The 53,785-nt window shown below is 65.3% G+C and carries 57 protein-coding genes, 1 tRNA gene and 2 pseudogenes (1 of these 60 cut by a window edge); 37 read left to right on the plus strand and 23 right to left on the minus strand.

Annotated elements, in window-relative coordinates; genetic code table 11:
* Positions 1–331: the 5' portion of an NUDIX hydrolase gene (locus tag AB0T83_RS01695; protein WP_366190997.1), read on the minus strand. 362 nt of this gene lie to the left of the window's left edge; the window shows 331 of its 693 coding nt (coding positions 1–331); its start codon is at positions 329–331; the stop codon falls past the left edge of the window.
* Positions 332–348: 17 nt separating this feature from the next.
* Complete coding sequence (locus AB0T83_RS01700; RefSeq protein ID WP_366190999.1) at positions 349–741, minus strand: DUF983 domain-containing protein; 393 nt, start codon at positions 739–741, stop codon at positions 349–351.
* A gap of 199 nt (positions 742–940) precedes the next feature.
* On the opposite strand from AB0T83_RS01700, the gene AB0T83_RS01705 reads away from it, so the two are divergent.
* The 4 genes from AB0T83_RS01705 (at position 941) to AB0T83_RS01720 (ending at position 2,981) form a co-directional block, all read left to right on the plus strand.
* Positions 941–1,450 carry an EF-hand domain-containing protein gene (locus AB0T83_RS01705; protein ID WP_366191000.1) on the plus strand — a complete coding sequence of 170 codons (510 nt, stop codon included), beginning with the start codon at positions 941–943 and terminating at the stop codon, positions 1,448–1,450.
* Positions 1,451–1,515: 65 nt separating this feature from the next.
* Positions 1,516–2,103 carry an RNA polymerase sigma factor gene (locus tag AB0T83_RS01710; protein ID WP_435891130.1) on the plus strand — a complete coding sequence of 196 codons (588 nt, stop codon included), beginning with the start codon at positions 1,516–1,518 and terminating at the stop codon, positions 2,101–2,103.
* Positions 2,096–2,476: a hypothetical protein gene (locus tag AB0T83_RS01715; protein ID WP_366191001.1), complete on the plus strand. Its 381-nt coding sequence runs from the start codon at positions 2,096–2,098 to the stop codon at positions 2,474–2,476. Before AB0T83_RS01710 ends, AB0T83_RS01715 begins: the two co-directional genes overlap by 8 nt.
* Before the next feature lie 4 nt (positions 2,477–2,480).
* Positions 2,481–2,981 carry a periplasmic heavy metal sensor gene (locus AB0T83_RS01720; protein ID WP_366191003.1) on the plus strand — a complete coding sequence of 167 codons (501 nt, stop codon included), beginning with the start codon at positions 2,481–2,483 and terminating at the stop codon, positions 2,979–2,981.
* 2 nt (positions 2,982–2,983) lie between these two features.
* Here the strand turns inward: AB0T83_RS01720 and AB0T83_RS01725 are convergent, their stop codons facing one another.
* A complete protein-coding gene (locus AB0T83_RS01725) occupies positions 2,984–4,387 on the minus strand; it encodes a diguanylate cyclase (RefSeq protein WP_366191004.1) in 1,404 nt (467 codons plus the stop codon).
* Between the two features lie 86 nt (positions 4,388–4,473).
* Here AB0T83_RS01725 and AB0T83_RS01730 point away from each other — a divergent pair, with 86 nt between their 5' ends.
* From AB0T83_RS01730 to AB0T83_RS01745, 4 genes are all read left to right on the plus strand, one after another.
* Positions 4,474–4,752 (plus strand): DUF3572 domain-containing protein, encoded by a 279-nt coding sequence (locus AB0T83_RS01730; protein ID WP_366191005.1) that lies wholly within the window; start codon positions 4,474–4,476, stop codon positions 4,750–4,752.
* Positions 4,753–4,833: 81 nt separating this feature from the next.
* Positions 4,834–5,550, plus strand: a complete 717-nt coding sequence (locus AB0T83_RS01735; RefSeq protein ID WP_366191006.1) for an HAD family hydrolase — start codon at positions 4,834–4,836, stop codon at positions 5,548–5,550.
* Positions 5,551–5,621: 71 nt separating this feature from the next.
* On the plus strand, positions 5,622–6,215 hold the full coding sequence (locus AB0T83_RS01740) for a heme NO-binding domain-containing protein (protein WP_366191007.1): 594 nt from the start codon (positions 5,622–5,624) through the stop codon (positions 6,213–6,215).
* The gene (locus AB0T83_RS01745) at positions 6,212–7,264 is read left to right on the plus strand and encodes a GGDEF domain-containing protein (RefSeq protein ID WP_366191008.1); all 1,053 of its coding nucleotides are present in this window, start codon (positions 6,212–6,214) and stop codon (positions 7,262–7,264) included. The genes AB0T83_RS01740 and AB0T83_RS01745 overlap by 4 nt, the downstream gene beginning before the upstream one ends.
* Before the next feature lie 65 nt (positions 7,265–7,329).
* Here AB0T83_RS01745 and ilvN read toward each other — a convergent pair whose 3' ends face one another.
* The 3 genes from ilvN to gyrA all read right to left on the minus strand — a co-directional run bounded on the left by ilvN (position 7,330) and on the right by gyrA (position 12,813).
* Positions 7,330–7,899: an acetolactate synthase small subunit gene (ilvN, locus tag AB0T83_RS01750; protein ID WP_366191009.1), complete on the minus strand. Its 570-nt coding sequence runs from the start codon at positions 7,897–7,899 to the stop codon at positions 7,330–7,332.
* Positions 7,900–8,013: 114 nt separating this feature from the next.
* A complete protein-coding gene (locus AB0T83_RS01755; RefSeq protein ID WP_366191011.1) occupies positions 8,014–9,765 on the minus strand; it encodes an acetolactate synthase 3 large subunit in 1,752 nt (583 codons plus the stop codon).
* 291 nt (positions 9,766–10,056) lie between these two features.
* The gene (gyrA, locus tag AB0T83_RS01760) at positions 10,057–12,813 is read right to left on the minus strand and encodes a DNA gyrase subunit A (protein ID WP_366191012.1); all 2,757 of its coding nucleotides are present in this window, start codon (positions 12,811–12,813) and stop codon (positions 10,057–10,059) included.
* Between the two features lie 189 nt (positions 12,814–13,002).
* Between gyrA and AB0T83_RS01765 the strand changes: the two genes are divergently transcribed.
* Positions 13,003–13,290, plus strand: coding sequence for an usg protein (locus AB0T83_RS01765; RefSeq protein WP_366191013.1), 288 nt, complete (start codon positions 13,003–13,005; stop codon positions 13,288–13,290).
* Here the strand turns inward: AB0T83_RS01765 and AB0T83_RS01770 are convergent.
* Both AB0T83_RS01770 and AB0T83_RS01775 read right to left on the minus strand, forming a co-directional pair.
* A complete protein-coding gene (locus AB0T83_RS01770) occupies positions 13,287–13,760 on the minus strand; it encodes a disulfide bond formation protein B (RefSeq protein ID WP_366191015.1) in 474 nt (157 codons plus the stop codon). The genes AB0T83_RS01765 and AB0T83_RS01770 overlap by 4 nt on opposite strands.
* Positions 13,760–14,338, minus strand: coding sequence for a YqaA family protein (locus AB0T83_RS01775; protein ID WP_366191016.1), 579 nt, complete (start codon positions 14,336–14,338; stop codon positions 13,760–13,762). Before AB0T83_RS01775 ends, AB0T83_RS01770 begins: the two co-directional genes overlap by 1 nt.
* 130 nt (positions 14,339–14,468) lie before the next feature.
* Between AB0T83_RS01775 and AB0T83_RS01780 the strand changes: the two genes are divergently transcribed.
* The 3 genes from AB0T83_RS01780 (at position 14,469) to AB0T83_RS01790 (ending at position 20,393) form a co-directional block, all read left to right on the plus strand.
* Positions 14,469–15,053, plus strand: a complete 585-nt coding sequence (locus AB0T83_RS01780; RefSeq protein WP_366191017.1) for a TRAP transporter small permease — start codon at positions 14,469–14,471, stop codon at positions 15,051–15,053.
* Positions 15,053–16,405: a TRAP transporter large permease gene (locus AB0T83_RS01785; RefSeq protein WP_366191095.1), complete on the plus strand. Its 1,353-nt coding sequence runs from the start codon at positions 15,053–15,055 to the stop codon at positions 16,403–16,405. The genes AB0T83_RS01780 and AB0T83_RS01785 overlap by 1 nt, the downstream gene beginning before the upstream one ends.
* A gap of 331 nt (positions 16,406–16,736) precedes the next feature.
* The gene (locus AB0T83_RS01790) at positions 16,737–20,393 is read left to right on the plus strand and encodes a vitamin B12-dependent ribonucleotide reductase (protein ID WP_366191018.1); all 3,657 of its coding nucleotides are present in this window, start codon (positions 16,737–16,739) and stop codon (positions 20,391–20,393) included.
* A 336-nt stretch (positions 20,394–20,729) separates the two neighbouring features.
* Here AB0T83_RS01790 and AB0T83_RS01795 read toward each other — a convergent pair.
* Positions 20,730–20,819, minus strand: a tRNA-Ser gene (locus AB0T83_RS01795).
* A gap of 121 nt (positions 20,820–20,940) precedes the next feature.
* Between AB0T83_RS01795 and AB0T83_RS01800 the strand changes: the two genes are divergently transcribed.
* The 7 genes and pseudogenes from AB0T83_RS01800 to AB0T83_RS01830 all read left to right on the plus strand — a co-directional run bounded on the left by AB0T83_RS01800 (position 20,941) and on the right by AB0T83_RS01830 (position 26,888).
* Positions 20,941–21,765: a hypothetical protein gene (locus AB0T83_RS01800; RefSeq protein WP_366191020.1), complete on the plus strand. Its 825-nt coding sequence runs from the start codon at positions 20,941–20,943 to the stop codon at positions 21,763–21,765.
* Positions 21,766–21,930: 165 nt separating this feature from the next.
* Positions 21,931–22,314, plus strand: a pseudogene (gene rplU / locus AB0T83_RS01805) (50S ribosomal protein L21); the annotation flags it as partial.
* Positions 22,315–22,333: 19 nt separating this feature from the next.
* Positions 22,334–22,603, plus strand: coding sequence for a 50S ribosomal protein L27 (gene rpmA, locus AB0T83_RS01810; RefSeq protein ID WP_193141578.1), 270 nt, complete (start codon positions 22,334–22,336; stop codon positions 22,601–22,603).
* 214 nt (positions 22,604–22,817) lie between these two features.
* Complete coding sequence (locus AB0T83_RS01815) at positions 22,818–23,357, plus strand: GNAT family N-acetyltransferase (RefSeq protein WP_366191021.1); 540 nt, start codon at positions 22,818–22,820, stop codon at positions 23,355–23,357.
* Between the two features lie 65 nt (positions 23,358–23,422).
* A complete protein-coding gene (gene obgE / locus AB0T83_RS01820; RefSeq protein WP_366191022.1) occupies positions 23,423–24,460 on the plus strand; it encodes a GTPase ObgE in 1,038 nt (345 codons plus the stop codon).
* Positions 24,448–25,551: a glutamate 5-kinase gene (proB, locus tag AB0T83_RS01825; RefSeq protein WP_366191024.1), complete on the plus strand. Its 1,104-nt coding sequence runs from the start codon at positions 24,448–24,450 to the stop codon at positions 25,549–25,551. The genes obgE and proB overlap by 13 nt, the downstream gene beginning before the upstream one ends.
* A 71-nt stretch (positions 25,552–25,622) precedes the next feature.
* A complete protein-coding gene (locus AB0T83_RS01830) occupies positions 25,623–26,888 on the plus strand; it encodes a glutamate-5-semialdehyde dehydrogenase (RefSeq protein ID WP_366191026.1) in 1,266 nt (421 codons plus the stop codon).
* A 6-nt stretch (positions 26,889–26,894) separates the two neighbouring features.
* Here AB0T83_RS01830 and AB0T83_RS01835 read toward each other — a convergent pair whose 3' ends face one another.
* Positions 26,895–27,494 (minus strand): histidine phosphotransferase family protein, encoded by a 600-nt coding sequence (locus AB0T83_RS01835; protein ID WP_366191028.1) that lies wholly within the window; start codon positions 27,492–27,494, stop codon positions 26,895–26,897.
* A 56-nt stretch (positions 27,495–27,550) separates the two neighbouring features.
* On the opposite strand from AB0T83_RS01835, the gene AB0T83_RS01840 reads away from it, so the two are divergent.
* From AB0T83_RS01840 to olsA, 3 genes are all read left to right on the plus strand, one after another.
* Positions 27,551–27,724, plus strand: coding sequence for a DUF3553 domain-containing protein (locus tag AB0T83_RS01840; RefSeq protein WP_193141572.1), 174 nt, complete (start codon positions 27,551–27,553; stop codon positions 27,722–27,724).
* A gap of 113 nt (positions 27,725–27,837) precedes the next feature.
* Complete coding sequence (olsB, locus tag AB0T83_RS01845; protein ID WP_366191029.1) at positions 27,838–28,620, plus strand: L-ornithine N(alpha)-acyltransferase; 783 nt, start codon at positions 27,838–27,840, stop codon at positions 28,618–28,620.
* Positions 28,613–29,452, plus strand: coding sequence for a lyso-ornithine lipid O-acyltransferase (olsA, locus tag AB0T83_RS01850; RefSeq protein ID WP_435891131.1), 840 nt, complete (start codon positions 28,613–28,615; stop codon positions 29,450–29,452). The genes olsB and olsA overlap by 8 nt, the downstream gene beginning before the upstream one ends.
* A gap of 120 nt (positions 29,453–29,572) precedes the next feature.
* Here the strand turns inward: olsA and AB0T83_RS01855 are convergent, their stop codons facing one another.
* A complete protein-coding gene (locus AB0T83_RS01855; RefSeq protein ID WP_366191031.1) occupies positions 29,573–30,193 on the minus strand; it encodes a thiamine phosphate synthase in 621 nt (206 codons plus the stop codon).
* Positions 30,194–30,294: 101 nt separating this feature from the next.
* Here AB0T83_RS01855 and AB0T83_RS01860 point away from each other — a divergent pair, with 101 nt between their 5' ends.
* From AB0T83_RS01860 to htpX, 4 genes are all read left to right on the plus strand, one after another.
* Complete coding sequence (locus AB0T83_RS01860; RefSeq protein ID WP_366191032.1) at positions 30,295–31,044, plus strand: RNA methyltransferase; 750 nt, start codon at positions 30,295–30,297, stop codon at positions 31,042–31,044.
* Between the two features lie 61 nt (positions 31,045–31,105).
* The gene (ctaA, locus tag AB0T83_RS01865) at positions 31,106–32,266 is read left to right on the plus strand and encodes a heme A synthase (protein WP_366191033.1); all 1,161 of its coding nucleotides are present in this window, start codon (positions 31,106–31,108) and stop codon (positions 32,264–32,266) included.
* The gene (locus AB0T83_RS01870) at positions 32,263–33,729 is read left to right on the plus strand and encodes a carboxypeptidase M32 (RefSeq protein WP_366191035.1); all 1,467 of its coding nucleotides are present in this window, start codon (positions 32,263–32,265) and stop codon (positions 33,727–33,729) included. The genes ctaA and AB0T83_RS01870 overlap by 4 nt, the downstream gene beginning before the upstream one ends.
* A gap of 100 nt (positions 33,730–33,829) precedes the next feature.
* Entirely contained in the window at positions 33,830–34,717 is an 888-nt protein-coding gene (gene htpX, locus AB0T83_RS01875; protein ID WP_366191099.1) for a zinc metalloprotease HtpX, read from the plus strand.
* A 58-nt stretch (positions 34,718–34,775) separates the two neighbouring features.
* Here htpX and AB0T83_RS01880 read toward each other — a convergent pair whose 3' ends face one another.
* From AB0T83_RS01880 to pyrC, 4 genes are all read right to left on the minus strand, one after another.
* Positions 34,776–35,513, minus strand: a complete 738-nt coding sequence (locus tag AB0T83_RS01880; protein ID WP_366191037.1) for a hypothetical protein — start codon at positions 35,511–35,513, stop codon at positions 34,776–34,778.
* A 293-nt stretch (positions 35,514–35,806) separates the two neighbouring features.
* Entirely contained in the window at positions 35,807–37,306 is a 1,500-nt protein-coding gene (locus AB0T83_RS01885; protein WP_366191038.1) for a replicative DNA helicase, read from the minus strand.
* Between the two features lie 282 nt (positions 37,307–37,588).
* Positions 37,589–38,263 carry an orotate phosphoribosyltransferase gene (locus tag AB0T83_RS01890; protein ID WP_366191040.1) on the minus strand — a complete coding sequence of 225 codons (675 nt, stop codon included), beginning with the start codon at positions 38,261–38,263 and terminating at the stop codon, positions 37,589–37,591.
* Positions 38,264–38,381: 118 nt separating this feature from the next.
* Positions 38,382–39,425 (minus strand): dihydroorotase, encoded by a 1,044-nt coding sequence (pyrC, locus tag AB0T83_RS01895; RefSeq protein WP_366191042.1) that lies wholly within the window; start codon positions 39,423–39,425, stop codon positions 38,382–38,384.
* Positions 39,426–39,846: 421 nt separating this feature from the next.
* On the opposite strand from pyrC, the gene AB0T83_RS01900 reads away from it, so the two are divergent.
* From AB0T83_RS01900 to AB0T83_RS01920, 5 genes are all read left to right on the plus strand, one after another.
* On the plus strand, positions 39,847–40,425 hold the full coding sequence (locus tag AB0T83_RS01900; protein ID WP_366191043.1) for a hypothetical protein: 579 nt from the start codon (positions 39,847–39,849) through the stop codon (positions 40,423–40,425).
* Between the two features lie 116 nt (positions 40,426–40,541).
* A complete protein-coding gene (locus AB0T83_RS01905) occupies positions 40,542–40,895 on the plus strand; it encodes a hypothetical protein (protein ID WP_366191045.1) in 354 nt (117 codons plus the stop codon).
* A gap of 245 nt (positions 40,896–41,140) precedes the next feature.
* Positions 41,141–41,350, plus strand: a complete 210-nt coding sequence (locus AB0T83_RS01910) for a hypothetical protein (RefSeq protein ID WP_366191047.1) — start codon at positions 41,141–41,143, stop codon at positions 41,348–41,350.
* 177 nt (positions 41,351–41,527) lie between these two features.
* Positions 41,528–41,782: a hypothetical protein gene (locus AB0T83_RS01915; protein WP_366191049.1), complete on the plus strand. Its 255-nt coding sequence runs from the start codon at positions 41,528–41,530 to the stop codon at positions 41,780–41,782.
* Between the two features lie 41 nt (positions 41,783–41,823).
* Positions 41,824–42,747, plus strand: a complete 924-nt coding sequence (locus AB0T83_RS01920) for a LysR substrate-binding domain-containing protein (RefSeq protein ID WP_366191051.1) — start codon at positions 41,824–41,826, stop codon at positions 42,745–42,747.
* 67 nt (positions 42,748–42,814) lie between these two features.
* On the opposite strand, the gene AB0T83_RS01925 is transcribed toward AB0T83_RS01920, so the two are convergent.
* Entirely contained in the window at positions 42,815–43,363 is a 549-nt protein-coding gene (locus tag AB0T83_RS01925; RefSeq protein ID WP_366191052.1) for a peroxiredoxin, read from the minus strand.
* Positions 43,364–43,548: 185 nt separating this feature from the next.
* On the opposite strand from AB0T83_RS01925, the gene lipA reads away from it, so the two are divergent.
* Positions 43,549–44,499 (plus strand): lipoyl synthase, encoded by a 951-nt coding sequence (gene lipA, locus AB0T83_RS01930; RefSeq protein ID WP_366191054.1) that lies wholly within the window; start codon positions 43,549–43,551, stop codon positions 44,497–44,499.
* Positions 44,500–44,568: 69 nt separating this feature from the next.
* Here the strand turns inward: lipA and AB0T83_RS01935 are convergent, their stop codons facing one another.
* The 4 genes from AB0T83_RS01935 to hpt all read right to left on the minus strand — a co-directional run bounded on the left by AB0T83_RS01935 (position 44,569) and on the right by hpt (position 46,757).
* Positions 44,569–45,015 carry a c-type cytochrome gene (locus tag AB0T83_RS01935; protein ID WP_366191056.1) on the minus strand — a complete coding sequence of 149 codons (447 nt, stop codon included), beginning with the start codon at positions 45,013–45,015 and terminating at the stop codon, positions 44,569–44,571.
* Between the two features lie 29 nt (positions 45,016–45,044).
* Positions 45,045–45,863 (minus strand): c-type cytochrome, encoded by an 819-nt coding sequence (locus AB0T83_RS01940; protein WP_366191058.1) that lies wholly within the window; start codon positions 45,861–45,863, stop codon positions 45,045–45,047.
* A 160-nt stretch (positions 45,864–46,023) separates the two neighbouring features.
* A complete protein-coding gene (locus AB0T83_RS01945) occupies positions 46,024–46,221 on the minus strand; it encodes a hypothetical protein (protein ID WP_366191060.1) in 198 nt (65 codons plus the stop codon).
* A complete protein-coding gene (gene hpt / locus AB0T83_RS01950) occupies positions 46,218–46,757 on the minus strand; it encodes a hypoxanthine phosphoribosyltransferase (protein WP_366191061.1) in 540 nt (179 codons plus the stop codon). Before hpt ends, AB0T83_RS01945 begins: the two co-directional genes overlap by 4 nt.
* Positions 46,758–46,828: 71 nt before the next feature.
* Between hpt and AB0T83_RS01955 the strand changes: the two genes are divergently transcribed.
* Positions 46,829–47,287: a type II toxin-antitoxin system RatA family toxin gene (locus AB0T83_RS01955; RefSeq protein WP_366191063.1), complete on the plus strand. Its 459-nt coding sequence runs from the start codon at positions 46,829–46,831 to the stop codon at positions 47,285–47,287.
* Here the strand turns inward: AB0T83_RS01955 and AB0T83_RS01960 are convergent.
* The 3 genes from AB0T83_RS01960 to AB0T83_RS01970 are packed head-to-tail and all read right to left on the minus strand — an operon-like array spanning position 47,276 to position 49,391.
* On the minus strand, positions 47,276–47,746 hold the full coding sequence (locus tag AB0T83_RS01960) for a CinA family protein (RefSeq protein WP_366191065.1): 471 nt from the start codon (positions 47,744–47,746) through the stop codon (positions 47,276–47,278). The two genes, AB0T83_RS01955 and AB0T83_RS01960, sit on opposite strands and share 12 nt — an antisense overlap.
* Positions 47,743–48,243: a phosphatidylglycerophosphatase A family protein gene (locus AB0T83_RS01965; protein WP_366191067.1), complete on the minus strand. Its 501-nt coding sequence runs from the start codon at positions 48,241–48,243 to the stop codon at positions 47,743–47,745. Before AB0T83_RS01965 ends, AB0T83_RS01960 begins: the two co-directional genes overlap by 4 nt.
* On the minus strand, positions 48,240–49,391 hold the full coding sequence (locus AB0T83_RS01970) for a bifunctional 2-C-methyl-D-erythritol 4-phosphate cytidylyltransferase/2-C-methyl-D-erythritol 2,4-cyclodiphosphate synthase (RefSeq protein WP_366191069.1): 1,152 nt from the start codon (positions 49,389–49,391) through the stop codon (positions 48,240–48,242). The genes AB0T83_RS01965 and AB0T83_RS01970 overlap by 4 nt, the downstream gene beginning before the upstream one ends.
* Before the next feature lie 188 nt (positions 49,392–49,579).
* Here AB0T83_RS01970 and dusB point away from each other — a divergent pair, with 188 nt between their 5' ends.
* The 4 genes and pseudogenes from dusB to AB0T83_RS01990 all read left to right on the plus strand — a co-directional run.
* Positions 49,580–50,563 (plus strand): tRNA dihydrouridine synthase DusB, encoded by a 984-nt coding sequence (gene dusB, locus AB0T83_RS01975; RefSeq protein ID WP_366191071.1) that lies wholly within the window; start codon positions 49,580–49,582, stop codon positions 50,561–50,563.
* The gene (locus AB0T83_RS01980) at positions 50,560–51,645 is read left to right on the plus strand and encodes a two-component system sensor histidine kinase NtrB (protein WP_366191072.1); all 1,086 of its coding nucleotides are present in this window, start codon (positions 50,560–50,562) and stop codon (positions 51,643–51,645) included. The genes dusB and AB0T83_RS01980 overlap by 4 nt, the downstream gene beginning before the upstream one ends.
* Positions 51,645–53,012: a response regulator gene (locus tag AB0T83_RS01985; RefSeq protein ID WP_366191074.1), complete on the plus strand. Its 1,368-nt coding sequence runs from the start codon at positions 51,645–51,647 to the stop codon at positions 53,010–53,012. Before AB0T83_RS01980 ends, AB0T83_RS01985 begins: the two co-directional genes overlap by 1 nt.
* A 79-nt stretch (positions 53,013–53,091) precedes the next feature.
* A pseudogene (locus AB0T83_RS01990) lies at positions 53,092–53,785 on the plus strand (PAS domain-containing sensor histidine kinase); the annotation flags it as partial.

Consider the following 53,785-nt stretch of genomic DNA (forward strand, 5'->3'; position numbering starts at 1 on the left):
CCCTCCAGTCGTCCGGTGCAGGCATGGGCCAGTCACCGGGGGTGCCCAGAATCAGCCCGGTTTCCTCCCAGATCTCGCGGATGGCGGCGGTCAGAAGCGCATGAGGCAGGGCCGGGGCGCTGTCTTCCGCCAGCCGGGACCGGCACAGGGCGTTGGGCTGACCGGCCAGCGGGATGTCGGCGTCGCCCGCATCCACGGCGCCACCCGGAAACACGAACTTGTTGGGCATGAAGGCCGCCCGCGCGCCGCGCTGGCCCATCAGGATCTCGGGCGCGGCCGGGTTGCGATACAGGATCACCGTGGCCGCATCGCGGATCTTGGTCTTGTCCAAGGCCGGTCCCTCCGCGCCTAGGCTTCGCTGGGCACGGCACCGAACCCATGCATCCGCCGCGCCCATTGCACGCCCACCACCAGCCCCTTCATCCGGGGCAGCAGGAACAGCGACAGCGCCACGCAGGCCACGGACAACACCGAGGCCATCATCAGTGGCGACGGCCGCAACTGCACGAACATGACGTGGATCAGCACCGCCAGGATGTGGCCCACCACCAGGATGGTCAGATAGGCCGGCCCGTCGTCGGCGCGCTGGTGGGACAGATCCTCGCCGCATTCGGCGCAGCGATCGACCACCTTCAGATAGCCGTGGAACAGCTTGCCCTTGCCGCAATTGGGGCAACGGCACATCAGTCCGCGCCGGATCGCGCGTCCGGTGTTGCGCTCTGTCTGGCTCTCGGCGGGCATGGCGGGATCCTTGTTACATTCCGGTTTTCGCAAGTTTCGCACGATAGGTCCGGCCTGTGCTGCCCTGAATGTGGTGCATTGTCCCGCCGCGCCCAAGAAAAAAAATTTCAGCCCCGGCGACGGAACCGCCGGGCTGGCCCGTTTCAGAGATGCATACCGGGCGCAACACCGGCCCGGTCGAACCCAAAGGACGACGACAATGAAAAAGACAACAGCAGTGCTGGCCCTGACCGCTCTTGTGGCTTTGCCGATGGCGGCAGCGCCGGTTCTGGCGAAAGGCGGCAAGGGCCCCGAGGTGACCTTCGAGACGCTGGATCTGAACGGCGACGGCGGCATCACGGTGGAAGAACTGACCGGCCAGCGCGCCGCGCGGTTCACCGCGGCGGATGCCAATGGCGACGGGGTTCTGAGCGTCGAAGAGATGCAGGCCGCGGCCGAGGCCGAATTCCAGCAGCGCATGGGTGCCCGGATGGAGCAGATGATCGCGCGGCTCGATGCCAATGGCGATGGCGCGATCTCGCTTGAGGAATTCGAGGCTGTCGGCGGCAAGAAGGCCGACCGTGGCGCCCGGATGATCGACAAGCTGGATGCCAATGACGATGGCGTCGTCGATGCCGAGGAATTCGCGGCCCACAGCGGCAAGCGGGACGGCAAGGGGCCGCGCGGCAAGCACGGTCACGGTCAGGAAAATGGCGGTTTCTGGCGCTAACGCCCTGACAAGCCCGGGCCCGGCCGCTAAACCGGTCGGGCCTGTTGCCAGAGTAACGGACACGCATGACCCGTATGGCCTTCGATGCCGGATCCCGAGACGAAGACGCCATCCTGTTGGCCCGTTACGCAACGGGCGACCGGGTGGCGGCGCGCGAATTGGTGGAGCGCCTGTCGCCGTCGGCCCTGGCCGTGGCGCAGCGGATGCTGGGCAGTCGCGGCGATGCCGAGGACGTGGTGCAAGAGGCACTGCTACGGCTGTGGAAAATCGCGCCGGACTGGGAAAGCGGCCGGGCGCGGGTGTCGACATGGCTCTACCGCGTGGTGCTGAACCTGTGTACCGACCGGCTGCGCAAGCATCGGCCCGCGCAGATGCCCGAGGGCTGGGATGCGGAAGACGACGCGCCCGCCGCCGTCGAGGCCTTGCAGGCCAAGGCGCGCATGGCGGCGCTGGACCGGGCGCTGCTGGCGCTGCCGGACCGTCAGCGTCAAGCGGTGATCCTGCGCGAGATCCAGGGGCTTGCGAACCCGGAGATTGCCGGGATCATGGAGATCTCGGTCGAGGCCGTGGAAAGCCTTGCCGCCCGCGGGCGCCGGGGATTGAAAGCCGCGCTGAGCGGCAAACGCGAGGAATTGGGGTATGCCGATGACTGACCGACAGGACCGGTTTTCCGATGTCGCGCTGGACGATCTGTTCGCCAGCGCGCGCCAGGACGCGGCAGCCCCCGTGCCCGATCCCTTCCTGGAACGCTGCATGGGCGATGCGCTGGAGGTTCTGGACGACCGGCTGGCCGCAAAGCTGGCCCCGCCCAAAGCGCGCTGGCGGCCTTTCGCGCGGCTGGTCCCGATGCTTGGCCGCATTGCCGTGCCGACGGGCCTGACCGCCTCGGCGCTGGTCGGGGTCTGGTTGGGCGGCTGGGCCGAGAACACCGGCTTGCTGACCGGGGACGCGGTTGTCAGCAGCGTGATGTCCAGCGACCTGACCTATCGGATCCCCGAGATCGTCTCGCTGTGGGGAGGATACTGAACCCATGCCAAAATTGCGTCATCTGCCGTGGCTGAAGATCGTTCTGACAGCCTCGCTGGCCCTGAACCTGCTGGTGGCGGGGCTGGTGTTCGGGGCGGTCACCAGCCGCGAGGAGTCCCGCCGCGCCCTGCCGCTGGAGCGGGAGCGGGCGCAGGTCGCCCTGCTGGCCGTCTTGCCGCGCGATCACCGGGACGCGGTGCGCGCGGCGCTGAAATCCGGGAGCGAGGCGCGCTCGGACGGGCGCGAACAGTCCCGCGCCGACCAGGCCGCTTTCGTGGCCGCCCTGCGTCAGCCTGAAGTGTCCGCCGAGGAAATCGTGGCCCTGCTGCAGGCGCAGCGGTTGCGGCGGTCGCAGGGGGCGGAGCAATTCGAGGTGATTCTGGCGCAGGAAATCGCGCGCATGTCACCCGAGGCGCGGGCGGATTATGCCAGACGGCTGGAGCGGGTACGCCGCTGGGATCGCGACGATCACCACGACAAACCCTCGAAGGATCGCTTCCACTAGACTCAGGCCGCGTATCCGGTGGCGGCCACGACCGTATCGCGCCCGTCCGCCTTGGCGGAATAAAGCGCCTTGTCGGCCTGTGCCAGAACCACGTCCATCGGGTTCATCGCCGTGACCGCGTCTTCGGTCAGTTCGGCCACCCCGGTGCTGATGGTCACGCGGATCGGCGCCGCCGAGGCGGAGGGCACCGTCACCGGCGTGCGGCGGATCAATTCGCCGATACGGTCTGCCAATTGGTGTGCGCCCGCGCGATCGGTGCCGGGCAGGGCAAGGATGAATTCCTCCCCGCCGCTGCGGATCAGCAGGTCTTGCGGCCGGATCGCCTCGGTCAACCGGTGGGCCACTTCGACCAGCACCGCGTCGCCGGCGGAATGGCCGAAGGTGTCGTTGATGTCCTTGAAGCGGTCCATGTCCATGGCCAGAATCGACAGCGGCGTGCGGCTTTCCAGCGCGGCGATGCACAGCCGTTCCAGACGGGGGAAGGCAAAGCGGCGGTTGTAGAGCCCGGTCAGCGGGTCGCGGGCGGCCAGCCGCAGACCGGTCTGCACGAAGTCGCGCAACTGATCGATCCGCTGTTTCTGGGTCATCTGGGCCTGAATGCGCACCGCCAGGTTGTGGGCGTCAAAGCCGTTCAGAAGCACGTCGTCGGCGCCAAGATCCAGCGCCATGGCGGCGGTGCCGAACTGGCCGTTGCTGTCATCGGTCACCACGACGACACGCCCGTCCCGCGCCACCGTGCGGCTGCGCAGGTCCGAAAGCAGTGACAGGCTTTCCCCTTGCCGCAGGTCTTCTGCGGCCAAAACGATTACGGCGGGGCTTTCGCCTTGCGGTATCGCCAGCAGCGCCTTGTCGGGATGATCGGCCGTGATCCGATGCCCGCGCAGCAGCGGGCGCAGTTTTTCCGCCCAGCTTTCGGCCCGGCCCGGCCGTTTCGCCAGGATCTGGATGTGATGCGCGGCCAGAAACGCGCCGCCGGTTTCCGACATCCCCAGGTCATGCAGCCCGCGCGCCTGGTGCAAAGCCTCGGCATGGGCGCGCATGTGGCGTTGGCAGCGGCGCAGGCTGGCCAGCAAAAGTGCGCTGTCCACCGGTTTCGGCAGAACAACGACGGCGCCGGCCTTCACCGCATCGACCTGGAATTCCGGGCATGGCGCACTTGCAGTCATCAGCACCGCCGGGGCCGCGCCTTCGCGGCGTTTCGTGACCTCGCGGCAAATTGCAAGTGTGGCGGCGGGATCGTCGTCGCTGTCCAGCAGCAGAAGATCGATGGACTGCCCGCGCAGGGCCGGGAACACCGCGTCCCGGGTTTCGACGGTCTGCACGTCGTAGCATGCCGCGGCAAGCTTGCAGCGCAGCACGATGCGGTTCACCGCCACGCTGTCATGGATCAGAATGCGTCCGGTCATGATAGAGCTTTCCCGCAACCCTGTGGATACCGTAACTCTTCGGCAGGAACGGTTAAGAAAGAATTGAACACATGAGAATGACGCCCATGACACGCGACGCTGCGCAGGTTGTTGCCTTGCAGGCGGTCGGCTTCCTGGCAGCCACCGATGATCTGGTCTCGGTTTTCATGGGGGCCACCGGCATCGCCCGAGAAGATCTGATTGCAGGGATCGAAACGCCCGAAGTGCAGGCGGCGGTTCTGGATTTCGTGCTGATGGATGACCAATGGGTGCTGGCCTTTGCCAAGGAAACCGGGCAGCCGCCCGAGGCCATCGCGCTGGCCCGCGCCTCCTTGCCGGGAGGCGAGGATCGGCATTGGACCTGAGTTCGCGGGCGCTCGCGAACACGGGGGAATTGTCAGCTTCGCGTTGATCCGGCATAGTGCCCGCCACCGGGGAGGACACCGATGAGGCAAATCAAAGCGATCCTTTTTGACAAGGACGGCACCTTGTTCGACTTCAACAAGACCTGGGCAAACTGGTCGCGGAAGTTCCTGATGCACCTGGCCGCCGAGGATCTGACGCGCGCGCGCATTCTGGGCGACGCGGTGGGGTTCGACATTGCCGCCGGGATGTTCCGCAAGGACAGCATCTTGGTCAGCGCCACGCCGCATGACATCACCGATGCGCTGCTGCCGCATCTGCCTGGGGCCACAAAATCCAACATCCTGCGGCTGATGTCGCGGATGACGGCCGAGGTGCCTCAGGCCGAGGCCACACCGCTGGAGCCGTTGTTGTCGGAACTGGTCGGGCGCGGGCTTGTCCTGGGGGTGGTCACCAATGATTCCCTCGCGCCGACCCGTCGGCACTTGCAGGAGGTTGGCGTGGAGGAGGCCTTTGCCATGGTGCTGGCGTCGGATTCCGGCTTCCCGGCCAAGCCCGCGCCGGACATGTTGCTGGCCTTTTCTGAAACTTTGGGAATCGATCCCGCGGAAATCGTGATGATCGGCGACAGTTCCCACGATCTGGTGGCCGCGCGCGCCGCCGGCATGCGCTCCATCGCGGTTCTGACCGGCATTGCCGGGCGCGCGCAGCTGGAGCCTCTGGCCGACGCGGTTCTGCCCAGTCTGGCGGGCCTTCCCAACTGGCTGGACCAGCGCTGTCCGACGCGCAGCGCCGCGTAACGCCCTGCCGCCGTTGGCGGTTTGTTAAACCTTGGCCGCTACCCCGAAGTCTGAATGGATGGAGGGCGGCTATGCATGGACTGATCAACCGTGCGATTCAGTGTTTTGTGCGCGATACCTGCGGGCCCGACGCCTGGGAACGGCTGGCCCGCGTTGCCGAGCTTCCGCCATCGGGGTTCGAGGCGATGTTCGTCTACGATGACCAGATCACCGAACGCATGCTCGATGCCGCCGTGCTGCTGCTGGCCAAGCCCCGCGATGTGCTGCTTGAGGATGTGGGCACCTACCTGGTCTCCAACCCCAATGTAGAACCCCTGCGGCGGCTGCTGCGATTTGGCGGCGAGACGTTTCTGGAATTTCTGCAGACCGTGGATGATCTGCCGCGCCGGGCGCAATTGGCCCTTCCGGATCTGGAGCTTCCGGCGATCGAGGTGATCGGGGTCGAAGAAGATACCTTTCGCATCGGCTGCCGCTGGGCGCACGCCGGATTTGGCCATGTCCTTGTGGGCATGCTGCGGACGCTGGCCGATGACTATGGCGCGCTGGTGCTGCTGGATCACCACGGCTGCGAAGATCGGGTCGAAACCGTGACTGTGCAGGTGCTACGCGAAGGATTCGCGGTCGGCCGGCCGTTTCAACTGGCCTCCGAAGGGCGCGCATCGTGACGCCGCCGGTGATTCTGGGGGCCGGCGACGGCGATGCACTGATGCCGCTGCACATGCGGCTGTCGCCCTGTGGCACGATCCTGCACACCGGGCCGACGCTGGCCAAGCTGCGCAAGGGCAGCACGCTGGTGGGCCGGAAGCTTTTCGATGTCTTTCGACTGCGCCGTCCGCATCTGACCGGCGCATCGCCGCAACTGGCGCGGCTGATCCGGCAACGGCTGCAAGTGCAGTTCCGCGAACCGCCGGAAACCTCGCTGAACGGGCTGATGGTGACCGATGCAACCGGCGAATCGCTGCTGGTGAATTTCTCTTTCGGAACAGGGTTGGTCGACGCCATCCGCGACTATGACCTGCACCTGCCGGATTTCGCCGCCACCGATCCCTCGATCGAAATGCTCTACCTGATCGAGGCCAATGCCACGGTTCTGGACGAATGGCGCCGCCTGAACTTGCGGCTGCAGTCTGCCAAGATGGAGGCCGAGAAACAGGCCTATACAGACACGCTGACCGGCCTGCGCAACCGGCGCGCACTGGATCACGTCCTGGGACGGTTGGTCGACGCGGGGGAGCCGTTCGGCGTCATCCATCTGGACCTGGATTTCTTCAAGCAAGTCAACGACACGCTGGGCCATGCGGCTGGCGACCACGTGTTGCAGGTGGCGGCCAAGGTCATGGTGCAGACTACGCGGGCGCAGGACACGCTGATCCGTGCCGGGGGCGATGAATTCGTGATCCTGCTGCCGGGCACCGTGGATCATGGCCATCTTCTGCGCCTGGCCGAACGGCTGATTGAACGGCTGGAGGTGCCGATCCCCTTCGGCGATGATCTCTGCCGCATCTCGGGCAGCGCCGGGATCACGGTCTGCCACGGCGGCGGCAAACCTGCCGACGCGGTGTTGCAAGAAGCGGATGAGGCGCTTTACGCCTCGAAGGCGCGCGGTCGCGGATGCGCCACGATGTACCGCGCCGTCAAAGGCGCCAAGGTGGCGCCTTTCGAGCGGAAGCCCGCAAAGGGCGACGACGGTCCCACCACTGCGGCCAGTGGGTAACGCCGCCTTTACCCATCGCCGGGCAGTCAGGTCCGGATCAGGGGGCGGGAACCGGCGAGGCGGGTTCAGGCGGAAATCGGACCCCGTGCCAGCGCGGCCACGCCGGTGCGCGCGATCTCGACCAGACCCAGCGGACGCATCAGGTCGGCGAAAGCATCGACTTTCTCGGGCGTGCCGGTGATTTCGAAAACGAAGCTGCGCAACGACGTATCGACGACGCTGGCCCGGAAAATATCGGCAACGCGCAGCGCCTCGACCCGGCGCTCGCCCTCGCTTTCAACCTTGACCAGGGCCAGTTCACGTTCGACGGCCGCCCCTTCCACGGTCAGATCATGCACATCATGCACCGGCACCATGCGCGCCAGCTGGGCCTTGATCTGCTCGATCACTTGCGGGGTGCCGACGGTGACGATGGTGATCCGCGAGCGATGCCCGGTGTGGTCGATCTCGGCCACGGTCAGGCTTTCGATGTTATAGCCGCGCCCGGAAAACAGGCCGATCACACGGGCCAGAACACCGGCTTCGTTGTCGACCACCACGGCCAGGGTGTGACGCTCGATGGTCTCGCCCAGATGACTGCGCAGGTCATAGGCAGAGTGCTTCGAAGTGCCCTTCTTGATGTGTAGCGGAGACACGTGACGTTCCTTTCTGTGTCGAACCCGCGCGGCGGACATGCGTTGCGCCGCGCGGGTGGGGGCAATGCCCCCGAAAACTGTGTTGCCGAAAGCCGCCTTGGCCGCGGATCCGGGTCAGACCAGAACCGCCCCCGAGGACCCGATGGCGTCGGCCACCGCCGCGTCGCCCAGCAGCATCGAGTTGTGCGGCTCGCCCGACGGGATCATCGGGAAGCAGTTCTCGTGCTTTTCGACAAGGCAATCGAAAATCACCGGCCCGTCGTAGTCGAGCATTTCCATGATCGCATCATCCAGGTCGGCCGGGTCCTTGCACAGAATGCCCTTGGCACCGAAAGCCTCGGCCAGCTTCACGAAATCGGGCAGCGCTTCCGACCACGAATGGCTGTAGCGCTCGCCATGCAGCAGTTGCTGCCACTGGCGCACCATGCCCAGACGTTCGTTGTTCAGGATGAACTGCTTGACCGGCAGCCGGAACTGCGCGGCGGTGCCCATCTCCTGCATGTTCATCAGCCAGCTGGCCTCGCCGGCCACGTTGATGACCAGAGCCTCCGGATGCGCCACCTGCACCCCGATCGAGGCCGGCATGCCATAGCCCATGGTGCCCAGTCCGCCCGAGGTCATCCAGCGATTCGGATCCTCGAAGTTCAGGTACTGCGCGGCCCACATCTGGTGCTGGCCGACCTCGGTGCAGATGTAGCGATCCTTGCCCTTGGTCAGTTCTTCCAGTCGTTGCAGCGCGTACTGCGGCTTGATGATCTTCTCCGAGCCCTTGTAGGCGAGGCAGTTGACCGTCTTCCATTCCGCGATCTGTTTCCACCATTTGGCCAGCGCCTCGCGGTTGACCTTGCGGCCGCGGGCCTTCCAGACCTTCAGCACGTCTTCCAGCACATGGCCGACGTCGCCGATGATCGGTACATCGGCGTGGATGACCTTGTTGATCGAGGACGGATCGATGTCGATATGCGCCTTCTTCGACTTGGGGCTGAAATCCTGCACCCGGCCGGTGATCCGGTCGTCGAAACGCGCGCCGATGTTGATCATCACGTCACAGCCGTGCATGGCCAGATTGGCCTCGTACAGGCCGTGCATGCCCAGCATCCCCAGCCAGCAATCGCCCGACGCCGGATATGCCCCCAAACCCATCAGAGTCGAGGTGATCGGAAAGCCCGTTGCCGCCACCAGTTCACGCAGCAGTTGCGACGCCGCGGGGCCAGAGTTGATGACCCCGCCGCCGGTGTAGAAGATCGGCCGCTTGGCGGTTTCGATCAGCGCGACCAGCTTGGTGATCTGATCCAGATCGCCCTTCACGCGGGGCTGGTAGTGCTGGGTCTTGGCCTTGTTGATCGGTGTGTACTGGGACGAGGCGAACTGCACATCCTTGGGAATATCGACCAGAACCGGCCCCGGGCGTCCGTTCATGGCGACATGGAAGGCCTGGTGGATGACGTTCGACAGATCCTGCGTGTCCTTCACCAGCCAGTTGTGCTTGGTGCAGGGCCGGGTGATGCCGACGGTATCGGCTTCCTGGAAGGCATCATTGCCGATCATGAAGGTCGGCACCTGGCCCGACAGGACCACGATCGGGATCGAATCCATCAGCGCGTCGGTCAGCCCGGTCACCGCATTGGTGGCGCCCGGTCCCGAGGTCACCAGCGCGACGCCCGGCTTGCCGGTCGAGCGCGCATAGCCTTCGGCGGCATGAACCGCGCCCTGCTCGTGTCGCACCAGGATGTGCTTGATGTCGTTCTGCTGGAAGATCTCGTCATAGATCGGAAGCACGGCGCCGCCCGGATAGCCGAAGACCACGTCCACGCCCTGTTCCTTCAGGGCCTGAACCACCATTTTCGCGCCGCTCATCTGGGTCATCGCTTTGCTCCGTGCTTTCGTCTTGCGATCTGTTCTGTCGACATAAAAAAACCCCCGGTTTCGTCGGGGGCGCATGGGATCATATTGTGGTGCCGTTACCGGCCCATGCGCCATTTTCCAACTTCTACTACAAGAATTTTCACGTCTTGGACTCCTGTTCTGGGCGCTGACATTATGACCGGCCTGAAAGGGCGTCAACCGCTAATCTGGGCATTTTCGTTGCGCCACCCGGGTCGGGTGGCGCAAGAATGTGACGCAGATTGCCGCAACAGGGCAACGTCTGGCGTCGGGTCAGCTGTCTTCGGGGCCCATGTCGGCGTCGGCTTCCGCGTCGTCTTCGCCCTGATCGGCGATGCGGGCGACCGAGACGACCTCTTCTCCATCGGCCGTGTTGAACACCTTGACGCCACCGGCCGCGCGCGACCGGAACGAGATGCCGTCGACGGGGCAGCGGATCGACTGGCCGGTCGAGGTCGCCAGCATGATCTGGTCGTCCAGTTCCACATGGAAGCAGGCCACCACCGGTCCACCGCGCAGGGCGCGGTCCATAGCCATGACCCCCATGCCGCCCCGGCCCTTGACCGGATAGTCATGCGAAGAGGTCAGCTTGCCCGAGCCGCCCGAGGTGATGGTCAGCAGCAGATGCTCGGCCGCCGACATCTCGGCATAGCGGGCCTGGCTCAGCGCCTCATCCTCGACCGCATCTTCCTCGTCCGGCACCTCGACATCCTCGACCATGCCTTCCACGGCGCGCCGCATCTTCAGATAGGCGGCGCGTTCGCCCGGCGTGGCATCGAAATTGCGGATCGTGGTCATGGCGACGACGAAATCGCCCTCGGCCAACCGGATGCCGCGCACCCCGGTGCTGTCGCGGCCCTTGAACACCCGCACGTCGGTCGAGCGGAACCGCATGGCCCGGCCCAGAGCCGTGACCAGCATCACGTCGTCTTCCTCGGCGCAGATGCGGGCGCGGACCAGTGAAACGCCTTCGGGCAGCTTCATGGCGATCTTGCCGTTGCGCTTGACGTTGGTGAAATCCGACATCGCGTTGCGGCGCACGTCGCCGGCCGAGGTGGCAAAGACGATCTGCAGGTTGGCCCAGTCTTCCTCGGCCACGTCGATGGGCAGGATCGCGGCGATGGACACGCCATGTTCGATCGGCAGGATGCTGACCAGCGGCTTGCCCTTGGCGTTGCGGCCGCCCTGCGGCAGGCGCCATGTCTTCAGGTTGTAGACCATGCCCGAGGTGGTGAAGACCAGCAGCGGGGTGTGGGTGTTGGCGACGAACAGGGTGGTGACCACGTCGTCATCCTTGGTGGCCATCCCCGACAGCCCCTTGCCGCCGCGCTTTTGCGAGCGGTATTCGGCCAGCGGCGTGCGCTTGATATAGCCCGACTGGGTGACCGTCACGACCATGTCTTCACGCTCGATCAGGTCCTCGTCTTCCATGTCGCCGGACCATTCGGTGATCTCGGTGCGGCGCGGCACGGCGAACAGGTCCTTCACCTCGCGCAGCTCGTCCGAGATGATCGACAGGATCCGCTCGCGCGAGCGCAGGATGTCCAGATAGTCGCGGATCTTGGCGGCCAGTTCCTGCAACTCGTCGGTCACTTCGCGCACGCCCAGCTGGGTCAGGCGCTGCAACCGCAGTTCCAGGATGGCTCGGGCCTGAACCTCGGACAGGTAATAGGTGCCGTCCTCGTTCACGGTGTGGGACGGATCGTCGATCAGCCGGATGAAGTCGGCGATGTCATGAGCGGGCCAGCGGCGCTCCATCAGCTTGGCGCGGGCCTCGGGCGCATCGGCCGAGGCGCGGATCGTGGCCACGACCTCATCGACGTTCGACACCGCCACGGCCAGACCGCACAGCACGTGGCTGCGTTCGCGCGCCTTGCGCAGATCATGCGCGGTGCGGCGGGCGACGACCTCTTCGCGGAAGTCGATGAAGGCGGTCAGGAATTTGCGCAGGGTCAGTTGTTCGGGCCGGCCGCCATTCAGCGCCAGCATGTTGCAGCCGAACGACGTCTGCATCGGGGTGAAGCGGAACAGCTGGTTCAGCACCACGTCGGGGGTGGCGTCGCGCTTCAGCTCGATCACCACGCGGACGCCGATGCGGTCGGATTCGTCCTGGATATGGGCGATGCCTTCCAGCTTCTTGTCGCGCACCAGATCGGCGATCTTTTCGATCATGGTGGCCTTGTTCACCTGGTAGGGGATCTCGTCCAGGATGATGGCGAAGCGATCCTTGCGGATTTCCTCGATCCGGGTCTTGGCGCGCAGGATGACCGAGCCGCGCCCTTCCAGATAGGCCTTGCGCGCGCCCGAGCGGCCCAGCATCAGCCCGCCGGTCGGAAAGTCGGGGCCGGGGATGAATTGCATCAGGTCGATGCTGTCGAGATCCGGATCCTCGATCAGCGCCAGCGTGGCGTCGATGACCTCGCCCAGGTTGTGCGGCGGAATATTGGTGGCCATGCCGACGGCGATGCCGCCCGCGCCGTTGACCAGCATGTTGGGAAACCGGGCCGGCAGAACCGTGGGCTCCAGGTCCTTGCCGTCATAGTTGTCCTGAAAATCGACCGTCTCTTTCTCGATGTCCGCCAGCAGCTGGGCCGCGGGCTTGTCCATCCGGACCTCGGTGTAACGCATGGCCGCCGGGCTGTCGCCGTCCATCGAACCGAAGTTGCCCTGCCCATCCAGCAGCGGCAGCGACATCGAGAAATCCTGCGCCATCCGCACCAGCGCGTCATAGATCGCGCTGTCGCCATGGGGGTGGTATTTCCCCATCACGTCGCCCACCGGGCGGGCCGATTTGCGATAGGGCTTGTCGTGGCCGTTGCCGGTTTCATGCATGGCGTAAAGTATCCGCCGGTGCACCGGTTTCAACCCGTCGCGCAGGTCGGGAATCGCCCGGCTGACGATCACGCTCATCGCATAGTCCAGGTAGGACGACTTCATCTCCTCGGCGATCGAGATGGTCGGCCCCGCGTATCCTTTCGGCTCGCCGGGATTTTCGTCTTCGTTTTCAGGAGTTTCTGGCGTGTCGGTCACAGAGGTGGCCTTTGCTGCTCGGGCGCTTGTCGTTGGTTCGGGACGTTATACCACCACGCCGCAAAAACCTGCAATGCGCCTGTTACATGCTCATCGCCGTGTCGCTCGCGAAAGATAACGATCTGTTTCGTTTGAGTTTTAACTTTTTGGGCGCAAACTGAAGGCGTTCCACTCAGCAAGAGGTGTCGAATGGAGAACCGTGAAACCGAGTTGATGTTGAAAGGCTATGGTCTGACCACGGCCGAGGTTTACTACCGGATGCCGGATTTTCAGAGCGTGCTGAACAGCTTCATCTGGCAGGAATACGATCTGGCGCCGGATCATCCGCGTCTGTTCGAATTCATCGAATTCTGGCAGCGGGAAATCGACGGCCCCCTGCATTCCGTGCGTTTTACCCACCGCAAGATGATTTCGCCGGGGGAATGGCGCAACGTGATCGGGGAATTCAGTGTCGATGGCGGCCTGACGCTGCACTAGGCGCGGCGCAGGGCCACCAGCCACAGCGCCATGAAGACAAAGGACGCCACGGCGTTCCAGCTGGGCATCGACAGGCCCAGCATCTCCCACGAGATCTGGTCGCACATGACCAGCGGCGTGGCGCTGTCCATGCTCAGCAGATCGGTGCCGGACAGGCCGCTGAGGGTATCGCCGCTGCCGGTACAGGAGGTGGGGCCGGCCCACCACTTGCGCTCGATGCCAGTGTGATAGATGCCAAGCGCGCCGGTGGTGGCCGCGGTCAGTGCGCCAAGCGCATAGACGATGCGCGCGGGCCAGATCAGCAGCAGGGCGCCCAGCAGTATCGCCGCCGCGTGGGGCCAGCGTTGCCAAAGGCAGATCGGGCAGGGCGCCAACCCGCCAATATGTTGGAAGGCGAAGGCGCCCAGCAGCAGGCCCAGCGACCCAGCCGCCGCCGCCAGCCCGATCACACGTGCAGGGATCATCGACATCACAGGAATTTCACCACGTAGAATCCGCCCAACAACAGGGCCACGAAAAGCGTGAACATCAGACCCAACCGTTTCTCGATGAAGTCGCGGATGGGAGGGCCGAATTTCCAAAGCAGCCCGGCCACGATGAAGAACCGCAGTCCGCGTGCGACCACCGAGGCCACCATGAACACCGGCAGCGACAGCGCGGTGGAGCCCGACAGGATGGTGATCACCTTGTAGGGGAAGGGCGTAACCCCGGCCACCAGCACCGCCCAGGCGCCCCATTCGTTGTAGCGCAGCGCGAATTCGTCGAAATAGGCATCCTTGCCGTAGAACTCCAGAACCGGGCGGCCCACGGTGTCGAACAGCGCGTATCCGATGTAATAGCCAAACAGCCCGCCCAGCACGGAACTGACCGTGGCGATGCCGGCGATCAGCCAGGCGCGTCTTGGCGCGGCCAGGATCATCGGGATCATCAGGATGTCGGGCGGGATCGGAAACACCGAGCTTTCGACGAAGGCCACGAAGGCCAGGGCCATAAGGGCATAGCGGGTCTCGGCAAGACCCATGGTCCACTCGTACAAACGTCTGATCATCAAAACACCTCCGACCGTTCCCATGGCTATGGCGGGCTGCGCCAAGGTGGTCAAGACCGCTGCCGTCGCAGAACCGCGTTGCGCTTGGGGGCGGCTTTGCGCTAGCTCGCCGCTGTAACGGAACGGGCGGATGATGCTGGCACCCAAGGCGGAACAACGGATCGGGCGCGGGCTGGGCTGGCTGGCGGGCGCGCTGGCCCTGTGTGGCGGCGCGGTGCTGCTGGGCATGGCCTCGGTCGTGGTGATTTCCGTTGTCGGACGGGCGCTTGGCTGGGCCGGGCTGGGGCCGGTGACCGGTGACTTCGAGCTGGTCGAGATGGGCTGCGCCATCGCGGTTTTCGCTTTCCTGCCGTGGTGCCAGATGCGCCGCGCCCATGTCACCGTCGATCTTGTCAGCCACGCCCTTGGCCCGCGCCCGCATGCGGGGCTGGGCTGCCTGGGCGACATGATGCTGACCCTGTGCTCGGGCGTTATCCTGTGGCGGTTCTGGCTGGGCTTCACCGAGAAGTTTCCCCATGGCAGCGAGGCGTTCCGCGCCCGGCTCGGCATGGGCCAAGCGCCATGGTTCCCCGAAACCACCTATGAATTGCAGATCCCGGTGTGGATTCCCTTCGGGCTGGCGCTGATCGGGGCGGGGCTGTTTTTCGTGGTCTGCCTGTATTCGGTCTGGCGCAGCCTGAACTGGACCCTCGCCGGGCGGGAGCCGGGCGCGTGATCTCGGGCCTTGCACTGGCGCTGGCGGGCTTCGGGCTGATGCTGCTGGCCATCTTCCTGCGGATGCCGATTGCCGCGGCCATGGGCGGCACCGGCTTTCTGGGCACCTGGATCGTGCTGGGCTCGCCCAACGCGGCGCTGAGCCAACTCAAGACTTTGCCCTATGACACGTTTTCCAGCTATTCCCTGTCGATCGTGCCGATGTTCCTGTTCATGGGCCAGATCGCGGCGCGTTCGGGGCTCAGCGCGGCGCTGTTCCGGGCGGTGGCGGCCTGGATGGGGCATCATCGCGGCGGCATGGCGGTGGCGGCGGTGGGGGCGTCGGCGGGTTTCGGCGCGGTCTGCGGCTCGTCACTGGCGACCGCGTCGACCATGGGGCAGGTGGCCCTGCCGGAGCTGCGCAAGCGCGGCTATTCCGATGCGCTGGCCACCGGCGTGGTGGCGGCAGGCGGGACGCTGGGCATCCTGATCCCGCCGTCGGTGATGCTGGTTATCTATGCCATCCTGACCGAGCAGAACATCGTCAAGATGTTCGCGGCCGCTTTCATCCCCGGCCTGCTGGCTGCCCTGGGCTATGCGCTGGCGGTGCTGGTGGTGGTGCATCTGCGCCCCGAGGCGGGCCCCGCCGGGCCGCGCGTGGTCTGGCGCGAACGGATGGCCGCCCTTGTGCAGGTCTGGCCGGTGGCGGCGATCTTCGCGCTGGTCATGGGCGGCATCATCGGCGACTGGAACTGGAGCCGCGACGGCGTGCAGGCCCTGTTCACCCCGACCGAGGGCGCCGCCGTGGGCGCGCTGGCGACGCTTCTTTACGCGGTGATCTTCGAAGGATTGCGCCTGCGCGCCATCGGCGAGGCCATTCTGGAGACCGCCTCGGCCACCGGGTTGATCTTCCTGATCCTGCTGGGGGCGCAACTGTTCAACACCTTCCTGGCCTTCACCCAGGCGCCGCAGGCCCTGGCAGCCTGGGTGCAGGCCAGCGAGGCCGGACCAATGACGGTGCTGCTTTTGATCCTGCTGGCCTATCTGGTGCTGGGCTGCGTCATGGACAGCCTGTCGATGATCCTGCTGACCATCCCGGTGTTCTTTCCGATCATCCAGAGCCTCGATTTCGGCTTGACGCCCGAGGAAACCGCCATCTGGTTCGGCGTGCTGACCCTGATCGTGGTCGAGGTCGGTCTGATCACCCCACCGGTCGGGTTGAACCTGTTCATCATCAACCGGCTGGCGCGCAACGTACCGCTGGGCGTGACCTATCGCGGCGTGGCGCCCTTCATCCTGTCCGACCTGATCCGCGTCGCCGTGCTGGTCAGTTTCCCGGCGCTGTCGCTGTGGCTGGTGGGTGTTCTGGTCTGACGGGCCCCGAGTGTTAACGGTGCAATTGCGGCATTAACCGGGTGTTCATATCTCGACTCGGCTGACCCCCTGTGGATAGTGTCGGTCAACCCCCATTTATACCAGATATAGCGAAAATCTTCGTTGTCGGCGCAACCCGAATCGCGGTTATTTGTGTCCTCAAGGAGGGGCGACACCACATCTGGTGTCACCACACGAAACACGGACAGAGTGACGGGACATGCCGCGAAACTTCGGTTTCGCGCCCCGGACCACCTTGTCCTTCGACTTCCGGGCAGGGCCGTTTGCAGGCCGGCACCCCGACCACCGGAACGACCTGCAGGGACGCGACATGAGAATCGAACGCACATTTACCCGGGACGGCGCAGACGCATATGCGGACCTGGCTTTCACCACCACCTCGTCGGAAATCCGCAACCCGGACGGCAGTACGGTCTTCGCGCTGGACGCGATGGAGGTGCCGAGTTCCTGGAGCCAGGTTGCCTCGGATGTGCTGGCGCAGAAGTATTTCCGCAAGGCCGGTGTCGCGGCGCGGCTGAAGAAGGTGCGCGAAAAGGGGGTGCCCGAGTTCCTGTGGCGGTCGGTCCCCGATGAGAAGGCGCTGAAGGATCTGCCCGAGGAGGAACGTTACGGCGGCGAAACCTCGGCCCGGCAGGTGTTCGACCGGCTGGCGGGCGCCTGGACCTATTGGGGCTGGAAGGGCGGCTATTTCACCAAGGAATCCGATGCCCGCGCCTATTTCGACGAAATGCGCTACATGCTGGCCACTCAGCGGGCGGCACCGAATTCGCCGCAATGGTTCAACACCGGGCTGCACTGGGCCTATGGCATCGACGGTCCCAGCCAGGGGCATTACTACGTCGATCACAAGACCGGCAAGCTGGTGAAATCCTCCTCGGCCTACGAGCATCCGCAGCCGCATGCCTGTTTCATCCAGTCGGTGGCCGACGACCTGGTGAACGACGGCGGCATCATGGACCTTTGGGTGCGCGAAGCGCGGCTTTTCAAGTTCGGCTCGGGCACTGGCACCAATTTCTCGTCGCTGCGCGCCGAGGGCGAATCGTTGTCGGGCGGCGGCAAATCCTCGGGCCTGATGGGCTTTTTAAAGATCGGTGATCGGGCAGCTGGGGCGATCAAGTCCGGCGGCACCACCCGCCGCGCCGCCAAGATGGTGATCTGCGACGCCGATCATCCGGATATCGAGCAGTTCATCAACTGGAAGGTGATCGAGGAACAGAAGGTCGCCTCGCTGGTGGCGGGCTCCAAGACTCATGAAGCCAAGCTGAACGACATCTTCGGCGCGATCCGCAATTGGGACGGGAAAGAGGCCGACGCCACCGATCCCGCCACCAACGCGGCCCTAAAGACCGCCGTGCGCGCCGCCAAGAAGGCCGCGATTCCCGAGACCTACATCAAGCGCGTGCTGGACTATGCCAAGCAGGGCTATGCCAGCATCGAGTTTCCGACCTATGACACCGACTGGGACAGCGAGGCCTACAATTCGGTTTCGGGCCAGAACTCCAACAATTCGGTGCGGGTGACCGATGCCTTCCTGCAGGCGGTCCGCGACGATGGTGCGTGGGAGTTGATCCGCCGCACCGACGGCAAGGTCGCCAAGACCATCAAGGCGCGCGACCTGTGGGAACAGATCGGCCACGCCGCCTGGGCCTGCGCCGATCCCGGCATCCAGTTCCATGACACCGTGAACGCCTGGCACACCTGCCCCGAAGACGGCGAAATCCGCGGCTCGAACCCCTGTTCCGAGTACATGTTCCTGGACGACACCGCCTGCAACCTGGCGTCGATGAACCTGCTGACCTTCCTCAAGGACGGCGAGTTCCAGGTCGAGGACTATATCCACGCCACGCGGCTGTGGACGGTGACGCTGGAAATCTCGGTGCTGATGGCGCAGTTCCCGTCCAAGGAAATCGCGCAGCGGTCCTATGACTACCGCACGCTGGGTCTGGGCTATGCCAACATCGGCGGGCTGCTGATGACCATGGGCCATGGCTATGACAGCAACGAAGGCCGCGCCATCTGTGGCGCGCTGACCGCCGTGATGACCGGGGTGGCCTATGCGACCTCGGCCGAGATGGCGGGCGAGCTGGGCGCGTTCCCCGGCTATCCGGCCAATGCCGCGCATATGCTGCGGGTGATCCGCAACCACCGCACCGCCGCCAAGGGCAAGACCGATGGCTATGACAATCTGGCAGTGAAACCGGTGCCGCTGGATGGCAAGAACTGCCCCGACCCGCGTCTGGTGGCCATGGCCGAACAGGCCTGGGACGAGGCCCTGCGGCTGGGCGAGCAGCATGGCTATCGCAACGCGCAGGCCACCGTCATCGCCCCCACCGGCACCATCGGTCTGGTGATGGATTGCGACACCACTGGGATCGAGCCCGACTTCGCGCTGGTTAAGTTCAAGAAGCTGGCCGGCGGCGGCTACTTCAAGATCATCAACAGGTCGGTACCCGCGGCGCTGGAAGGGCTGGGCTACGGCGCGGCGCAGATCGAGGAAATCATCGGCTACGCGGTCGGTCACGGCACCCTTGGCAACGCGCCGGGCATCAACCACACCGCGCTGCTGGGCCACGGCTTCGGCCCGGCCGAGATCGACAAGATCGAGGCGGCCCTGCCGCAGGCCTTCGACATCCGCTTCGTGTTCAACCAGTGGACCCTGGGGGAAGAGTTCTGCACCGATGTGCTGGGCATCCCGGCGGCGAAACTGGCCGATCCGACCTTCGACATGCTGACCAGCCTCGGCTTCAGCAGGCAGCAGATCGAGGCCGCCAACGATCACGTCTGCGGAACCATGACGCTGGAAGGCGCGCCGCATCTGGACCCCAAGCACTACCCGATCTTCGATTGCGCCAACTCCTGCGGCAAGAAGGGCCGGCGGTTCCTGAACGTGAACAGCCACATCACCATGATGGCGGCGGCGCAAAGCTTCATCTCGGGCGCGATCAGCAAGACGATCAACATGCCCAATGACGCCACGATCGAGGATTGCCAGAAGGCCTATGAGCTGAGCTGGTCGCTGGGGGTGAAGGCCAATGCGCTGTACCGCGACGGCTCGAAACTCAGCCAGCCGCTGGCTGCGGCGCTGGTCGAGGATGACGACGAAGCCGCCGAGGTTCTGGAAACTGGCTCCCCGCAGGAAAAGGCGCAGGTGCTGGCCGAGAAGATCGTCGAGAAGGTGATCGTCAAGGAGGTCGTCCGCTCGCACCGCGAGAAGATGCCCCAGCGCCGCAAGGGCTATACCCAGAAGGCCATCGTCGGCGGCCACAAGGTCTATCTGCGGACCGGCGAGTATTCCGACGGCAACCTGGGCGAGATCTTCATCGACATGCACAAGGAAGGCGCAGGCTTCCGGGCGATGATGAACAACTTCGCCATCGCCGTATCGGTGGGCCTGCAATACGGCGTACCGCTGGAGGAATTCGTCGATGCCTTCACCTTCACCAAGTTCGAACCGGCGGGCATGGTGCAGGGCAACGACAGCATCAAGAACGCCACCTCGATCCTGGACTACATCTTCCGCGAACTGGCGGTGTCCTATCTGGATCGCACCGACCTGGCCCATGTGAAGCCCGAGGGCGCAGCCTTCGACGATCTGGGCGGCGGCGAGACCGAAAGCAGCTCGAACCTGAAGCCGGTCAGCGAAACCGCGGCCAGCAAGTCGCTGGAGGTGCTCAAGCAGATTTCCTCGTCGGGCTATCTGCGCAAGCGCCTGCCGCAGGATCTTGTGGTGCTGCAGGGCGGGATGAGCACGGCGACGGCCCTGGACGGCAGCCTTGTGGCCACGGTCGAGACCATGCAGACCTCGGTCGCGGCGGTGGAAAGCGTCGAACAGATGGACGCCCGCACCAAGGCCCGCATCCAGGGCTACGAGGGCGATCCCTGCGGCGACTGTGGAAACTACACGCTGGTGCGCAACGGCACCTGCATGAAATGCAACACCTGCGGCGGCACCTCGGGCTGTAGCTGAGCCAACCGGCTTGGCCCGGCGGGCCACCTTCGGCGGTGCTCCCCCGCCAACGGGCCGCAGGACAGGGGTAGGGCGCCCGGTCAGAAGCGCCCACCCCACAAACCCATTCGGGGCGGGTGCGCTCGCCCCAGTTGCGGATCTGGCCGCAGGCAGAAACCGGGCAGTAAAATACCATGCGCCGGATCCGCAAAACTCAGGGGCGCCCTCGGGCGCCCCTTTTTCCGTGGCAGCACAAAGCTTGGCCCCCGGGCGCGGGCCAAAGGGCGAAAACGGCAATCGGAGGGGGCGACCCGGCGCGATCGGGCGAAGGTCGTATGAGTGGTCATGTTGGGTAAATGGCGGAGAGACAGGGATTCGAACCCTGGGTTCCCGTAAAGGAACAACGGTTTTCGAGACCGCCCCGTTCGACCACTCCGGCACCTCTCCGTGTCGGTCCCGGCGGAATAGTCAAAGCATGGGAAGGGTGCAACCACATTTTCACTTCTGCGCGGGTTGCATTGTCATTTTTCTCGGGCTGCCGCATCCTGCCGTCAAAACGGAGTATCCCATGCGCTTCCTGATCCCCCTGGCCTTCGCGCTGTTTCCCCTGTCGGTGACGGCCCAGCCTGCGCGTCTCAGCGACCGGGTGCTGGATGCGCTGGAACTGAACGCACTTCTGGTGGTCCTGCAGGAAGAGGCGGTGGAATCGGGTGCGGAGCTGGCCGTCGATCTGTCCGGTGACGAGGATCTGGACGGCTGGCGGCGGACGCTGGCCGATCTGAACGCGCCCGACAAGGTGTCCCCCCGGATGCGCGATGCCTTCGCCGAGGCGCTGAACGACGAGATGGCCGAATCGGCGCTGGCCTTCTTCACCACCTCGCCGGGGCAGGATCTGGTGCAGCTGGAGCTTTCGGCCCGGCAGGCCCTGCGCGACCCCGACATCGAAACAGCAATCCTGTCGCGCTTCGAGACCGAGGCCGCCAGCGGCGCGGGCCGGGTCGATGCCATCGAAACCTTCATCGAGGCCAACGATCTGATCGACCTGAACGTGTTGGGCGCTCTGAACGCCAATGCCGCCTTCCTGCTGGGGATGCGCGATGGCGACCCGGAGGGCTATGGCGGCAATGCCGGCGACGAGGACATCCTGCGGCAGGTCTGGGTGCAGGAGCCCGAGATCCGCCAGTCCACCACCGATTGGGTCCATGCCTTCCTGTGGCTGGCCTATCAGCCGGTCAGCGATGCCGACTTCGACACCTATCTGACCTTCACCGAAAGCCCGGCGGGTCAGGCGCTGAACGTGGCGCTGTTCAAGGCCTTCGATGCGCTGTTCGTGTCGACCTCCTATGAAACCGGGATGGCGCTGTCGTTGTTCCTGTCGTCGCAGGATATCTGACCGGCAACGCTTGACTTTCCTGCGGCTCTGAACGATACGGCGGCTTCCGGTTCGCCCGGAAACCCCAACGACTGCCGAAAGGCGCGCTGTCCACAGGCGCGGGTAACCGCACCAACACTGCTTTGACGCAGGGCCGCAGGACGCGGAGATGAAAAGGAAATGCCCATGTTTGCGGTTATCAAAACCGGCGGCAAACAATACAAGGTTCAGAGCGGCGACGTTCTGCGCGTTGAAAAGCTGGCCGCCGCGGCTGGCGACAAGGTTCAGTTCAACGAGATTCTGATGGTCGGCGGCGAAGCCACCACCATTGGCAGCCCCTTCGTGGAAGGCGCCGCCGTGCAGGCCGAAGTGATCGACCAGATCAAGGGTGACAAGGTCATCAACTTCGTCAAGCGCCGCCGGAAGCACTCGTCGCAGCGCACCAAGGGCCACCGCCAGCAGTTGACCCTGCTGCGCATCACCGAGATTCTGGCCGCGGGTGGCGATGCCACCGGCGTCACGGCCGCAGTTGGCGCCGCAGCGGCACCCGCAGCCGAAGCCACCGCAGCCGAGTAAAGAGGAGCGAAAGATGGCACATAAAAAAGCAGGCGGTTCATCCCGTAACGGTCGCGACTCCGCTGGGCGTCGCCTTGGTCTGAAGAAATTTGGCGGCGAAGCCGTCATCCCCGGCAACATCATCGCGCGTCAGCGCGGCACCAAGTGGTGGCCGGGCGAAGGTGTCGGCATGGGCAAGGATCACACCATCTTTGCGACCGACGAAGGCCAGGTGCAGTTCCGCACCGGTCTGAAGGGCCGTACCTTCATTTCCGTGCTTCCGGTGGCCGAGGCCGCCGAATAAGCCGACCCGCCTTACTGGCAAGATATTCAGGGGATCGGCGACATGCCGGTCCCCTTCGATTTTTCAGGCTGTCGCTTGCGACAGCCGATCTCGGGGGTGGGCCGCCGGTCCCTTGTCCGGGCCGGGAGGAGGCCCCACCTCTGATCTTAGTGCCGACACGTGCTCAATTCGGGAGTTAGTCCGGGCCGCACGATGTCTTTTTGGGAGGAAAGACATGCTGCATGATGCGATCGTCAACCAGCCGATCATCGAAACCAACCGTCTGGTCCTGCGCCCGCTGCGCCGGTCCGACGAAGGCTTGCTGACGATGTATGCCGGGGACAAGCGGGTGGCGGAATCCACGCGCTCGATCCCGCATCCTTTGCCACCGGGCACCACCGAGGGCTTCATCGAACGGGCCCGCTCGCCCGAGCGGAGCGAGGATGTCTGGGCCATGGATGGCACCGCCGCCGGTCTGGCCGAGCTTCTGGGCGTGATCGCCATGGAGCGCCTGTCGCCGGACCGGTCCGAGATCGGCTATTGGGTCGCCCCGGCGTTGTGGAACACCGGCTATGCGTCAGAAGCGGTGTCCGGTCTGCTGGAGGCCAATCCGCAGAATGTCTCGACCGTCTTTGCCGAGGTGTTTCAGTCGAACCCGGCCTCGGCGCGTCTGCTGACCAAGACCGGTTTCGACTATATCGGGGATGCCGAGACCTTCTGCGTCGCTCAGGGGCGGACCGTGGCCACATGGACCTATCTTCGCAAACTTCGCTGACGGGCCGATCTTGAGGGACCGTCCGTTTCACGCTATCGCCCCGGGGCGGTTCCAAGGATCACGTCATGAAATTTCTCGACCTCGCAAAAGTCTACATTCGCTCCGGCAGCGGCGGCAACGGCGCTGTCAGCTTCCGCCGGGAGAAGTTCATGGAATACGGCGGCCCCGATGGCGGCGACGGCGGCCGGGGCGGCGACGTGGTGGTCGAAGTGGTCGAGGGGCTGAACACGCTGATCGATTTTCGCTACCAGCAGCATTTCTTCGCCAAAAGCGGGCAGGGCGGCATGGGCCGTCAGCGCACCGGCAAGAACGGCGATACCATCGTGCTGCGGGTGCCGGCGGGGACCGAGGTGCTGGACGAGGACGAGGAAACCGTCATCGCCGACATGGCCGAACTGGGCCAGCGCGTGGTGCTGGCCAAGGGCGGCAACGGCGGCTTTGGCAACCTGCATTTCAAGAGCGCCACCAACCAGGCGCCGCGCAACGCCAATCCCGGCCAGCCGGGGGTCGAACGCACCATCTGGCTGCGCCTGAAGCTGATTGCCGATGCCGGGCTTCTGGGTCTGCCCAATGCGGGCAAATCGACCTTCCTGGCCGCGACCTCGAACGCGCGGCCCAAGATCGCGGATTATCCCTTCACCACGTTGCATCCCAACCTCGGCATCGTCGGCGTGGACAACACCGAATTCGTCGTCGCCGATATTCCCGGCCTGATCGAAGGCGCGCATGAGGGACGGGGCCTTGGCGACCGCTTCCTCGGTCATGTGGAACGCTGCGCGGTTCTGCTGCATCTGGTGGACGGCACCACCGAGGATGTGATCGGCGACTATCACACCATCATCAACGAGCTGGAGGCCTATGGCGGCCATCTGGCCGACAAGCCGCGCGTCACGGTGCTGAACAAGATCGACGCGATGGACGCTGACTACAGGGACGATCTGCGCGCGGCCCTGGAAGAGGCCAGCGGCGGCAAGGTCATGGAGATGTCGGGCGCGGCCAAACAGGGCACCACCGAGGTCCTGCGCGCGCTGCGGGCGCAGATCGACGACAGCCGGGTGCGAATCCGCAAGGGCCCCGACGAGGACGCGTCGTGGCAACCCTAGGCGAAGGGCGGCGCATCGTCGTCAAGATCGGCTCGGCGCTGCTGGTGGATCAGGTCAGCGGGCTGCGCGGCGACTGGCTGCGCGGGCTGGCCTCGGACATTGCCGAACTGCGCGCGCGGGGTGCCGATGTGATCGTGGTGTCCTCGGGCTCCATCGCGCTGGGACGGCGGGTGCTGAACCTGCCCGCTGGCGCGCTGCCGCTGGAACAATCGCAGGCCGCCGCCGCCGTGGGCCAGATCCGGCTGGCGCGCGCCTATGAGGATGCGCTGCAATCGCATGGCATCACCACCGCGCAGGTTCTGGTGACGCTGGAAGACAGCGCCAACCGCCGCCGCTATCTGAACTCGCGCAACACCCTGCGCCAGCTTCTGTCGCTGGGGGTGGTGCCCATCGTCAATGAAAACGACACCGTGGCCACGGATGAAATCCGCTTTGGCGACAACGACCGTCTGGCGGCACAGGTGGCCGCCACCGTGGACGCCGACCGGCTGGTGCTGTTGTCGGATGTGGACGGGCTCTATACCGCGAACCCGGCGCTGGATCCGCAGGCCCGGCACCTGCCGGTGATCGACCGCATTTCGCCCGAGATCGAGGCAATGGCGGGCGAGGGCGTGTCCGGCCTGTCGCGCGGCGGCATGGTGACCAAGCTGATGGCCGCGAAGATCGCCACCGGCGCCGGCTGCGCCATGGTCATCGCCAAGGGCGAGGCCGACCGCCCGTTGCGGGCCCTGGAACAGGGCGCGCGCTGCAGCTGGTTCCTGGCCGAGGAAGATCCGCAGGCCGCCCGCAAGCGCTGGATCGCGGCCATGAAGCCGCGCGGCACCATCACCGTGGACGCAGGCGCCGTTCAGGCGCTGCGCAAGGGCAAGTCGCTGTTGCCCGCCGGGGTCACGGCGGTGGCGGGCAGTTTCGGGCGCGGTGATCCGGTGGAAATTTCCGGCCCCGATGGGGCAGTTCTGGGCAAGGGGCTGACCCGCTATACCCACGCCGAGACCCGCCAGATCAAGGGCTGCCAGTCGCGCGAGATCGAGACGCTGCTGGGCTATCCGGGCCGCGGCGTGCTGCTCCACCGGGACGACATGGTGGTCTGACACCGCCTGTGCCCGGGGCTTGAGCCGCGCGCCGCTTTGTCCTAGGTCGATATCCTGTCTTGGAGGGACCCATGAAAGATCTGACCGATATTCCCGCAGTGATGGCCCAGCTGGGCGCCAATGCCCGCGCCGCGGCAGCGGCGCTTGCGGTTGCGTCTCCACAGACCAAGACCGATGCGCTGAACGCCGGGGCCGCGGCCATCGAGGCCGCCATCCCCGCGATCCTGGCCGCCAACGACAAGGACATGGCCTTTGGCCGCGACAAGGGGCTGAGCCCGGCGATGCTGGACCGGCTGAAGCTGGACGAGGACCGCATTCGCGGCATCGCCGCCGGTCTGCGCGCCGTGGCCGGGCAGGCCGATCCGGTGGGCGAGGTCATCGCCGAATGGGACCGCCCCAACGGGCTGCACATCCGCCGCGTGCGCACGCCGCTGGGCGTGGTCGGGGTGATCTACGAAAGCCGCCCCAATGTGACGGTGGATGCCGGTGCGCTGTGCCTGAAGGCCGGCAACGCGGTGATCCTGCGCGGCGGCTCGGAAAGCTTTCACAGCTCGGGCGCGCTGCATGCCTGTCTGGTGCAGGGCATCACCTCGGTCGGTCTGCCCGCCGAAGCGGTGCAACTGGTGCCGACCCGCGACCGCGCGGCGGTGGCGGAAATGCTGCGGATGACCAATTTCATCGATGTGATCGTGCCGCGTGGCGGCAAGGGGCTGGTGGGGCTGGTGCAGCGCGAGGCGCGGGTGCCGGTCTTTGCCCATCTCGAAGGCATTTGCCACGTCTATGTGGATGCGGCGGCGGATATGGAGATCGCCCGCAAGGTGGTGCTGAACGCCAAGACCCGGCGCACCGGCATCTGCGGGGCGGCCGAATGCATCCTTGTGGACAAGGCGCTGTTTGAGTCGGCCGGCGCGCCCTTCCTTGAGGATCTCGTGGCCGCCGGCGTCGATGTGCGCGCTGATGGTGCATTGCAGGCGGTGCCGGGGGTATCGCTGGCCGGGGCGGAGGATTTCGGCAAGGAGTTCCTCGACATGATCGTCGCGGCCAAGCTGGTGGACGGGGTCGAAGGCGCCATTGCGCATATCCGGCAGTACGGCTCGAACCACACCGATTGCATCATCACCGCCGATGACGATGTGGCAGCGCGGTTCTTTGCCGGGCTCGACAGTGCGATCCTGATGCGCAACGCCTCGACCCAGTTCGCCGATGGTGGCGAGTTCGGCATGGGCGCCGAGATCGGCATCGCCACCGGCAAGATGCACGCGCGCGGTCCGGTGGGGGCCGAGCAGCTGACCAGCTTCAAGTATCTGGTGGAAGGCAACGGGGCGGTGCGCCCCTGAGCGCCCCTAGAAGCGCAGGGTGACCGAGGCGTCATCCTGCGCAACACTCAGCTGCCGTCCCATGTCGGCGATTTGCAGCGGCGCGAGGATGAACTGGATCTGTGAAGGGGCAATCTCGTCCACAGGCTCGGCGCCGGTCAGCAGCGCCCAGAGATCCGGCTCGATCCGCAGTTTTTCCGATTCGGCCCGCAGCGCCCATCCGGCGCCCTCGCCCGAGACGGTAATTGCCCCGCCGCGCGGCAGCGCGGTTTCCAGGCATTGCAGCAACAGGAAGGCCAGCTTGGCGGCATCGCGCGGCACGTCGCCATCGACAGCCCAGGTCACCGACAAGCGGTTGCCGGTGTAGAGGCTGGCCAGAATCTCGACAACCTCTTGCCGCCCGAGGGTCTGGCCCGGGGAATTGGCGCCGTAGGCCACCCGGTAGAACCGGATCCGCGCCTGCGCGCTGGCGACACTTTCCGAGATCATCGCCATCTCGGGCCCATCCGCCGCCTGGGTCAGGGCCATCAGCTCCAGCCCGTTGCCGATGGCGCCGATGGGGCTGATCAGATCGTGGCAGATGCGAGAGCCCAGCAGGGCCTCAAGGTTTTTCGGACGCGCGTTCATTGTCTGTCTGCCTTCGATACTCTAGGTAGCGGGGAATTGGAGCGAGGGGCCTCAAGATGATTTCGTTGCTTGAACCGGGCATGTTTGTCCGTCATCCGAACCATCCAGACTGGGGCTTGGGCCAGGTCCAGTCGAACGTGAGCGGACGGGTGACCGTGAATTTCGAGCACATGGGCAAGCTTGTCATCAACGCCGAACGCGTCGAACTTGAGATCGTCTTTGACCCCTAGGTTTTGCACGGCAGTGTTAACACTCCCTTTAGGTGTGTCAATTTCCGGTCAACGGCGCTTGTCTCCTCCCGCAAGCCCGCATAGACACCCGAAAAACGAGGCGACAGGCCAATATGACCGCTGATCCGGACCGATTCCAGGTGCGCCTTGCGCAGGACGAGCGCGACCTTCTGGGGGCACAGCGGTGCCGCTATGATGTCTTCGTGGACGAATTGAAGGGCGATGGCCCACTGGTCGATCACGCCCGGAGGCTGGAGCGCGACGCACACGACCCCTTCTATGAACATCTGATCCTTGTGGACAGGCAGCGCGACGACGGCGGGCTGGATCACGTGGTCGGCGCTTACCGTCTGTTGCGCAGCGACAATGCCGGGGCGGCGGGGGGCTATTACTGCGCCGGGGAATACGATCTGTCGCCGCTGATCGAGGGCGGGCGCAAGCTGCTGGAACTGGGGCGGTCCTGCCTGCGGCCCGACTATCGTGGCGGCCCGGCGATGTTTCACATCTGGAACGGGCTGGCAGAATACACGCTGGATCACGAGATCGAGGTTCTGTTCGGCGTGGCCAGCTTTCGCGGCACCGATCTGGAGGCGCTGGCCGCACCCCTGACCCTGTTGCACCACCGCCATCTGGCCCCCGAGGATCTGCGGGTCCGGGCCTTGCCCGACCACTACGAACCCCTCAACCGTGTGCCCTACGGCGGTATTGACCGGGTGGCGGCAATGCTCGAGGTGCCCTCGCTGATCAAGGGCTACCTGCGGCTGGGCGGCTTCGTCGGGGACGGCGCTTTCGTGGACCATGCGTTCAACACCACCGACATTTGCCTGATCCTCGATACCGAGCGGATGAACGCACGGCAGCGGGCAATCTATACCCGGGGGCTGAACGGTGCGTGACGGCACCTGGACGGACACGCCGCCGCCGCAAGGCGCGCCGTGGAGTATCGGCGCGGGGCTGCGGGTTCTGCTGCGCGGGCTGGTGCTGGCGGTGCTGGTATTCGGATGCCTTGCGCTGCTGTTGCTGGTGCGGCTGGTCGAGCGGCCGCTCTGCGGTCTGGACCGTCCGGTCACGCCGCATATCACCCGCTTCGTCTGCCGCAACGCCTTCCGCATCCTCGGCATGGGCTTTCAGGCCGAGGGCACGCCAATGCAGGCGCGCGGGGCCGGGGTGGCGAACCACGGGTCCTGGCTGGATATCTTCGCGCTGAACGCCTGCCAGAGCGTCTATTTCGTGGCCAAGACCGAGGTCTCCGGCTGGGCCGGGATCGGCTGGCTGGCGCGGGCCACGGGCACGGTGTTCATCGCGCGCGACCGCCGTCAGGCCGCAGCCCAGCGGCAGCTGTTTCGTGACCGGCTGGCGGCGGGCCATCACCTGATGTTCTTTCCCGAAGGCACCAGCACCGACGCGCAGCGGGTGCTGCCGTTCAAACCGACCCTGTTCGCCGCCTTTTTCGACGCCGACAGCCCCGAGGTGCCGCTGGCGATCCAGCCGGTGTCGGTGATCTATTCCGCCCCCGAGGATGCCGATCCCCGGTTCTACGGCTGGTGGGGCGATATGGATTTCGCGCCGCATCTGCTGCGGGTGCTGGCGCTGCGCCGGCAAGGGGGGGTGAAGGTGATCTATCACGACCCGCTGCCCATCGCGGGGTATCCCGACCGCAAGGCGCTGGCGCGGGCCGCCGAGGCACGGGTGCGCGCCGGGGTGGAGACCGCACTGGCCCACCGCTGACGCGGCGGGGATTTCAGGCCTCCGGCGGGAGTATTTAAGACAAGAAAAAGAGGGTGCCGCACGAACCGGCCTGGGAACTATCCGGGGGGACGGTGAGGCGGTGTGCCGCTGTTTCTGGTCTCAGCCGATGGCGGCGTCCAGCGCCTTCAGGGCGGCGGCGGGGTCATCGGCGCGCCAGATCTCGTCTCCGAAGGCGAAGAAATCGGTGATCGGGGCGAAGGCGCGGACCAAATCGGAGGTCAGCGCGCCTTCCGCGACGATCGGCAGTTCGATCACCTCGGACCACCAGGAAAACAGCTCGGGATCGACCTTGTCGCCGGCGCCGAGTGCGGTGTCGCCCACCGGGCCGAAGCTGACGTAATCGGCACCGGCCTCGCCCGCGGACATGCCGTCGTGCCGCGAGGTACCGCACCAGGTGCCGACGATGGGATCGGCGCCAAGCGCCTCGCGGCACTTGCGCACCGATTTGGAGCCATCGGTCAGATGCACGCCGTCCAGCCCCAGCCGTTCGACCAGCGCAAGGTGCCGGTCGATGACCAGCGGGATGTCGCGCGCATGCGCCAAGGCGCGGACCGCATCAGCGGCGCGGGCGACCTCGCTGTCATCATCGCTGGCAAAGCGCAGGCGCAGGCAGGCGATGGCGGCGGCATCCAGCACCGGGGCCAGCGTGTCGGCGAAGGTTTCGGCGTCGAAATGAGCCGGGGTCAGAAGATAGATCTGGGGGCGGTCTTGATCGGTCATGGCGGGCCTTTGGGGTTTCGCCCCCTCCTATCGGGCCGCGCGGGGCGGGTAAAGCCCGTGCGGCATTGCCCTTGCGCCGTGGCTGGACTAGACCGCGCGCCATGTCAGACACGCCTCTTCGCCAACCCGCCTTTGTCCTCGTGCGCCCGCAGATGGGCGAAAACATCGGGGCTGCCGCCCGTGCCATGTGGAATTTCGGGCTGGACCGGATGCGTCTTGTGGCACCTCGCGACGGCTGGCCCAATCCGCGCGCCGTGGCGCTGGCCAGCGGGGCCGGGCGGCTGCTGGACGAGGCCGGGCATTTCCCGACCACCGTCGAGGCCGTGGAGGGTTGCACCTTTGTGCTGGCCACCACGGCGCGCGGGCGCGGGCTGACCAAACCGATCCTCTCGCCGGAAGAGGCCATGGCGCAGGCGCGTGACCATGCGCAGGCCGGGGGAAAGGTGGCGGTTCTGTTCGGGCCGGAACGGGCGGGGCTGGAAAACGACGATATCGCGCGGGCCAATGCCATCATCTCGGTGCCGGTGAACCCGGAGTTCGCCTCGCTCAACCTGGCGCAATGCGTGTTGCTGACTGCTTATGAGTGGCGCCGTCAGACTGCCGAGATCGACCATGCTCGTGTCGAACTGGCGGGCGGCGACTGGGCCACCGCGCTGGAGACCGACAAGCTGGCCGAACATTACGAGGATCGGCTGGCGCAGGCGGGGTTCTTCTTCCCGCCGCAGAAGGCCGAGCACATGAAAACCAACCTGCGCAACCTGTGGTCGCGGATGCCGCTGACCCGTGCCGACGTGCAGATCCTGCACGGGATGATGCGGCAAATGGTGCGCTGGAAAGAGCGCGGCGACTGATCCTGCGCCGTTGATGCGTCCGCGCCGGGGCCCTAGGTTTCGGCGCAACCGGAGGTTCCGAATGACCCAGAAGAAACGCAGCATATTCGAAGAGGTGGACGCGGCCCCCGCCGCACCGGCGGCCCGCGCCGCCGCGCCCAAGGGCAGTCTGATCGCGCGGGACGACAGAGGCGCGCGCCGGGCCATCCGGGCGTGGCTGTGGCTGTTGTTTGCCATGGTTGTTGCGATGATCGTCGTGGGCGGTTTGACCCGGCTGACCGACAGCGGGCTGTCGATCACCGAATGGGCGCCGGTCACCGGGGCGGTGCCGCCGATGAGCCTTGAGGCCTGGGAGACGGAATTCGCCAAGTACCAGCAGATCGACGAGTTCAAGGTCGAGAACAGCGACATGACCCTGACCGAGTTCAAGGCGATCTACTGGTGGGAATGGGGCCACCGGCAGTTGGGCCGCACCGTGGGCCTGGTCTGGGCCGTGGGCTTCCTGAGCTTCCTGGCGATGAAGAAGATCCCTGCCGGCTGGACCGGGCGGCTGTTGTTGCTGGGCGGCCTTGGTGGGCTTCAGGGGGCCATCGGCTGGTGGATGGTGGCCTCGGGACTGGTCGAGGGGCGCACCGATGTGGCCTCCTACCGGCTGGCGGTGCATCTGGGGCTGGCCTTTGCCATCCTGGGGCTGATTGCCTGGTACGCCTTTCTGCTGGGGCGCAGTGCGCCGTCCCTGATGACGGCGCGGCGGGGCCGCGATGCCAGGCTGTTTTCCATGTCCACCGGGATGATGCATCTGGCCTTCGTGCAGATCCTGCTGGGGGCGATGGTAGCGGGCATCGACGCAGGCCGCAGTTTCACCGACTGGCCGCTGATGGCGGGGCAGGTGTTTCCGATGTCGGCCTTCGACATCGACCCGTTCTGGCGCAACTTCTTCGAGAACCCGGCGCTGGTGCAATTCATCCATCGCACCGTGGCCTATCTGCTGCTGGCCTTCGGCATCGTCACCTGGCTGAAGGGCCGCAAATCGGGCAACCGGGCGACGGCGCGCGCCTATGACTGGATGGCGGTGATGCTGTTCGGCCAGGTGGTGCTGGGCATCGGCACAGTGCTGTATGCCGCGCAATGGCACATCGCGATCACCCATCAACTGGGGGCCGTGGCGCTGTGGGTGCTGATCCTGCGGGCGCGGTTCCTGAGCCAGTATCCGGCAGACCAAAGCGTGCGGGGCCGGGCATGAGCTATGACGCGCTGATCGCCCATGCCCGCCAGACGCAGGCGCTGGCCGAGGTTGCGGGCCGTCTGGGCTGGGACCAGGAAACCGTGATGCCGCGCGGGGCCGCCGGCCAGCGGGCCGAAGAAATGGCGGCGATGGAGCAGGTGCTGCACGCCCGCCGGTCCGATCCGCAGCTGGGCGACTGGCTGGCCGCCGTGACGCCGGCGGATGAGGTCGAGGCCGCACAAGTGCGCGAGATCCGCCGGGCCTTTGACCGCGCCACCAGGGTGCCTACCGATCTGGCGGCCCGGATTGCCCGTGTCACCAGTCTTGCGCAGGGCGATTGGGCAGCGGCGCGGGCCGCCGATGATTTTGCCGCCTTCGCCCCGCGCCTGGCCGAGGTGGTGGCCCTGAAGCGCGAGGAGGCGGCGGCGCTGGCCTCGGGCGGAGATCTGTATGATGCGCTGTTGCAGGACTATGAGCCCGGCGCCACGGCGGCCGATCTGGAGGCCATGTTCGGGGCACTGCGCCCACGTCTGGTGGCGCTGCGCGACCGCATCCTTGGCGCGCCGCAACCACCCGCTTTGACCGGAACCTTCCCCGAGGCCGCCCAGCTTGAAATGGCCCGGGAACTGGCCGAACTCTTCGGCTATGACCTGAGCCGGGGGCGGATCGACACGGCGGTGCATCCGTTTTCCAGTGGCTCGGGTGCCGATGTGCGGATCACCACCCGCACCGACCCGGCCGATCCGTTCAACTGCTTCTACTCGACGATCCACGAGGTCGGCCACGCCACCTATGAGCAGCGGGTCGATCCGGCCTATGCGCTCAGCCCGATCGGGCGCGGAGCTTCGATGGGGGTGCATGAAAGCCAGAGCCGGATTTACGAGAACCAACTGGCGCGCAGCCCGGCCTTCGCCAAATGGCTGTTTGGCCGGATGCAGGCGAAGTTCGGCGGCCTGGGTGTTGACACCGCGCAGGAGTTCGCGCGGACCGTCAACCGGGTCACCCCCGGCTTCATCCGCACCGAATCCGACGAGGTTCAGTACAACCTGCACGTCCTTTTGCGGTTCGATCTGGAGCGCGCGCTGATCGCCGGAGATCTGCAGGTTGCGGATCTGGAAGAGGCCTGGAACGCGCGGTTTTTCAAGGACTTCGGGGTGAAGGTGCCGAAAGCCTCGCTGGGGGTCTTGCAGGATGTGCACTGGTCGGTGGGGCTGTTCGGCTATTTCCCGACCTACACGCTGGGCAATGTCTATGCGGGCTGCCTGTATCAGGCGATGGCGGCCGATCTGCCGGATCTGGAGGCCGATCTGGCGATCGGCGATCTGACCGCCGCGCTGGCCTGGCTGCGCCCGCGTCTGCAGGTGCACGGGGCGCTGCGCGACGGTGCCGAGACCCTGCGCCACGCCACCGGGCACCCCCCCACGGAAGGCCCGCTGCTGGACTATCTGGAGGCGAAGTTCGGCGCGCTTTACGGGCTTTAGGGCGGTCTGGAACGCGTCTGGCCGGCGTATGGCCCGCGTATGGCTTGCACGCCCATCCGGCCCTGCCCATATGTGAGACCGTATGACGGAGGGTTTTCCGATGGGCTATACCAAGACAGCACTTCTGATGGCGGGGATGACCGCGCTCTTCATGGGCGTGGGCTGGATGCTGGGCGGCTCGGGCGGCATGATGATCGCGCTGGTCGTGGCCGCCGCGATGAACCTGTTCAGCTGGTGGTCGTCGGACAAGATGGTGCTGCGGATGCACAACGCGCGCCCCGTGACCGGGTCGGATGGCGGGCTGGTGCCGCTGGTGGCCGATCTGGCGCGGCGGGCCGAACTGCCGATGCCCGCCGTCTATGTCATCGAGACCGAGCAGCCCAACGCCATTGCCACCGGCCGCAACCCCGACAACGCCGCCGTGGCGGTGACCACCGGGCTGATGCGCAGCCTGAGCCGCGCTGAACTGGCCGGGGTCATCGCCCACGAACTGGCCCATATCAAGAACCGCGACACGCTGATCATGACAGTTACAGCGACTTTCGCCGGGGCGATTTCGATGCTGGCCAATTTCGCCATGTTCTTCGGCGGCTCGCGAGAGCGGATGGGGCTGCTGGGCACCATCGCGATGATGATCCTGGCGCCGCTGGCCGCAACGGTGGTGCAGATGGCGATCTCGCGCTCGCGCGAGTACGAGGCCGACCGGGTCGGGGCCGAGATCTGCGGCGATCCCAACTGGTTGGCGGACGCGCTGATCGGCATCCAGCGGGGGGCGTCTCGGATCGACTATCACACCGCCGAGCGCAATCCGGGCACCGCGCATATGTTCATCATCAACCCGCTGCACGCCCATGCCGTCGACGGGCTGTTCCGCACCCACCCGGCCACGGAAGAGCGCGTCGCCCGCCTGCGCGCCATGGCCACGCCGGTGCAGGACAGCCGGGTGCCACGGGCGGGACGGGGGGCGCGGCGCAATCCTTGGGGGTGACGTTGCGGGCTTGCACGCACCCTACGGTCTTAAAGTTCATGGCTGATCGGAAACGGCCCTAGGCGGGCTTTTGACAACGCCGTTTCCGTCTGATCAACGCCAAGCTTGCCAACGAAGCAAGCAAACCGGCCGCAGGTGCCGGGAGCGGGACATTCGTAGGACGCAGGCTGTTGGAAGGGTCGACGGCGGTGATATCGGCGTAGAGTGACCATTTCCCACAGGTAAAATAGTAGCAGCCGATTTCGCCGGGGGCCAGGAAATCACTCAATTGGCTGCCTGGAGAACCCCAGCCCTCTTCCGCAGACAGCGCAGGGCTCACGCCGTTTGGAAAATGCCACCCAAAGCGAATTTCATCATATACGCCGTTGAAGGGCAGTGTGCCGTACTCATTCTCTGGCAGAGTATAGTGCTCAATTACCTTGCCGTTTCGAAGCCCCTGTACGTAGTAGAAATCTGGCACTTCTCCGTAGGACAAATAACCCCCGGTTTCGGTAGAATACCACAGACCGTCAATGTAATAGGGCCCAACGGAAAATGGTAGCCCGTCTTTGTGTCGAAAATTAAAGTGATACGGTACCGGGTTGCTTTGAACATAGTCGAATCCTTGGACAAACCCATAAGTGGCGTCCCAGATAGGGTCGTAGTACAAGAAGTCGAAATAGAACGTCCCACCCTGCGGGTAAGTGGGGTATGAGGATGCTGACACCCTGGTCGGCGGGATTGTAGACACCAGTGCCACACAGAGAATCGACGCGCAAATAGTTGTCCAAGATCTGACCGCAAGGTAATGAATCATGGCTACAGGTTCCCCAAAATCATCTGTAAAAGTGGCAATTCCGGACTGTGGCGGCCGGACGTCGTTGATTAGACCGGTGCTTCTGCACAAAATCAATATTCTTGCGCTGTGCGATTAACGTTATGTTTGCCGACCACGGCCCGGACGGTTGAAAAGTTTGGAAATCACATCGCGTTGGCCCCGCGAACGGCATGGGGAACACACTGAAAAAATACGCGCGGCGTTGGGCACGCGAAAGGACACTCTGATTTGTGAAACCGGTCGGGGTTGAGGCGGGGTGAACCCTGCCAAAATTAGAAGCCCTCACCGCCGCCCTGCTGCCACGGCTTCACCAGATTCCCGAACCGTGTAAACCGGCCCTCGAAGCTCAGGTCCACCGAGCCAATCGGCCCGTGCCGCTGCTTGCCGATGATGACCTCGGCCTTGCCGTGCATCTTCTCCATGTCGTCCTGCCATTTGGCCATGGCTTCCAGATTGTCGTCGGCGGGCTTTTCGCGTTCTTTGTAATATTCTCCCCGGTAGACGAACATCACCACGTCGGCGTCCTGCTCGATCGAGCCGGATTCGCGCAGGTCCGACAGTTGCGGGCGCTTGTCGTCGCGGTTCTCTACCTGCCGCGACAGCTGCGAGAGCGCCACGACGGGGATGTCCAGCTCCTTGGCGATGGCCTTCAGGCCCTGCGTGATCTCGGACACCTCGTTGACGCGGCTGTCCTTGGCGGTGGCCGGGCGCACCAGTTGCAGATAGTCGACAAACAGCGCGTCGAGCCCATGGGTGCGTTTCAGGCGGCGGGCGCGGGCGGCGAGCTGGCTGATCGGCAGGGCCGGGGTGTCGTCGATGAACAGCGGGCAGGATTCCAGCGTCTTGGCGGCCTCGACAAAGCGGCGGAACTCGGCCTCGGTCATGTCACCGCGGCGGATCTGTTCGGAGGGCACTTCGGAGGCTTCCGACAGCACCCGCGCCGCCAGCTGCTCGGCCGACATCTCCAGCGAGTAGAAACCGACGACGCCGCCGTTGACCGCGCCCTCGGTGCCGTCCGGCGTGATGCCCTTCTGATAGGCCTTGGCGATGTTGAAGGCGATGTTGGTGGCCAGCGAGGTCTTGCCCATCGACGGCCGCCCGGCCAGGATCAGCAGGTCCGACCGGTGCAGCCCGCCCAGCTTCTTGTCCAGATCGTCCAGCCCGGTCGCCAGCCCCGCCAGCCCGCCGTCGCGCATGTAGGCAGCATTGGCCACGTTCACCGCATCGGTGACGGCGGACAGGAAGGAGGTGAAGCCGCGGTCGGTCTGGCCCTTCTCGCCCAGCTTGTAGAGCGCCTGTTCGGCGGCAACGATCTGGTCCTTGGGGCCGGTCTCCACATCGACCTTGCTGGCCTGCGTGGCGATGTTGCGGCCCAGCTCGATCAACTCGCGCCGGATCGCCAGGTCGTAGATCAGCTCGGCATAATCCTTGGCCGCGAAGGTCGAGATCGCCGCGCCGGCCAGTCGGACAAGATACTGCGGCCCGCCCAGTTCCTTCAGCCCTTCCTCATCCTCCAGGAAAGTGGCCAGGGTCACCGGGGTCACCAGCGCGTTCTTGGCGATGCGCGCGGCGGCGGCCTCATAGATCTTGCGATGTACCGGGTCGAAGAAATGTTCGGGTTTCAGCACCGAGGCGATGCGGTCGTAGATCTGATCGTTGGTCAGCAACGCGCCCAGCAACTGCTGCTCGGCCTCGATACTGTGGGGCAGTGTGCCTTCGGCCTCCGCCTGCTCGCGCGGAACCACTGCCCCCAGCCCTGCCAAATCGTTCATGCCTGTGCCTCCGGGCCGTCTTTTTCTGGGTTGGACCGGGGGATACGCGCTCCCCCGAGTCGGTGCAATTGGATAACCCTGTGGAAATCCTGTGCAGATCCTGTGAGATGCTGTGGACTTACCCGATCTTGCGGTGCGAAGGGCTTGCCTGTCAATATATGGGTGGCCTCAAAGGGGCAATCGCCCGATCGGCCACAGATTGTCCGGCTCGAGCGGCAAGACCTTGCTGCGAGACGACCGGCAATGGCGCGTGCTTGCGAGACACGCCTGCCTGGCGCGCTCTCAGCCGCGCGCCGCCTGCCAGGCCCTTGGATCGTTCAGAAAGGATTCGACCTCATCCAGCGTCTCTGCATCGAAATCCTGGGCCGCTTTCGCTTCGGCCAGAACATCATGCCAGGTGCACAGGTGATGCAGCGCGATGCCATGGTCGCCCAGGGTCTTCTCGGTTTCCGGGAAAATCCCGTAATAGAAGATGACCGCCGTATGACCGCACATCGCCCCGGTCTCGCGGATCGCATCCACGAAGCTCAGCTTCGAGCCGCCATCGGTGGTCAGATCCTCCACCAGCAGCACCCGCTGGCCCTCGGTCATGGCCCCTTCGATGCGCGCGTTGCGCCCATAACCCTTGGGCTTCTTGCGGACATACGTCATCGGCAGGGCCAGACGCTCGGCCACCATGGCCGCGAAAGGAATGCCCGCAGTTTCACCGCCTGCGATATTGTCGAAGGTCTCGAATCCGGCCTCGCGCAGCACCGTCACCGACAGGAAATCCATCAGTGTGGAGCGGATGCGCGGATAGCTGATCAGCTTGCGGCAGTCGATATAGGTGGGCGAAGGCAGGCCGGAGGCCAGCGTAAAGGGCTCCGCCGCGTTGAAGTGCACCGCTTTGATTTCCAGCAGCATGCGCGCGGTCAGACGCGCGATCTCGGCCTTGTGGGGATAGGAGGATGGGATCATGTTCGAAGGTCTTTCCTAATTTTTCTTGGCATAAATACTCAAATTCCCGGCCCAGCCACAATCGAAACGCCTGTGGCCGGAGGCCTGTCATGAGTATTTTTCACAAGAAAAAGCCACATCAGTCCTGAACCCGCCAGTGCAGCGGGAACCCGGGGTCGAATACGGTGACGGGGCCTTCGCCGGTGTCGATCCGCGCCGGGTAGGTGACAGGGTCGCCTTTCACCAGGGTCACGGTGGCCTCGTTCTCCGGCAGCTTGTAGAAGGCGGGCCCGTGGCGCGAGGTGAAGCCTTCGAGCTGGTCGAGGGCGCCTTCACGCTCGAACACTTCCGCAAGGCAACTGAGAGTGTTCGTAGCGGTGAAGCAGCCGGCGCAGCCGCAGGCGCTTTCCTTGTTGGCATCCGTATGCGGCGCGCTGTCGGTGCCGAGGAAGAAGCGTGGATTGCCCGATGTGGCCGCCGCGACCAGCGCGCTGCGGTGGGTGGCGCGTTTGGCCACTGGCAAGCAATAGTAGTGCGGCTTGATCCCGCCGACGAGGATATGGTTGCGGTCGATGATCAGGTGATGGGTCGTGATGGTGGCGCCCATCTGGCCCTCGGGCTGGTCCTTGACGTAGTCGACGCCGTCCTTGGTGGTGATGTGTTCCATCACCACCCGCAGGTTGGGGATGCGGCGGCGCAGGGGGTCCAGCACCGTGTCGATGAACACCGCCTCGCGGTCGAAAATGTCGACCTCGGGATCGGTGACCTCGCCGTGGACGCAGAGCGGCAGGCCCAGCAGGGCCATGGTCTCCAGCACCCGCGTGACCTTGTCGAAATCCTTCACGCCGGAGGCCGAATTGGTGGTGGCGCCCGCGGGATAAAGTTTCACCGCCGAGATCAGGCCGATTTCGGCGGCAGCGCGCACGGATTTCGCTTCGGTCTCTTCGGTGAGATACAGCGTCATCAGTGGCTGGAACTTGTTGTTCAGCGGCTTGGCGGCCAGGATCCTGTCGCGATAGGCGGCGGCATCTGCCGGGGTAATCACCGGCGGCACCAGGTTGGGCATGATGATGGCGCGCCCGAAATGGCGGGCGGTTTCGGGAAGCACCGCGCGCAACATGTCGCCGTCGCGCAGGTGCAGATGCCAGTCGTCGGGCTGGCGGATGGTGAGGCTTTGGGTCATGGGCGTCGCATAGCGAAAATCCCGGCGCTGTGCCAGAGCCTGCGACGCAAGGGGCCTGTGGAATCGCAACCGCGCGTTCTGCGGCGGGTTGTGCGGATGCAGCATTGTCCGGATCGGCTTTGGCGGGAAATCGCGCGAAACACCGCAATATTGTCACGGTTTGACCGAATTGGGGGGCGAAACCACCGAATGGCCCGCATTTTCGCTATGCTGCAGTTGCACAATGTGCAAGAGTGCTCACATGCGGAGAGAAGGTTTTTCCGCGCTGTGTCGCCGTTGCGCGCAACGCGGGGACTTCGTGGAGTTGCTAGGTTTCAGGGTCACCCCCAACCCGTGCCGGACCGGTGTGGTTTATCCGGCAGCAGAAAAAGCCAAGGCGAGGCCGGAGAGTTTCGGCCGTCGCAGAGATGGAGAAAGTGAAATGATGATGACGCCGCTCGATATCTGGCGCCAGAGCATGGAATTCTGGTTTCGGAGCGCCACGACCCAGGTCGAGATGACCCGCCGGATGATGGCGATGTTCCCGTCGTGGAATGTCGTTGCCATCGATGGTTCGGTGGTTGCCAACGCGCCGGCCCCCGCGCCGGTTGCGCCGAAGGCCGAAAAGCCGGCGCTGAAGACCGTGCCCGCCGCCGTGAAACCGGCGCCGAGCCGCAAGGTGGCGCCGAAGCCCGCTCCGGCGACGGATGCCAAGCCGCTGGAAACCGTTGTGGCCAAGGTCGCCGCGCCGGTGGAAGCCGAAAAACCTGTCGAGCCGAAGCTGAAACCGGCCCCGCGTGCCAAAGCCGCGCCCAAGGCCGCTTCGGTTCCGGCTCCGGCTCCCGCCGCGAAAGCTGTCGAGACCTCGGACGCTCCTGCCAAACCGGCCCCGCGCAAGCGCGCGGCGGCGAAACCGGCCGCCGTCAAGCCGGATACGCCTGCCGCGACCTCGCGCCGCCGCCGCACCCCGGCCAAGCCGCAGGTTCCGGACGCGCTGAAGCCGACCGACGGCAAGGGCTGACCCGGCATCGCCGCGCGGCCTGTCGGGTCGTGCGGTCCTCGGCCTGCCGGATCGGCGGGCCGACCTCCCCCGCGGGCAACCCGGGATCATGATAGAACAAGAAAGCAATCGCCATGATGTCTTCCGATCCCCTCCCCGCAACCCCTGAAACCGACGTTGACAGCGGCCTGCTGTATGATCTGACCCATACCGGCACCAGCCTGGCCGCGATGGCGTCCGAGGCGCATACGGTGATTGCCATGCGCACCCTGGGCATGCTGGGCTTCTGGCCGATGGGCGTGGGCGAAAACACCCAGATGATCATGGAAAAGCCTGCCGCGATGGCGCTGGCAGCGGATGAGGCCTTGCGCGCCACCCTGCAGGGGCTGCGTCCCGATCAGGTGCTTGGCGCCGCGCTGGAGCCGATCCGCGCGCGCACTCAGGACAACGCCCACCGGTTGACCCGTCTCGACATCTGGGAACGCAACTGACGACAGGATTGCATCCGCCCATGGGCGGGACCGGGGGATCGCTGACCTAAGGCGGATGCCCGGACAGAATAGGCGCACGGTTTTCCCGTTGCGCCTTTTTTCTGTGCAGCGTCAAGGGGAAGGCGAACAGCCATGCATGTCGCACAGGGCTGGCTTGCGCAACAGGGGGTTGCCGCCTGGCGGGGCTGCGGGTAGCTCTCGGTCCCGGGAGGAATGCAACGGTATACCGTACAGGAGTTATCCCTATGGCCCAGTCCCTTGCCGCTTCGAACCCCGCCTTCCTTTCCGGTCCGCTTCAGGCGGTGGCCGAGATGTTCGACAAGGTGACCTGGTCGGACGAGTTTCGGGACCGGGTCGCGGATCTGAGCGCCTTGTCCGACCGGCAGTTGGCGCGCAGGGGGCTGCGGCGCAGCGAGATCTCGCGCCATGTGCTGCGGCAGATGTCCATGGCCTGAGCCGCCGACATCGGCGGGCAGGGCGGCGTCGCAGGACAATACCCGGGGGCCGTGCCGTCGTCGCGCGCACTGGCCCATCTGCCACAGCATTGCTGCATTGCAGAAACAGCTTTAACGGGATGTAGCGAATTCGTGCTAGGTCTGGGGTAGGGAGGAAACCCACACCAGAGGTTTCCGATGCACGAAGCAAAGACAGACGACGCCACCGAGATCATTTTCATGCCGCCCATCGCGCCGGCGCTGGATCGCACCCTGTGCGATCTGGGCTTCGGGCTGAACCCGGCGTCCCTGCGGCGGGCCATCCTGCCCGAGGTTCTGCGACTGAATGCCAAATCCGATGCGGAACTGTCCCTGATCGGCATCCGCCGCGCGCAGATCCCCGCTTTTGTTCTGCGGCACCGCTTTCCGCATATGGACCCACGCGCGGCATAATCGGAACTTGCGCCTGTGGGGTGAATTCATAGGGTGAGCCTATGACCGTCACCCTGCGCCAATTGCGGTACTTCAAGGCTTTGGTCGAGGCCGGACATTTCGGCATCGCGGCCGAACGGATGCACGTGAGCCAGCCGGCGCTGTCGGTCCAGATCAAGGAGCTGGAGCTGACCCTCGGTGACCGGCTGGTGGAGCGCCTGCCGCGCGAGATCCGCCTGACCCCGCGCGGGCGGGCGGTGCTGGCCCGGACCGAGCGGATCCTGACGGAAGTGACCGAACTGGAAAGTGCGGCGCGCCGCGACGGGCCCGACGCGGTGATCCGGCTGGGCGTGATCCCGACCGTGGCGCCCTATCTGCTGCCGGCGGTGTTCGAGGATCTGGCCGCGCGCGGGCAGGTGCGGCTGCAACTGCGCGAGGCGCAGACCGCGACCCTGACCGCCGAACTGCTGGATGGGCGGCTGGATGCTCTGCTGATGGCGCAGCCCGACCGCGATCCCCGTCTGGCCGCGCAACCGCTGTTCGAGGATCGCTTCCTGCTGGCGGGCACGGCGCCGCGTCTGGCGCGGGTCGCGGCGCGGATAGAGCATCTGCGGCCCGCGCTTCTGGATCCCGACGACCTGCTGTTGCTGGATGAAGGCCATTGTCTGGCCGATCAGGCGCTGGAGGTCTGCGGGCTGGATCGCAACGCCCTGCGGGTCGATCTGGGCGCGGCCTCGCTGGCAACGCTGTGCCGCCTTGTGGCAGCCGATCACGGGCTGACCCTGTTGCCGGAACTGGCACTGGCCAGCGAATGCGCGGCCTCTCCCGAGATCGCCCTGCGCCGGTTCGAAACGCCGGAACCGCGCCGGGTGCTGGCGCTGGTCCGCCGGGCCGGAGCGGCGGACGAACCCTGGGTTAGGGACCTGGCCGATCTGCTGACGCGCGCCGGAAGGCGGGTGCAGACGGCGGCCGCGCAACGGGCGTGACCACCGCACCGAAACGCAAAAGCGGGCCCCGGAAGGCCCGCCCCGAAAATTGCCACTGTTGCCGCGATCAGGCGGCGGCGGTGGCGTTGGCTTCGCGCAGGTAGTTCAGCACGGTTTCCGGCGAGGACACGCCATAGGGATCTTCGCCATGGTTGTCGGCCAGGCCGGGCTCTTCGAACCAGGCTTCGACAGTGCCGTCGTTGACGATGGCGGCATAGCGCCAGGACCGGGCGCCGAAGCCCAGGTTGTCCTTGGCCACCAGCATGCCCATCTTGCGGGTGAATTCGGCCGAGCCGTCGGGGATCACCTTGACGTTCTTCAGGCCCTGGTTCTCGGCCCATTTGTTCATGACGAAGCTGTCGTTGACGGACAGGCAGTAGATCTCGTCGATGCCTTCGGCGTTGAAATCGTCGAAGCCGTTTTCGAAGCCGGGCAGTTGGTAGGTCGAGCAGGTCGGGGTGAACGCACCAGGCAGGGCGAACAGGACCACGCGCTTGCCGGCGAAATAGTCGGAAGTGGTCTTGTCCTGCCAGCGGAAAGGGTTCGGACCTTCGATGCTGTCGTCGCGGACGCGGGTGTGAAAGGTCACTTCGGGAAGCTTGAGGCCAGCTTTCATGGGGACTATCCTGTATCAGACGTAGAGATATTGCCGCGCTGCGGCATGACTTTGATTTAGAAATGTTCTAAACCAGTTACAAGTCGGAACCGGAGTTTTTTGCCAGGGCATGGCGGCTATGCGCTCAAGACACGGGACAAGTCAGCAAGACTGGCCTATAGATGCGGCACTGGAGGAGGAAATTGATGCGTGATCTGAACATCCCCGAGCAGCGCCACCCGGAAAAGGCGCACCGGCCCGACAATGCCCAGCCGAGAAAGCCAAGCTGGATCCGCGTCAAGGCGCCGATGTCGGACGGGTACAAGAAGACCCATCAGATCATGCGCGAGCACAAGCTCACCACTGTCTGCGAGGAAGCGGGCTGTCCCAATGCCGGCGAATGCTGGAGCCAGGGCCACGCCACCATGATGATCATGGGCGAGATCTGCACCCGCGGCTGCACCTTCTGCAACGTGGCCACTGGCCGCCCCGATACGCTGGACGCCTTCGAGCCGGGCCGCGTGGCCGATGCGGTCAAGAAGCTGGGTCTGAACCATGTGGTCATCACCTCGGTGGACCGTGACGATCTGGAAGATGGCGGGGCCGAGCATTTCGCCCAGACCATTCGCGCCGTGCGGCACCGGTCGCCCGACACCACGATCGAGATCCTGACGCCGGATTTCCTGAAATGCTCGGATGACGTTCTGGAGGTCGTGGTTGCGGCCAGGCCGGATGTGTTCAACCACAATCTGGAAACCGTGCCGGGCCTCTACCCGGAGGTGCGCCCCGGCGCACGCTACTTCCATTCGCTGCGCCTGTTGCAGCGGGTCAAGGAACTGGACCCGACGATGTTCACCAAGTCGGGCATCATGGTCGGTCTGGGCGAGGACAAGCAGTCCGTGCATCAGGTCATGGACGACATGCGCGCCGCCGACATCGATTTCCTGACCATCGGCCAGTACTTGCAACCCACACCCAAGCACCACGTGGTGGATCGTTTCGTGACACCCGATGAATTCAAGGCCTATGAAAAAGCCGCCTATGGCAAGGGCTTCCTGATGGTCTCGGCGACGCCGCTGACGCGGTCGTCCTATCACGCGGGCGACGATTTCGCCCGGCTGCGCGACGCCCGTCTGGCCAAGCTCGCCAAGGGCTGACACCGCTCCTGCCGCGCGGAAGAAAAGGGGCCCGCAGGCCCCTTTTGATGTTAGGGCTTCTCCAGACCCTTATCTCTCGGCACGATTGACCTTGTGACAGGCGGTGCAGGCACCGCCGATATTGCTCACGGCCGGACCCAGGTCGTCGTGCGCGTCGATCTGGGTCGCGGCGGTTTCCGCGGCCACGCGCAAAGCATCGGCCTTGTTTGAGAAATCCTCGTAGTTCTGCCAGATCGCGGGCAGCGCCCTTGATTTTTCGCTCATTTCCTCGGCTTCGAACAGGGCCGGTACCTCGGCTGCGGTTTCCGCGATATTGGCGGCGGCGGCCTGCGCTTCTTCCGCGTCGAAGGCCATCTCGCCCTTGGTCATCTTGATCAGGATCCCGATACTGCCATTCATGGATTTCATGACTTCCATGCGCTGCTTGATGATCGGATTGGTTTCCTCGGTTTGGGACAAGGCCATGGTGCCGAGTGTCATCGGCAGGACAAAAGCGAGGCTCTTCAGGATATTCATGTGGGGTCTCCTCGGGTTGGGTGAAATTGTCAGGGGGCGCTGGCCACGGGGGGAAGGGCGGCGATATAGGCCGCCACCGCGGCACGGTCTTCGGCGGACAGCTTCGCCATGTTGTTGATCACATCGACCATATGGCCGCCTGCCGCGTCGAAGTTCGGGGTGAAGCCGGTTTCCAGAAAAAACACGATGTCGGACTCACCCCAGTCCAATGCTGCCGGGGTGATGTTGGGCACCTTGCCCTTGCCCGACGGGTCTGGCGCGCCCGCCATCCAGCGGTCGGTGTCCATGCCCCCCAGCGCCGTGCGCGGGGTATGGCATTCGCCGCAATGGGCCAGCGCCTCGACCAGATAACGCCCGCGTTCCAGTTTCGGATCGTCGCCCACTGGCAGCACCCAGTGATCGGACAGATACAGCAGGTTCCAGCCGAACATCGCGCGGCGGATGTTGAAGGGGAAGCCCACCTGGTGCGGCTGGCTGGGGGCATCGGACGCGGGCAGGGTGTCCAGATAGGCCTTCAGGTCGGCGATGTCCTGAAGCTCCATATGGGTATAGGCCGTATAGGGAAAGGCGGGGTAGTAATGCTCCCCCTCTGGGCTGACGCCGCGTGTCAACGCGCCCGCCAGATCCGCCAGATCCCAGCCGCCGATGCCGTGATCGGGATCGGGCGAGATGTTGGGGGCGATGAAGGTGCCGAAATCAGACGGGAATTTTTGGCCACCCGACAGCACCCGTTGTGCCTCGCCCTCGGCCCCCGGTGCCATGTGGCACGAGGCACAACCGGCCGCGGTGAAGATGGTTTCTCCCGCCACCGGATCGCCGGTCAGCCCGGCGACGTCGCTTTCGGGCATTGGACGCCCTGCAGAGACGGTCCACCCCACGCCGGCCAAAGCACACAGGACAATCAGACCGATGAAAAGACGCGACATACAGGCTCCGGCACGGTGAAATGCAGTGACACGGATACCCTTGCACAAGGATTGGCGGCTGTCCTGCCCCTTGGTCACCGCCTCACAGGGGTGTGATCGGAACCCCGCGCCGCCCGACACCCCGGTCCGGGATCAGCCAGTCGGGCCAGCCGTAAATCTGTTCCCACAGCACGAAAGCGGCGCAAATCAAAAGAATCAGCAGCAGGATGCGGAACTGCGCCCAGCTTGGCGGGCGCCGCACCAGGTTCGACATCCGCATGAGCCATTCCGGCGGGATCATTCGGTAAAGCGCACCTTGCCGATATAGGGCAGGTTGCGGTTGCGCTGGGCGTAGTCGATGCCATAGCCGACCACGAATTCATCCGGAATCTGGAAGCCGGTCCAGTCCGCCTGCACGTCTACTTCGCGGCGGGACGGTTTGTCGAGCAGCACGATCGAGCGCAGCGATTCCGGCTTGCGCTGCTTCAGCAGGCCAACCACATGCGACATGGTGTGGCCGGTGTCGATGATATCCTCGACCAGCAGCACGTCGCGGCCCTCGATGCCGCTGCGCAGGTCCTTGAGGATGCGCACCTCGCGGCTGGAAATGGTGGAGTCGCCATAGGAGGAGGCCTCGATGAAATCGACCTCGATATCCAACTCCAGCTCGCGCACGAGGTCGGCAATGAACACGAACGAGCCGCGCAGCATCCCCACCACGACCAGCTTGTCGACACCGGCATAATGGGTCTCGATCTCGCGGGCGAGATCCTCGATCCGGGCGGCAATGGCCTTGGCCGAGATCATCGGATCGATTACATAGCTGCGGTCTGACATATCGTCCCCTTGATTTCACGGGTCAACTTTACGATACGGGCGCCCAATGTCTTGCCGTCAAAAGGACACAGATGCCCCGTCACGCCGAAAAACGCCACATGCCCTATAGCGCGGACCAGATGTATGCGCTGGTCGCCGATGTGGCCGCCTACCCGGACTTCCTGCCGTGGTGCGCCGCAGCCCGCATCCGGGCGCGCACGCCCCAGGGCGATGCCGAGGTGATGGAGGCGGATCTGGTGATCTCGTTCAAGGTGTTCCGCGAACGCTTCGGCAGCCGTGTCACCCTGTGGGCGGAGGCCCGCAAGATCGACACCGAATATCTGGATGGCCCGTTCAAGTTCCTGAAATCGCACTGGGTGTTCGAACCTGCCGAGGATGGTGGCTGCAACGTCGATTTCTTCGTGGATTTCGAATTCAAGAACCGGGTGTTGCAGAAGGTGATCGGCGTGGTGTTCCACGAGGCCATGCAGCGCATCGTGCGCGCCTTCGAGGATCGCGCCAAGGCGCTCTATGGCGCGTCAGGCGTCTAGGGCGGCTTCCAGCAAGTCCAGCGCCCGCGCCACGGTGGCGGCGCGCACCTGCGCCCGGCCAATGGCGCCGAAGTCCTGTGTTTCGACGTGGGTGGGCTGGCCGGTCATGGCCAGGCCGAAGCAGACCCGGCCTTCGGGCTTGTGCTCCGACCCGCCCGGCCCGGCGATGCCGGTGACCGAGACCGCCAGTTGCGCGTCTGACCGGGCCAGCGCGCCTTCGGCCATTTCGCGGGCCACCTGTTCCGACACCGCGCCATGGGCGTCCAGCGTGTCGGCCTGTACGCCCAGCATCGCCTGTTTGGCAGCGTTGGAATAGGTGACGAAGCCGCGATCCACCACGTCTGACGATCCCGCCACCTCGGTCAGCGCGCCCGAGATCAGCCCGCCGGTGCAGCTTTCGGCGGTGGCGACCCTCAGCCCACGGGCGCGGGCCTTGTCCAGAATGCGCGCGACGGTCATTGGCCCATCAGCCCGTGCGAGACCCCGGCGGCCAGCGCCACCACCACGGCGGCCATGACGCCCGCGATCAGGTCGTCCAGCATCACGCCCCAGGGGGTGTTCTTGCGGTCGGCCCAGCCTACAGGGCCGGGTTTCCAGATGTCGAACAGGCGGAACATCACGAAGGCGCCGATCCAGCCCGGATAGGGAAAGACCCACGGATCGGCGCCTGCGTGCCACAGCCCCGCCGACAGCGGCCATAGCGCGATCCAGACCCCGGCGGTCTCGTCGATCACCCATTCCGAGGCATCATGCGCGCCGGTCAGCGCCTCTTCGCGGCCAATGGCCCAGGTGCCGACAGCGATGACAATCAGGGTGGCCAAAAACAGGCCCGGAAAGCCGGTCAGCCCGTGAATGACCCAGGCCAGCGGGATCGAGGCAGCGGTGCCCCAGGTGCCGGGGGCCGGACGGATCAGACCGACACCGCCCAGGGTACAGATGGCGCGGGTCAGTCTCATGCCGCCACCAGCGCGGCGGTGGCAATCGCGGCGATGCCTTCGCCCCGCCCGGTAAAGCCCAGCCGTTCCGAGGTGGTGGCCTTGACGCTGATGCGCCCGGCCTCCAGCCCCGTGATCTCGGCCAGACGCGCCTGCATGGCGGTGGCATGGGGGCCGATCTTGGGCATTTCGCAGACCAGCGTGCAGTCGATGTTGCCGATGGCAAAGCCCCGGCTGGCGGCCAGATCGACCGCGTGTTTCAGGAAGATATCGCTGGGCGCGCCCTTCCACTGCGGGTCCGAGGGCGGGAAATGGCGGCCGATGTCGCCTTCGGCCAGCGCGCCGTAAATGGCGTCGGTGATGGCATGCATGCCGACATCGGCATCCGAATGGCCCAGAAGCGCCTTGTCGTGGGGCACGGTGATGCCGCACAGGACAACGCCGTCGCCTTCGCAGAACCTGTGCACGTCATAGCCATTGCCGAGGCGGATATCCATCTGCGCTCCTTCGCGTTCGCCCAGCAGAAGTTCGGCGCGGGCGAAGTCCTGGGGCAGGGTGATCTTGATGTTGTTCTCATCCCCGGCGGTGATGGCCACGTCAAGCCCGTGGGCGCGGGCAACCTCCACATCGTCGGCGGCGCCGCCGGGGTGGGCGGCATGGGCGGCGCGGATGGCGTCAAGGTGAAAGCCCTGCGGGGTTTGCGCCCGGAACAGACCCGCGCGATTCTGGGTGCCGGTGACCTGCCCGTCAGCACCGCGCCAAAGCGCATCGGTGACGGCGACGGCCGGGGCCGCGCCGGGATGGGTGGCCAATGCGGCCAGAACCCCGTCGATCACCCTGCGGCTGACGAGCGGTCGTGCCGCATCATGGATCAGCACACGGTCGCAGGTGTCGGGCACCGCCGCCAGCCCGGCCTGCACCGAGGCATCTCGGCTGGCCCCACCGTGCACCACGTGTAAAGGCAGGTCCGGGTGGGGCAAGGCCGCGAACAGATCGGCGTCCTCGGGGTGGATCACCATCACCAGCACCGACACCTGCGGGTGCCGCGCCAGCGCCCGCAGGGTATGGGCCAGCACCGGTTCCCCGCGCAGGGGCTGGTATTGCTTGGGCAGGGCGCCTCCGGCGCGGGTGCCGCGCCCGGCGGCAACGATGACAGCAGCGGCGGTCATGGGATCCTCCGATCAGATGCCGATTGTTTAGGACTTGCACCTGTGAGAGACAATCCATGCCCGATAGCCGGGGTATTTGCTCAAAAAATGTGCAGAATGTGGTTGAGGCGTCTTAAATGCGCCCGTCCACTTTGCTATTGCTGGGCGGGCACGTACAGAAAAAAGACATTCGCGTAAGGATTGAGCAGTTGTCCATTCGCTTGGCACATCAGGAAATCGCACCCAATGTGGTGCTGGCACCGATGGCGGGGATCACCGATCTGCCGTTTCGCAGGCTCGTGTCCCGCTTCGGCGCCGGGCTGGTGGTGTCGGAAATGGTCGCCAGCCAGGAAATGGTACAGGCCAAGCCCGGCGTGCGCGAGCGCGCGGAACTGGGTTTTGGCGAGACCCGCAGCGCCGTGCAACTGGCCGGGCGCGACCCGTATTGGATCGCCGAGGCCGCGCGCATGGTCGAGGCCAATGGCGCCCGCATCATCGACATCAACATGGGCTGCCCAGCGAAAAAGGTGGTGGGCGGCCTGTCGGGCTCGGCCCTGATGCGCGATCTGGATCTGGCGCTGCGTCTGGTGGAGGCTGTGGTCGCCGCCGTGTCCGTTCCGGTGACGCTGAAAACCCGGTTGGGCTGGGACCATGACTGCCTGAATGCGTCCGAGTTGGGGTCCCGCGCCGCCGATGCCGGAGTGCAGATGCTGACGGTGCATGGGCGCACCCGCTGCCAGTTTTACAAGGGGCGGGCCGATTGGGCAGCAATTGCCCCGGTGGTCGATGCGCTGGACATCCCGGTGCTGGCCAATGGTGACATTTGCAACGGTCCGGATGCGCGCGCGGCGCTGGCGGCCTCTGGCGCGGCCGGGGTGATGGTCGGGCGCGGCGCGCAGGGCCGGCCCTGGGCATTGGCAGAAATCGCCACCGATCTGCACGGACAGCCCGCGCCACAGGTTCCCGAGGGGAGAGATTTCGTGGACATGGTCGAGGACCATCACAAGGACATGCTGGGTTTCTACGGCGCAAGCCTGGGCCTGCGCGTCGCGCGCAAGCATCTGGGCTGGTACATGGACACCGCCAACACGCCTGCAGCGCTGCGGCGCGAGGTTCTGACCGCCGCCGCCCCGGCGCAGGTGCATGCCCTTCTGCCGCTGGCGCTGGATGCCCATGCGGAGATGGCCGCATGACCGAGAACTGGGCCGAAACCCTCTGGGCGTCGCTGCCGGTGCCGGCGGTTCTGGTCGATGCCGAGGACAAGATCCTCGACATGACCCCGGCGGCGGAATCCTTCCTGAACACCTCGGTCAAATCGGTGCGCGGCTATCCGGTCTGGGACAAGGTGATGGTCGACGCGCCGCTGGAAGAGGCCTTCGCGCGCGTGCGCTCGGACAAGGCGGGCCTTTATATCAACGACGTGGACGTGGGCAGCGGCAACCGCGCCCCGGCGCAATGCAACCTGCAGATCGGGCCGGTGATGCGCGATCCGGGGCTGGTTCTGGTGCTGTTCGAACCGCGCCAGATCGCCGAGCGCATGGACCGCGCCAATTCGATGAAATCGGCAGCGAAATCGGCCATCGGCATGGCCGAGATGCTGGCCCATGAGATCAAGAACCCGCTGGCGGGCATCACCGGGGCGGCGCAGCTTCTGGCAATGGGGCTGCGCGGCGAGGATCTGGAGCTGACCGATCTGATCGTGGGCGAGGCCCGGCGCATCACCAAGCTGCTGGACCAGGTCGAGCAATTCGGCAATCTGCGCCCGCCGGTGCGCAAGTCGGTGAACCTCCACGATCTGCTGGATCGCGCCCGCAAGTCCTCGGCCCTTGGCGTGGCCGCGCGCATGAAGATCGTCGAGGATTATGATCCCTCGCTGCCAAACACCCATGTGGACGGCGATCAGATGCTGCAGGTGTTCCAGAACCTGATGAAGAATGCCGCCGAGGCCTCGGACCCGAAATCGGGCGGCACCATCACCCTGCGCACCTTCTATGACATGGCGCTGCGTGTGCGCCGCAGCGATGGCAGCCACGCGCGGCTGCCCCTGCAGGTCGAGATCATCGACGACGGTTCCGGCATTCCCGCCGACATCGTCGCCGACATCTTCGATCCCTTTGTATCGAGTCGCGAAAACGGCACCGGGTTGGGGCTGGCCCTGGTGTCGAAGATTGTCTCGGATCATGACGGGTGGGTCGGCGTGGAAAGCACGCCGGGCCGCACCGTTTTCCGCATTTCCCTGCCTGTCGCCCCCAAAGAAGAGACGGAGACGCCCTGATGGATGGCACGATCCTGGTGGCCGATGACGATCGCACGATCCGCACGGTCCTGACCCAAGCCCTGACGCGTGCAGGCTGCAAGGTGCATGCGACCTCCTCGCTGATGACGCTGATGCGCTGGGTCGAAGAGGGCAAGGGCGACCTTGTGATTTCGGATGTGATCATGCCCGATGGCAACGGTCTGGAAACCCTGCCGAAGATCAGCGAGGCACGGCCCGGCCTGCCGGTGATCGTGATCTCGGCGCAGAACACGATCATGACGGCGATTCAGGCCGCCGAGGCGGAAGCCTTCGACTATCTGCCCAAACCCTTCGATCTGCCCGACCTGATGAAACGCGCCGGGCGCGCGCTGGAGGTCAAGCGCCGCGCCCCGGTGCGCCGCGATCCGGTGGACGAGGATACCGACGAACTGCCGCTGGTCGGCCGCACCCCGGCCATGCAATCGCTGTACCGGCTGGTGGCGCGGGTGATGAACACCGATCTGTCGGTGATGATCTCGGGCGAAAGCGGCACTGGAAAATCGCTGATCGCGCGCGCCATCCACGACTTCAGCGACCGGCGGGCGATGCCCTTCGTGGTGGCCTCGGCCACCGATCTGGACGGCGTCGATGGCCCGGCCAACCTGATCGCGCGGGCGCGCGGCGGCTCGATCCTGTTCGACGAAGTCGGCGATTTCGACCTGGAGGCACAGGCCAAGATCGTGCGGATGCTGGACGGTTTCGGCGATCCCTCGCCGCGGATCATGGCGACCTCGCAAGAGGATCTGAGCGGGCGCATCGACGACGGTGGTTTCCGGCAGGACCTGTACTATCGGCTCAGCGGGGTGACGGTGCAGGTGCCTGCGTTGCGCGAACGGGTCGATGACATCCCGCTTCTGGCCGATCACTTTCTGGCCCGTGCCGAGCGGGACGGCGCCCCGGCCCGCCGTTTCGACGATAACGCGATGGAAATGATCCGCGCCTATTCCTGGCCCGGCAACGTGCGCCAGCTGGAAAACACCGTGCGCCGCCTGGTGGTCACCAGCCCCGAGGACCAGATCTCGAAGGTGGATGTGGAACATGTGCTGGGCAACCAGCCGGCGATGGAGCCGATGGGCGGGCGTGCAGCCGATACCGACAAGCTGTCGGCTTCGGTCGCGGCGCATCTGAAGCGCTATTTCGACCTGCACGGCGGGGTGCTGCCGCCGCCGGGTCTGTACCAGCGCATCCTGCGCGAAGTGGAAATGCCGCTGATCGAGATCGCTCTGGATGCCACCGGCGGCAATCAGGCCAAATGCGCCGATCTTCTGGGCATCAACCGGAATACGCTGCGCAAGAAGATCACCGACCTTGATATCCGCGTGACACGCCGGCGAAAATTGATGTAAGCGTGCAACAGGGCGTTGCAGCCCTGCCGCAGGTATGACATCCGCGGCAACGCGACGATCAATCTGTTCGAGGTCCGGCATGCGCGCAGACCTGGGTCGGTCGACCTGGCTCATGCTCAACGAATTCAGTCGCCGCCGACGGGTGCGCACCGGGGCCACCTTTGCCATGGTGATCCTCGGGCCGACCCTGGCCGTGGCCACGTTCCTTGTGCTCGGGCCTCTGGCGCTGGGATCGTCAAGCGGCGGTCTGCGTTTTGTCCTGCTGCTGGACTTCGTCTATATCCTGACCCTTGCCGCGCTTGTGCTCTATCGCATCGCCGGGATGATCGCGGCGCGGCGGGCGCATTCCGCGGGCTCGCGGCTGCACCTGCGCCTGACCGGGGTGTTCACGCTGGTGGCGCTGATCCCCACGGTTCTTGTGGCGGTTTTTGCCGGGCTGACGGTCAACATGGGGCTTGAGGGCTGGTTTTCCGAACGGGTGCAATCGGTGATAGGCGCCTCGCTGGACGCCGCCGAAGCCTATCAGGAAGAACAGCGCCGCGATCTGAAGACCGATGCCACCGCGCTGGCGGATCTGCTGAACGCCCAGCAGCAGCGGGTGTTCGTGGTCTCGGACGGGGACTTCCGGCAGGTTCTGGCACAGGGGCAGGCGCAGATCCAGCGCGGGCTGAAAGAGGCCTATGTGATCGATGGGCAGGCCGAGATCCGGGCCCGCGGCGAACGCTCCTACCTGTTCGACTACGAAGCGCCGGGGCTGGAGCAGCTGGTCGCGT

Origin of the sequence: Meridianimarinicoccus marinus (assembly GCF_040689105.1) — a bacterium.
Classification (GTDB): domain Bacteria; phylum Pseudomonadota; class Alphaproteobacteria; order Rhodobacterales; family Rhodobacteraceae; genus Meridianimarinicoccus; species Meridianimarinicoccus marinus.

What these genes read in the sequence shown, in the direction of transcription:
- AB0T83_RS01900 (WP_366191043.1), top strand. Translation starts at nt 39,847, where the DNA reads ATGATGATGACGCCGCTCGATATCTGGCGCCAGAGCATGGAATTCTGG.
- AB0T83_RS01935 (WP_366191056.1), bottom strand. Translation starts at nt 45,015, where the DNA reads ATGAATATCCTGAAGAGCCTCGCTTTTGTCCTGCCGATGACACTCGGC.
- AB0T83_RS01830 (WP_366191026.1), top strand. Translation starts at nt 25,623, where the DNA reads ATGAAAGATCTGACCGATATTCCCGCAGTGATGGCCCAGCTGGGCGCC.
- AB0T83_RS01890 (WP_366191040.1), bottom strand. Translation starts at nt 38,263, where the DNA reads ATGATCCCATCCTCCTATCCCCACAAGGCCGAGATCGCGCGTCTGACC.
- AB0T83_RS01720 (WP_366191003.1), top strand. Translation starts at nt 2,481, where the DNA reads ATGCCAAAATTGCGTCATCTGCCGTGGCTGAAGATCGTTCTGACAGCC.
- lipA (WP_366191054.1), top strand. Translation starts at nt 43,549, where the DNA reads ATGCGTGATCTGAACATCCCCGAGCAGCGCCACCCGGAAAAGGCGCAC.
- pyrC (WP_366191042.1), bottom strand. Translation starts at nt 39,425, where the DNA reads ATGACCCAAAGCCTCACCATCCGCCAGCCCGACGACTGGCATCTGCAC.
- AB0T83_RS01740 (WP_366191007.1), top strand. Translation starts at nt 5,622, where the DNA reads ATGCATGGACTGATCAACCGTGCGATTCAGTGTTTTGTGCGCGATACC.
- AB0T83_RS01775 (WP_366191016.1), bottom strand. Translation starts at nt 14,338, where the DNA reads ATGATCAGACGTTTGTACGAGTGGACCATGGGTCTTGCCGAGACCCGC.
- AB0T83_RS01885 (WP_366191038.1), bottom strand. Translation starts at nt 37,306, where the DNA reads ATGAACGATTTGGCAGGGCTGGGGGCAGTGGTTCCGCGCGAGCAGGCG.
- obgE (WP_366191022.1), top strand. Translation starts at nt 23,423, where the DNA reads ATGAAATTTCTCGACCTCGCAAAAGTCTACATTCGCTCCGGCAGCGGC.
- AB0T83_RS01945 (WP_366191060.1), bottom strand. Translation starts at nt 46,221, where the DNA reads ATGATCCCGCCGGAATGGCTCATGCGGATGTCGAACCTGGTGCGGCGC.
- AB0T83_RS01880 (WP_366191037.1), bottom strand. Translation starts at nt 35,513, where the DNA reads ATGATTCATTACCTTGCGGTCAGATCTTGGACAACTATTTGCGCGTCG.
- AB0T83_RS01700 (WP_366190999.1), bottom strand. Translation starts at nt 741, where the DNA reads ATGCCCGCCGAGAGCCAGACAGAGCGCAACACCGGACGCGCGATCCGG.
- AB0T83_RS01860 (WP_366191032.1), top strand. Translation starts at nt 30,295, where the DNA reads ATGTCAGACACGCCTCTTCGCCAACCCGCCTTTGTCCTCGTGCGCCCG.
- AB0T83_RS01855 (WP_366191031.1), bottom strand. Translation starts at nt 30,193, where the DNA reads ATGACCGATCAAGACCGCCCCCAGATCTATCTTCTGACCCCGGCTCAT.
- AB0T83_RS01980 (WP_366191072.1), top strand. Translation starts at nt 50,560, where the DNA reads ATGACCGAGAACTGGGCCGAAACCCTCTGGGCGTCGCTGCCGGTGCCG.
- AB0T83_RS01955 (WP_366191063.1), top strand. Translation starts at nt 46,829, where the DNA reads ATGCCCCGTCACGCCGAAAAACGCCACATGCCCTATAGCGCGGACCAG.
- AB0T83_RS01835 (WP_366191028.1), bottom strand. Translation starts at nt 27,494, where the DNA reads ATGAACGCGCGTCCGAAAAACCTTGAGGCCCTGCTGGGCTCTCGCATC.
- AB0T83_RS01770 (WP_366191015.1), bottom strand. Translation starts at nt 13,760, where the DNA reads ATGTCGATGATCCCTGCACGTGTGATCGGGCTGGCGGCGGCGGCTGGG.
- AB0T83_RS01870 (WP_366191035.1), top strand. Translation starts at nt 32,263, where the DNA reads ATGAGCTATGACGCGCTGATCGCCCATGCCCGCCAGACGCAGGCGCTG.
- AB0T83_RS01790 (WP_366191018.1), top strand. Translation starts at nt 16,737, where the DNA reads ATGAGAATCGAACGCACATTTACCCGGGACGGCGCAGACGCATATGCG.
- AB0T83_RS01735 (WP_366191006.1), top strand. Translation starts at nt 4,834, where the DNA reads ATGAGGCAAATCAAAGCGATCCTTTTTGACAAGGACGGCACCTTGTTC.
- rpmA (WP_193141578.1), top strand. Translation starts at nt 22,334, where the DNA reads ATGGCACATAAAAAAGCAGGCGGTTCATCCCGTAACGGTCGCGACTCC.
- AB0T83_RS01915 (WP_366191049.1), top strand. Translation starts at nt 41,528, where the DNA reads ATGCACGAAGCAAAGACAGACGACGCCACCGAGATCATTTTCATGCCG.
- AB0T83_RS01985 (WP_366191074.1), top strand. Translation starts at nt 51,645, where the DNA reads ATGGATGGCACGATCCTGGTGGCCGATGACGATCGCACGATCCGCACG.
- AB0T83_RS01905 (WP_366191045.1), top strand. Translation starts at nt 40,542, where the DNA reads ATGTCTTCCGATCCCCTCCCCGCAACCCCTGAAACCGACGTTGACAGC.
- AB0T83_RS01970 (WP_366191069.1), bottom strand. Translation starts at nt 49,391, where the DNA reads ATGACCGCCGCTGCTGTCATCGTTGCCGCCGGGCGCGGCACCCGCGCC.
- AB0T83_RS01960 (WP_366191065.1), bottom strand. Translation starts at nt 47,746, where the DNA reads ATGACCGTCGCGCGCATTCTGGACAAGGCCCGCGCCCGTGGGCTGAGG.
- AB0T83_RS01800 (WP_366191020.1), top strand. Translation starts at nt 20,941, where the DNA reads ATGCGCTTCCTGATCCCCCTGGCCTTCGCGCTGTTTCCCCTGTCGGTG.
- AB0T83_RS01940 (WP_366191058.1), bottom strand. Translation starts at nt 45,863, where the DNA reads ATGCCCGAAAGCGACGTCGCCGGGCTGACCGGCGATCCGGTGGCGGGA.
- AB0T83_RS01725 (WP_366191004.1), bottom strand. Translation starts at nt 4,387, where the DNA reads ATGACCGGACGCATTCTGATCCATGACAGCGTGGCGGTGAACCGCATC.
- AB0T83_RS01755 (WP_366191011.1), bottom strand. Translation starts at nt 9,765, where the DNA reads ATGACCCAGATGAGCGGCGCGAAAATGGTGGTTCAGGCCCTGAAGGAA.
- AB0T83_RS01840 (WP_193141572.1), top strand. Translation starts at nt 27,551, where the DNA reads ATGATTTCGTTGCTTGAACCGGGCATGTTTGTCCGTCATCCGAACCAT.
- AB0T83_RS01765 (WP_366191013.1), top strand. Translation starts at nt 13,003, where the DNA reads ATGGAGAACCGTGAAACCGAGTTGATGTTGAAAGGCTATGGTCTGACC.
- AB0T83_RS01815 (WP_366191021.1), top strand. Translation starts at nt 22,818, where the DNA reads ATGCTGCATGATGCGATCGTCAACCAGCCGATCATCGAAACCAACCGT.
- AB0T83_RS01780 (WP_366191017.1), top strand. Translation starts at nt 14,469, where the DNA reads ATGATGCTGGCACCCAAGGCGGAACAACGGATCGGGCGCGGGCTGGGC.
- AB0T83_RS01730 (WP_366191005.1), top strand. Translation starts at nt 4,474, where the DNA reads ATGACACGCGACGCTGCGCAGGTTGTTGCCTTGCAGGCGGTCGGCTTC.
- AB0T83_RS01710 (WP_435891130.1), top strand. Translation starts at nt 1,516, where the DNA reads ATGACCCGTATGGCCTTCGATGCCGGATCCCGAGACGAAGACGCCATC.
- AB0T83_RS01925 (WP_366191052.1), bottom strand. Translation starts at nt 43,363, where the DNA reads ATGAAAGCTGGCCTCAAGCTTCCCGAAGTGACCTTTCACACCCGCGTC.
- ctaA (WP_366191033.1), top strand. Translation starts at nt 31,106, where the DNA reads ATGACCCAGAAGAAACGCAGCATATTCGAAGAGGTGGACGCGGCCCCC.
- AB0T83_RS01705 (WP_366191000.1), top strand. Translation starts at nt 941, where the DNA reads ATGAAAAAGACAACAGCAGTGCTGGCCCTGACCGCTCTTGTGGCTTTG.
- AB0T83_RS01965 (WP_366191067.1), bottom strand. Translation starts at nt 48,243, where the DNA reads ATGAGACTGACCCGCGCCATCTGTACCCTGGGCGGTGTCGGTCTGATC.
- AB0T83_RS01715 (WP_366191001.1), top strand. Translation starts at nt 2,096, where the DNA reads ATGACTGACCGACAGGACCGGTTTTCCGATGTCGCGCTGGACGATCTG.
- hpt (WP_366191061.1), bottom strand. Translation starts at nt 46,757, where the DNA reads ATGTCAGACCGCAGCTATGTAATCGATCCGATGATCTCGGCCAAGGCC.
- htpX (WP_366191099.1), top strand. Translation starts at nt 33,830, where the DNA reads ATGGGCTATACCAAGACAGCACTTCTGATGGCGGGGATGACCGCGCTC.
- AB0T83_RS01920 (WP_366191051.1), top strand. Translation starts at nt 41,824, where the DNA reads ATGACCGTCACCCTGCGCCAATTGCGGTACTTCAAGGCTTTGGTCGAG.
- AB0T83_RS01910 (WP_366191047.1), top strand. Translation starts at nt 41,141, where the DNA reads ATGGCCCAGTCCCTTGCCGCTTCGAACCCCGCCTTCCTTTCCGGTCCG.
- olsB (WP_366191029.1), top strand. Translation starts at nt 27,838, where the DNA reads ATGACCGCTGATCCGGACCGATTCCAGGTGCGCCTTGCGCAGGACGAG.